Annotated in this window: 47 protein-coding genes and 1 pseudogene (1 of these 48 running past the window's edge); 22 read left to right on the forward strand and 26 right to left on the reverse strand. The window is 71.8% G+C overall.

Annotated features, from left to right (window positions below; genetic code table 11):
- Positions 1-86: 86 nt before the first annotated feature.
- The 7 genes and pseudogenes from Vse01_RS23620 to Vse01_RS23650 all read right to left on the reverse strand — a co-directional run.
- Positions 87-1,400, reverse strand: a complete 1,314-nt coding sequence (locus tag Vse01_RS23620) for a M16 family metallopeptidase (protein ID WP_093405128.1) — start codon at positions 1,398-1,400, stop codon at positions 87-89.
- Between the two features lie 102 nt (positions 1,401-1,502).
- Positions 1,503-1,685 carry a hypothetical protein gene (locus Vse01_RS23625; RefSeq protein ID WP_093405125.1) on the reverse strand — a complete coding sequence of 61 codons (183 nt, stop codon included), beginning with the start codon at positions 1,683-1,685 and terminating at the stop codon, positions 1,503-1,505.
- 276 nt (positions 1,686-1,961) lie between these two features.
- Positions 1,962-2,165 carry a cold-shock protein gene (locus Vse01_RS23630; protein ID WP_013735772.1) on the reverse strand — a complete coding sequence of 68 codons (204 nt, stop codon included), beginning with the start codon at positions 2,163-2,165 and terminating at the stop codon, positions 1,962-1,964.
- 231 nt (positions 2,166-2,396) lie between these two features.
- Positions 2,397-5,753, reverse strand: coding sequence for an ATP-dependent helicase (locus Vse01_RS23635; RefSeq protein ID WP_093405497.1), 3,357 nt, complete (start codon positions 5,751-5,753; stop codon positions 2,397-2,399).
- Positions 5,750-9,352, reverse strand: a complete 3,603-nt coding sequence (locus tag Vse01_RS23640) for an ATP-dependent helicase (protein ID WP_093405122.1) — start codon at positions 9,350-9,352, stop codon at positions 5,750-5,752. Before Vse01_RS23640 ends, Vse01_RS23635 begins: the two co-directional genes overlap by 4 nt.
- Before the next feature lie 244 nt (positions 9,353-9,596).
- Positions 9,597-10,142, reverse strand: coding sequence for an LOG family protein (locus Vse01_RS23645; RefSeq protein ID WP_093405120.1), 546 nt, complete (start codon positions 10,140-10,142; stop codon positions 9,597-9,599).
- 143 nt (positions 10,143-10,285) lie between these two features.
- Positions 10,286-11,110, reverse strand: a pseudogene (locus tag Vse01_RS23650) (LOG family protein); the annotation flags it as partial.
- A gap of 139 nt (positions 11,111-11,249) precedes the next feature.
- Between Vse01_RS23650 and Vse01_RS23655 the strand changes: the two are divergent.
- Positions 11,250-11,402: a hypothetical protein gene (locus Vse01_RS23655; RefSeq protein ID WP_170863441.1), complete on the forward strand. Its 153-nt coding sequence runs from the start codon at positions 11,250-11,252 to the stop codon at positions 11,400-11,402.
- Between the two features lie 37 nt (positions 11,403-11,439).
- Here Vse01_RS23655 and dapE read toward each other — a convergent pair whose 3' ends face one another.
- Positions 11,440-12,510: a succinyl-diaminopimelate desuccinylase gene (gene dapE / locus Vse01_RS23660; RefSeq protein WP_093405494.1), complete on the reverse strand. Its 1,071-nt coding sequence runs from the start codon at positions 12,508-12,510 to the stop codon at positions 11,440-11,442.
- A 131-nt stretch (positions 12,511-12,641) separates the two neighbouring features.
- Here dapE and dapD point away from each other — a divergent pair, with 131 nt between their 5' ends.
- Positions 12,642-13,601, forward strand: a complete 960-nt coding sequence (gene dapD / locus Vse01_RS23665; RefSeq protein ID WP_093405117.1) for a 2,3,4,5-tetrahydropyridine-2,6-dicarboxylate N-succinyltransferase — start codon at positions 12,642-12,644, stop codon at positions 13,599-13,601.
- A gap of 47 nt (positions 13,602-13,648) precedes the next feature.
- Here the strand turns inward: dapD and Vse01_RS23670 are convergent, their stop codons facing one another.
- Positions 13,649-16,978: a S8 family serine peptidase gene (locus Vse01_RS23670; RefSeq protein ID WP_093405114.1), complete on the reverse strand. Its 3,330-nt coding sequence runs from the start codon at positions 16,976-16,978 to the stop codon at positions 13,649-13,651.
- 140 nt (positions 16,979-17,118) lie between these two features.
- Between Vse01_RS23670 and Vse01_RS23675 the strand changes: the two genes are divergently transcribed.
- Together Vse01_RS23675 and Vse01_RS23680 are read left to right on the forward strand one after the other, a co-directional pair.
- Complete coding sequence (locus tag Vse01_RS23675) at positions 17,119-17,676, forward strand: sugar O-acetyltransferase (RefSeq protein WP_093405492.1); 558 nt, start codon at positions 17,119-17,121, stop codon at positions 17,674-17,676.
- Between the two features lie 103 nt (positions 17,677-17,779).
- A complete protein-coding gene (locus tag Vse01_RS23680; protein WP_093405111.1) occupies positions 17,780-20,410 on the forward strand; it encodes a hypothetical protein in 2,631 nt (876 codons plus the stop codon).
- Here Vse01_RS23680 and Vse01_RS23685 read toward each other — a convergent pair.
- Genes Vse01_RS23685 through Vse01_RS23695 form a run of 3 tightly spaced genes read right to left on the reverse strand, consistent with a single transcriptional unit; the run spans position 20,387 to position 22,740 of the window.
- Positions 20,387-21,034: a nucleoside/nucleotide kinase family protein gene (locus Vse01_RS23685; RefSeq protein ID WP_093405109.1), complete on the reverse strand. Its 648-nt coding sequence runs from the start codon at positions 21,032-21,034 to the stop codon at positions 20,387-20,389. The genes Vse01_RS23680 and Vse01_RS23685 overlap by 24 nt on opposite strands.
- Entirely contained in the window at positions 21,034-21,681 is a 648-nt protein-coding gene (locus Vse01_RS23690; RefSeq protein ID WP_093405106.1) for an SIMPL domain-containing protein, read from the reverse strand. Before Vse01_RS23690 ends, Vse01_RS23685 begins: the two co-directional genes overlap by 1 nt.
- A gap of 48 nt (positions 21,682-21,729) precedes the next feature.
- Positions 21,730-22,740, reverse strand: a complete 1,011-nt coding sequence (locus tag Vse01_RS23695; RefSeq protein ID WP_093405104.1) for a prephenate dehydrogenase — start codon at positions 22,738-22,740, stop codon at positions 21,730-21,732.
- 345 nt (positions 22,741-23,085) lie between these two features.
- Between Vse01_RS23695 and Vse01_RS23700 the strand changes: the two genes are divergently transcribed.
- A complete protein-coding gene (locus Vse01_RS23700) occupies positions 23,086-24,930 on the forward strand; it encodes a M48 family metallopeptidase (RefSeq protein WP_093405101.1) in 1,845 nt (614 codons plus the stop codon).
- A gap of 91 nt (positions 24,931-25,021) precedes the next feature.
- On the opposite strand, the gene dapC is transcribed toward Vse01_RS23700, so the two are convergent.
- Together dapC and fdxA are read right to left on the reverse strand one after the other, a co-directional pair.
- A complete protein-coding gene (gene dapC / locus Vse01_RS23705) occupies positions 25,022-26,125 on the reverse strand; it encodes a succinyldiaminopimelate transaminase (protein ID WP_275415530.1) in 1,104 nt (367 codons plus the stop codon).
- Positions 26,122-26,448: a ferredoxin gene (gene fdxA / locus Vse01_RS23710; RefSeq protein WP_091422126.1), complete on the reverse strand. Its 327-nt coding sequence runs from the start codon at positions 26,446-26,448 to the stop codon at positions 26,122-26,124. Before fdxA ends, dapC begins: the two co-directional genes overlap by 4 nt.
- A gap of 79 nt (positions 26,449-26,527) precedes the next feature.
- Between fdxA and Vse01_RS23715 the strand changes: the two genes are divergently transcribed.
- Positions 26,528-27,538 carry a GNAT family N-acetyltransferase gene (locus tag Vse01_RS23715; protein ID WP_093405096.1) on the forward strand — a complete coding sequence of 337 codons (1,011 nt, stop codon included), beginning with the start codon at positions 26,528-26,530 and terminating at the stop codon, positions 27,536-27,538.
- A gap of 9 nt (positions 27,539-27,547) precedes the next feature.
- On the opposite strand, the gene Vse01_RS23720 is transcribed toward Vse01_RS23715, so the two are convergent.
- The 3 genes from Vse01_RS23720 to mshB form a co-directional block, all read right to left on the reverse strand.
- Positions 27,548-28,012: a hypothetical protein gene (locus tag Vse01_RS23720; protein ID WP_093405093.1), complete on the reverse strand. Its 465-nt coding sequence runs from the start codon at positions 28,010-28,012 to the stop codon at positions 27,548-27,550.
- A gap of 112 nt (positions 28,013-28,124) precedes the next feature.
- Positions 28,125-28,559, reverse strand: a complete 435-nt coding sequence (locus tag Vse01_RS23725) for a hypothetical protein (protein WP_093405489.1) — start codon at positions 28,557-28,559, stop codon at positions 28,125-28,127.
- A 14-nt stretch (positions 28,560-28,573) separates the two neighbouring features.
- A complete protein-coding gene (gene mshB / locus Vse01_RS23730) occupies positions 28,574-29,533 on the reverse strand; it encodes an N-acetyl-1-D-myo-inositol-2-amino-2-deoxy-alpha-D-glucopyranoside deacetylase (protein WP_232511268.1) in 960 nt (319 codons plus the stop codon).
- Between the two features lie 86 nt (positions 29,534-29,619).
- On the opposite strand from mshB, the gene Vse01_RS23735 reads away from it, so the two are divergent.
- Positions 29,620-31,767, forward strand: a complete 2,148-nt coding sequence (locus Vse01_RS23735) for a S9 family peptidase (RefSeq protein WP_093405091.1) — start codon at positions 29,620-29,622, stop codon at positions 31,765-31,767.
- Positions 31,768-31,774: 7 nt separating this feature from the next.
- On the opposite strand, the gene Vse01_RS23740 is transcribed toward Vse01_RS23735, so the two are convergent.
- The 5 genes from Vse01_RS23740 to Vse01_RS23760 all read right to left on the reverse strand — a co-directional run bounded on the left by Vse01_RS23740 (position 31,775) and on the right by Vse01_RS23760 (position 37,623).
- A complete protein-coding gene (locus tag Vse01_RS23740; protein WP_093405089.1) occupies positions 31,775-33,517 on the reverse strand; it encodes an ABC transporter substrate-binding protein in 1,743 nt (580 codons plus the stop codon).
- A gap of 47 nt (positions 33,518-33,564) precedes the next feature.
- Entirely contained in the window at positions 33,565-34,551 is a 987-nt protein-coding gene (locus Vse01_RS23745) for an ABC transporter permease (protein ID WP_093405087.1), read from the reverse strand.
- A 68-nt stretch (positions 34,552-34,619) separates the two neighbouring features.
- Complete coding sequence (locus tag Vse01_RS23750) at positions 34,620-35,627, reverse strand: ABC transporter permease (RefSeq protein ID WP_093405085.1); 1,008 nt, start codon at positions 35,625-35,627, stop codon at positions 34,620-34,622.
- A complete protein-coding gene (locus Vse01_RS23755) occupies positions 35,624-36,637 on the reverse strand; it encodes an ABC transporter ATP-binding protein (RefSeq protein WP_093405083.1) in 1,014 nt (337 codons plus the stop codon). Before Vse01_RS23755 ends, Vse01_RS23750 begins: the two co-directional genes overlap by 4 nt.
- A gap of 8 nt (positions 36,638-36,645) precedes the next feature.
- Entirely contained in the window at positions 36,646-37,623 is a 978-nt protein-coding gene (locus Vse01_RS23760; protein WP_093405483.1) for an ABC transporter ATP-binding protein, read from the reverse strand.
- Positions 37,624-37,892: 269 nt separating this feature from the next.
- Here Vse01_RS23760 and Vse01_RS23765 point away from each other — a divergent pair, with 269 nt between their 5' ends.
- The 6 genes from Vse01_RS23765 to Vse01_RS23790 all read left to right on the forward strand — a co-directional run bounded on the left by Vse01_RS23765 (position 37,893) and on the right by Vse01_RS23790 (position 45,598).
- Positions 37,893-38,441: a Uma2 family endonuclease gene (locus Vse01_RS23765; protein ID WP_093405081.1), complete on the forward strand. Its 549-nt coding sequence runs from the start codon at positions 37,893-37,895 to the stop codon at positions 38,439-38,441.
- Between the two features lie 94 nt (positions 38,442-38,535).
- A complete protein-coding gene (locus Vse01_RS23770; protein WP_093405079.1) occupies positions 38,536-39,972 on the forward strand; it encodes a TldD/PmbA family protein in 1,437 nt (478 codons plus the stop codon).
- A 73-nt stretch (positions 39,973-40,045) separates the two neighbouring features.
- Positions 40,046-41,494 (forward strand): TldD/PmbA family protein, encoded by a 1,449-nt coding sequence (locus Vse01_RS23775; protein WP_093405077.1) that lies wholly within the window; start codon positions 40,046-40,048, stop codon positions 41,492-41,494.
- 257 nt (positions 41,495-41,751) lie between these two features.
- On the forward strand, positions 41,752-42,558 hold the full coding sequence (gene sdhC, locus Vse01_RS23780) for a succinate dehydrogenase subunit SdhC (RefSeq protein ID WP_093405074.1): 807 nt from the start codon (positions 41,752-41,754) through the stop codon (positions 42,556-42,558).
- Between the two features lie 11 nt (positions 42,559-42,569).
- Positions 42,570-44,528 carry a fumarate reductase/succinate dehydrogenase flavoprotein subunit gene (locus tag Vse01_RS23785; RefSeq protein ID WP_093405072.1) on the forward strand — a complete coding sequence of 653 codons (1,959 nt, stop codon included), beginning with the start codon at positions 42,570-42,572 and terminating at the stop codon, positions 44,526-44,528.
- On the forward strand, positions 44,528-45,598 hold the full coding sequence (locus Vse01_RS23790) for a succinate dehydrogenase/fumarate reductase iron-sulfur subunit (RefSeq protein ID WP_093405069.1): 1,071 nt from the start codon (positions 44,528-44,530) through the stop codon (positions 45,596-45,598). Before Vse01_RS23785 ends, Vse01_RS23790 begins: the two co-directional genes overlap by 1 nt.
- A 121-nt stretch (positions 45,599-45,719) precedes the next feature.
- On the opposite strand, the gene Vse01_RS23795 is transcribed toward Vse01_RS23790, so the two are convergent.
- The gene (locus tag Vse01_RS23795; RefSeq protein ID WP_093405068.1) at positions 45,720-46,163 is read right to left on the reverse strand and encodes a (deoxy)nucleoside triphosphate pyrophosphohydrolase; all 444 of its coding nucleotides are present in this window, start codon (positions 46,161-46,163) and stop codon (positions 45,720-45,722) included.
- Positions 46,164-46,346: 183 nt separating this feature from the next.
- On the opposite strand from Vse01_RS23795, the gene Vse01_RS23800 reads away from it, so the two are divergent.
- The 4 genes from Vse01_RS23800 (at position 46,347) to Vse01_RS23815 (ending at position 48,837) form a co-directional block, all read left to right on the forward strand.
- Entirely contained in the window at positions 46,347-46,652 is a 306-nt protein-coding gene (locus Vse01_RS23800) for a 4a-hydroxytetrahydrobiopterin dehydratase (protein ID WP_093405066.1), read from the forward strand.
- A 39-nt stretch (positions 46,653-46,691) separates the two neighbouring features.
- Positions 46,692-47,054: a PH domain-containing protein gene (locus Vse01_RS23805; RefSeq protein ID WP_093405480.1), complete on the forward strand. Its 363-nt coding sequence runs from the start codon at positions 46,692-46,694 to the stop codon at positions 47,052-47,054.
- Between the two features lie 237 nt (positions 47,055-47,291).
- A complete protein-coding gene (locus tag Vse01_RS23810; RefSeq protein ID WP_093405065.1) occupies positions 47,292-48,026 on the forward strand; it encodes a class I SAM-dependent methyltransferase in 735 nt (244 codons plus the stop codon).
- 88 nt (positions 48,027-48,114) lie between these two features.
- Positions 48,115-48,837 carry a SanA/YdcF family protein gene (locus tag Vse01_RS23815; protein WP_093405062.1) on the forward strand — a complete coding sequence of 241 codons (723 nt, stop codon included), beginning with the start codon at positions 48,115-48,117 and terminating at the stop codon, positions 48,835-48,837.
- 42 nt (positions 48,838-48,879) lie between these two features.
- On the opposite strand, the gene Vse01_RS29500 is transcribed toward Vse01_RS23815, so the two are convergent.
- The 3 genes from Vse01_RS29500 to Vse01_RS23830 all read right to left on the reverse strand — a co-directional run bounded on the left by Vse01_RS29500 (position 48,880) and on the right by Vse01_RS23830 (position 51,539).
- Positions 48,880-49,764: an LPXTG cell wall anchor domain-containing protein gene (locus Vse01_RS29500; protein WP_232511267.1), complete on the reverse strand. Its 885-nt coding sequence runs from the start codon at positions 49,762-49,764 to the stop codon at positions 48,880-48,882.
- Between the two features lie 122 nt (positions 49,765-49,886).
- The gene (ychF, locus tag Vse01_RS23825; RefSeq protein ID WP_093405060.1) at positions 49,887-50,972 is read right to left on the reverse strand and encodes a redox-regulated ATPase YchF; all 1,086 of its coding nucleotides are present in this window, start codon (positions 50,970-50,972) and stop codon (positions 49,887-49,889) included.
- Between the two features lie 84 nt (positions 50,973-51,056).
- A complete protein-coding gene (locus Vse01_RS23830) occupies positions 51,057-51,539 on the reverse strand; it encodes a hypothetical protein (RefSeq protein WP_093405057.1) in 483 nt (160 codons plus the stop codon).
- A 149-nt stretch (positions 51,540-51,688) separates the two neighbouring features.
- Here Vse01_RS23830 and Vse01_RS23835 point away from each other — a divergent pair, with 149 nt between their 5' ends.
- From Vse01_RS23835 to valS, 5 genes are all read left to right on the forward strand, one after another.
- Positions 51,689-53,182, forward strand: a complete 1,494-nt coding sequence (locus Vse01_RS23835) for a DNA-3-methyladenine glycosylase 2 family protein (protein WP_093405055.1) — start codon at positions 51,689-51,691, stop codon at positions 53,180-53,182.
- A 97-nt stretch (positions 53,183-53,279) separates the two neighbouring features.
- Positions 53,280-53,795: a methylated-DNA--[protein]-cysteine S-methyltransferase gene (locus tag Vse01_RS23840; RefSeq protein ID WP_093405052.1), complete on the forward strand. Its 516-nt coding sequence runs from the start codon at positions 53,280-53,282 to the stop codon at positions 53,793-53,795.
- A 67-nt stretch (positions 53,796-53,862) separates the two neighbouring features.
- The gene (locus tag Vse01_RS23845; RefSeq protein WP_093405050.1) at positions 53,863-55,713 is read left to right on the forward strand and encodes an ABC transporter ATP-binding protein; all 1,851 of its coding nucleotides are present in this window, start codon (positions 53,863-53,865) and stop codon (positions 55,711-55,713) included.
- A complete protein-coding gene (locus Vse01_RS23850) occupies positions 55,710-57,587 on the forward strand; it encodes an ABC transporter ATP-binding protein (RefSeq protein WP_093405048.1) in 1,878 nt (625 codons plus the stop codon). The genes Vse01_RS23845 and Vse01_RS23850 overlap by 4 nt, the downstream gene beginning before the upstream one ends.
- A gap of 57 nt (positions 57,588-57,644) precedes the next feature.
- Positions 57,645-57,671 carry the beginning of a valine--tRNA ligase gene (valS, locus tag Vse01_RS23855; RefSeq protein WP_093405046.1) on the forward strand. The gene runs 2,538 nt beyond the window's last position, so 27 of the gene's 2,565 nt are visible here — the first part of the coding sequence; it begins with the start codon at positions 57,645-57,647; the stop codon falls past the right edge of the window.

Raw genomic sequence — 57,671 nt, forward strand, 5'->3', positions numbered from 1 at the left:
GCAAACCCGGCTCACTCCTCGCATTCACCGGGACCCACCTTCCGTTCGTGACTGCGGGGCTCGCAAACCCGGCTCACTCCTCGCACTCACCGGGACCCACCTCCGGGGAGGACCTCGACGGAGGCGCGGCGCTCCGGGCGCAGGGTGGCCGCGGCAGCCCGGACCTGCTCGTCGGTGACCTCGCCGATCAGGCTGGGTAGCTCACCGAGCAACCCCGGCTCGCCGCGCTGCTGCTCCAGCACCGCCATTCCCAGCGCCCGGCCGAGCACCGCATCGGTCTCGCGCAGCAGGTGGGTGGCCATCCGGGCCTGGGTACGGGCGAGTTCGCCGTCGCCGAGCCCGTCGTGGGCGAGCCGGTCCAGTTCCTCGTCCAGGGTCCGCAGCACCTTGTCCACGTCGCCGCCGGGCGGCAGATGCGCCTGGAGCAGCAACGCGGTCGGATCCCGTACGTCGAACGGGTCACCCATGAAACCCAGGTAGCCACCGACGCTGGTCACCGCGCGGTCCCGGCGCACCAACCGCTCCACCAACCGCGACGCGTCCCCGTCGGTGAGCACCTCGGCCAGCACCACGTACGGCAGGTAGGCGGCGAAGTCGCCGATCGGGTCGGGCACCCGCCACGCCGACGCCACCGCCGGCAGCGGCGCCAACTTGTCGGTGTACGCGGTGCGCCGCTCGACGGTCAGGTCCGGCTCGGCGAAGTCCGGCCGGTCGGGTGCCGGACGGGCCGGTACGTCACCGAAGTGCCGCTCGATCAGCGTGACGGCCTCGGCGGTGTCGATGTCCCCGCTGACCGCGAGCACCGCATTGCCGCTGGCGTAGTAGTGCCGGAAGAAGTCCGCGGCGTCGGCGACGGTGGCCGACTCCAGATCATCGAAGGAGCCGTACCCGTCATGGGCGTTGGGGAAGGTGTCGAACAGCACCGGGGGCAGGGTCAACCAGGGAAACCCACCGTACGGCCGGTTGAGCACGTTGACCCGGATCTCCTCCTTGACCACGTCGACCTGGTTGCGCAGGTTCTCCTCGGTCAACCGAGGGCCGCGCATCCGGTCGGCCTCCAGGAACAGCGCCCGCTCCAGGGCGTTGCTCGGCAGGGTCTCGAAGTAGTCGGTGTAGTCCAGATGGGTGGAGCCGTTGAAGGTGCCGCCGGCCCCCTGCACATGTCGGAAGTGGGCCAGCTTCTCCAGGTTCTCCGAGCCCTGGAACATCAGGTGCTCGAAGAGGTGGGCGAAACCGGTGCGCCCCTCCGGCTCGGAGCGGATGCCGACGTCGTAGACGACCGCCACACCGATGACCGGGGCGCTGCGATCGGGGGTCAGGACGACCCGTAGGCCGTTGTCGAGGGTGAACCGTTCGACCGGATACCTCGTCGCTGGGATTCTCGCTCTGCGGGTCGGCACGGATCCGACCCTAACGTCTCGGCGCGCCCGCCGGTGCCGGCGTGCGAGGAAGCGCACCGCGGTCGGGTCTGCGCGAAGACCCGACCGGAGCACCGCGTCCCGTCAGCCGGACGCGGTGCCCGTACGGTCGGTCGATGCCGGTCGGTGCAGCTCCACCAGGCCGGACGGAGCGGACCCGCCCGGTGTGACCGGCCAGGGTGCGAACGTCACGGCCGTGGCCAGCAGCAGCCCGACTGCCGCCACCGCGATCACCAGGAGCAGCTCACGCGCTGCCGAGCCCACCATGGTCTTCCTCCCCCGTACCCGATCAGGAGCCCCCCCGGCCCCTCCCCCCGCAGCCAGGCTTCCCGAGCCGGTTCAGGAAGACAGTCGCCCACCCGACGGTCGGTACGCTGATTGCCGACTCAGGCTTTGCGGTGCCGCTCGGTGCCAGGCTGACGCGCCGACCAGGACCGGCCGGGGATGCCGGCCTCGCGCCCGCGCTGGAAAACAGGGACGGCCGGGCCACCACCGGTGCGCATTGCACGGTGGTGACCCGGCCGACGCCGGGTGACCGAGAGGTCAGAGCGGACGGATGTTCTCCGCCTGCGGGCCCTTCTGGCCCTGCACGACCTCGAACTCCACCCGCTGGTTCTCGTCGAGGCTGCGGTAGCCGGAGGACTGGATCGCCGAGAAGTGGGCGAAGACGTCCGCGCCGCCGCCGTCCGGGGTGATGAAGCCGAAGCCCTTGTCAGCGTTGAACCACTTGACGGTGCCAATAGCCATGCTTGTTTCGTCTCCTTGACGGAACGTCAACTCCGCACCTGTTGCGGAGTTGAAAGAGGAATGTCCCGAGCGAACCTGCTCGGAACGCCTGTCGCTGCTGGTCGCCCCGCCCGGAGAAGTCCGGACATAACAAAGAGCGCCTGGGGCCACATTCCGCCAGGCGCAAACAGAGCTGGTAACCGAAACTGCAACGAGAGAACCCTACCACGGATCCGGCACCACGCCAGTGCTTCATGTCGACTCGGGAACCGAGCTGATCAGCGCGGTCAGCCCGTCGACGTCGAGCAGGTCCATCGGACGGACCGTCTCCCCGTCACGCACGTAGTGGAACGCCGCACCGACCCGGTCGACCGGCACACCGGCCAGCTCCGCCCAGGCCAGCCGGTAGACCGCCAGCTGCACCGCCGCCACCTCGGCCGCGGTGCCCTCCGGCCGCGCGCCGGTCTTCCAGTCGACCACGTCGAAGCGGTCGCCCGGCCGGCGGAACACGGCGTCCATCCGGCCGCGTACCACCACACCGCCGATCACCGTGGCGAACGGCACCTCCACCTCGATCGGAGTGCGGTCGGCCCACTCGCTCGCCAGAAAGCGCCGCTGGAGCTCGGCCAACTCCTCGTCCGGCGCCGCGTCCGCGTCCGCCGCCCCCGGTAGCTCGTCGGTGTCGAGCAACCGGTCCGCGCCGAACCGCTGCTCCAGCCAAGCGTGGAACGCGGTGCCCCGGCGAGCGTACGGGTTGGGCTCGGTCGGCATCGGGCGGCGCAGTGCCCGGGCCAGCCCGGCCGGATCCCGGCGCAACGCGACAAGTTGCGTCACCGACAGCTGCTCGGGCAGCGACACCTCGATCGGGCCGGAGAGCCGGCTCACCTCCGCCCGCTCGGCCAGCAGCAGCTCAGCCTCCCGTCGCCACCGGGCCACGTCCGGATCCTCCCCGACCGCGTCGTCCGGCGGGTCCCCGGCGTCGCCGTCGGTCAGGAAACGGCGGACCAGCGCCGCCGCCTCGGCCAACACCGGACGGCGAGGGCCGAGTGGATCGGCGGGCCACTCGGCCCGCAGCACCACCTCGGTGGTCGGGTTCACCGCGTCCGGCGCGGGTTCCGGCGCCCACTCGTCGACCAGGTGGCCGGCACCGCCGTCCAGGCAGGCGTCGTGCACCTCGCGGAGCAGCGCCGACGGTCCGCGCGGCCGTTTGGTGCCCTCACCCCACCAGTGGCCGGAGCAGAGCAGCAGCCGCCGGGGCCGGGTCACCGCCACATACGCCAGCCGTCGTTCCTCCCGCTCGTCGTGGGCCCGCCAGGCATCGGTGAAGTCCTCCACCGCCCGGGCCACGCCACGCTGGTCGTCCGCCTCGGCCAGGGCCAACTCGGGCAGCCCGTCGGCGTCGCCGCGCAGCGGGAACGGCAGTACGCCCAGGCCGCCGAGCCAATGGTCAGAATTGCGGACCGGCCCCGGCCACACGCCACGACTCAGCCCGGCCACCGCCACCACGTCCCACTCCAGCCCCTTGGCGGCGTGTGCGGTGAGAATCTGCACCGCCCCCTCGACCACCTCGACCTCGCCCGGCGCGAGACCGCGCTCCTCATCCTCGGCGGCGGCGAGATAGGCCAGGAACCCGGCGAGCGTGGCGGCCGGCGACTCCCCGCTGAACCGGGCGGCCACGTCACCCAACGCGTCCAGGTGCCCCCGGGCCAGCCCGGCGTCACCGGCGCCGTCGCGGCCCGCCCGCACCGCCACCTCCACGTCGAGCCCGGTGGTCCGCTCCACGTCCGCGATCAGTTCCGGCAGGGTCTGGTCCAGCCGGTAGCGGAGCAGGCCCAGTTCCCGGGCGTACGCGCGCAGCCGCGCGTACCCCTCGGCCGAGTACGCCTGCGCCGGCCCCAGGTCGGCAAGCGCCTCCACGAGGGTGGCCTCATCGAGGCGGTCTGGGGTGATCTCCGGAGCGCCGTCGTCAGCCAGCCGGCGGCGGGCCGCCGCGATGGCCCTGGCCCGACGGTGCAACGCCACCAGATCCCGCGGCCCGATCCGCCACCGTGCTCCGGTCAGCAGACGCAGCAACGCCGCCCCGTCGGTCGGGTCGGCCAGCACCCGCAGCGTGCAGACCACGTCGCGTACCTCAGGAGTGTCCAGCAGACCGCCGAGCCCGACCACCTCGACCGGCAGGCCGCGCTCGCGCAGCGCGGCGGCGATCGCCGGGATCTGGCTGCGCAGCCGGACCAGCACCGCCGTGGTCGGGCGTCGCGTCACCGGGATGTGCTCGGGCGACACGCCCGATGTGCCGGCCGCCCCACGCCAGGCGGCCAGCAGGCTGTCGGCGATCCAGTCGGCCTCGTCGGCGTAGGTCGACAGCAGCGCGCAGTGCACCGTGCCGGCGGCGGCCCCGCGCGGGCTGCGATGCGGAATCGGCTCGTCGACAGCGAGCGCGGCGTGCAGCTCGGGCACCCGCGCCCCGGCCGCGCGTAGCGGCGTGGCCAGCGCGTTCGCCACCGCCAGGATCTCCGGTCGGTTGCGCCAGCTGGTGGTCAGCCCGAGCACCCGCGCCGCGCCGCCGTCGGTGCGGGCGAACTCGGTCGGGAAACGGTCGAGCGTGCCGGCGCTGGCTCCCCGCCAGCCGTAGATGGACTGGCAGGGATCACCCACCGCGGTCACCGGATGGCCGTCGCCGAACAGCGCTCTGAGCAGCACCACCTGGGCATGGCTGGTGTCCTGGTACTCGTCGAGCAGCACCACCCGGTAGCGACTACGCTCGATCTCACCGACGCCGGGATGGTCCCGGGCGACCCGAGCCGCCCGAGCGAGCTGGTCGGCGAAGTCCATCGCCTCGAAATCGTCCTTCCGGCGGGCGTACCCGCGCACCAGCGGCAGCAGCTTCAGCCGGGCCTGCTGGAGAGCGAGGGCCTTGCGTACCCCGGCGTAGATCCGCCCCGGACGTGACTGCACGTCGGCGAAGAACCGGCCGGTCCAGGCGGCCAGCTCGTCCGGCTCGACCAGGTGCTCGTCCAGCTCACCGGCGAGCGCGAGGACCGCGTCGGTGACGGTGCTCGGCATCCGGTCCACCTCGGACATGTCCCCGTCGTAGTTGCGCACGATCAGGTCGACCAGCTGCCAGCGGGACGCCTCGGTCAGCAGCCGGGTGGAGGGCTCGTAGCCGGCGCGCAGACCGTGCTCGGTGACGATCCGCCCGGCGTACGAGTGGTAGGTGGCCACGGTCGGCTCACCGGCGAGGGGGTCGTCGAGCGGGTTGCGCTCGCGGCGGCCCAACCGGCGGACCAGCTGGTCGAGCCGGACGCGTACCCGGTGCGCCAGCTCACCGGCGGCCTTGCGGGTGAAGGTGAGGCCGAGCACCTGCTCCGGCCGGACGTACGAATTGGCCACCAACCACACCACCCGGGCGGCCATCGTCTCGGTCTTGCCCGAGCCCGCACCGGCGACCACCAGCAGCGGCTCCACCGGCGCGGCGATGATCGCCGCCTGTTCCCGGGTGGGCGCCGGCAGGCGGAGCAGCTTCGCCAGTTCCACAGGCGTGTACCGGGGGCCGGCGTCCGCCGCGCGGGGTGCCGGTGGGACCGGCTCGAACAGGGTGGGCTGCGTCACGGCTCGACCACCTGCCGGCCCTGACCGGAGACCGGACAGCTGCTGCGCACCGGGCAGACCCGACACTTCGAGTTGGCGACCGCCGCGAAGGTCGAGGCGGCCATCGTGTCGGCGGTACGGCGCACCAGCGCGGTCGCCCAGCCGGCCTCCGGACCGTCGGTGGTCGGCGGCTGGGCCTGCTCGCGGGCATCCTTCGCGCCGGTGCCGAGCTGCACCAGTGCCGCGCCACCGGGCTCGTCGCCGAACTCGGCGAACGCGCCAGCCTCCACCGCCGCCTGGTACGCGCCCAGCTGGGGATGTTCGGCCACCTCGCGCTCGGTGACCGCGGTGGACTTGCCGGTCTTCAGGTCGACCACCACCAAGCGGCCGTCCGCGTCGATCTCCAATCGGTCGACCCGGCCGGTCAGCTCGACCGGCCGGCGCGGATCGTCGAGGCGTACCGCGAACTCCTGTTCGATGGCGAGCAGCCGGCGCGGGTTGGCGGCCAGCCAGCGCAGCAGCTTGTCGACCATCTCCTCGGCGCGGGTCTGCTCCGGACCGACCATCCACCGCGCGGCCAGCTCGATCGCGTCGAAGCGGGCGGCCACGTACTCCAGCAGCGTCTCGCGGTCGGCCCTGGCGTCCTCGGCGAGCATCGCCGCCGCGTGCACCAGGTTGCCGACGCCCTGCGCGGTGCTGGCCGGTGCGCTGCCGCCGTGCCGCTCCAACAGCCAGCGCAGGCTGCACCGCAGCGCGCTCTCCATCCCGGACGGGGTCACCCGGACCGGCTCACCGTCGTCGACCAGCGGCCGGTCGTCGGAGAGCGGGCGCAGCCCCCACCAGTCGTCGGGATGCGCGCCGGACACCCCGGCGGCGGCCAGCCGTGCCAGTTCGGCCGCTGCCGCGCGCCGCCGGGCGAGCGGCGCCGCCCGATCGGCGACCGCGGTACGCAGCTCCGCCACCAACGCGGGCAGTGTGAGCGCCCGGGGCGGCCGACTCAGCGGCAGCCGAGCCGGCGCGGAATGCCCGTCCCCGGTGGTACCCGCCGGGCCGTCATCGTCCGGGATGCCGTCCGCCGGGGTGCCGGCGGGGAGCGGCTCGTCCGGCGGCTGGGGCCGCGGCGGCGGACCGCCGGCACCACCCGGATCGTCGGTGGGGCCCAGCTCGTAGAGGAATCGGCTGGGTTGCTCCTCGTGGTCGTCGCCGCCCACCGACGCGGAGGCGACCGCGCTGACCAGCAGCCGCCGCCGAGCACGGCTCACCGCGACGTGGAACAGCCGCCGCTCCTCGTCGAGCAGCGCCGAGGTCTGCCCGACCACGGTGGCCAGCGCGGCCACGCCGTCGCCTCGGCCGGCAAGCACGTCGACCAGGCGCTCCGAGCCGAGCAGGCTGCCGCGCAGCCGCAGATCCGGCCAGACCCCCTCCTGCACGCCGGCCACCGCGACCAGGTCCCACTCAAGTCCCTTGGCCGCGTGCGCGGTGAGCAGCCGCACGGCGTCGCCCCGGTCGGCGGTCGGTGCGAGCGTGTCGGCCGGCAGCTCCTGACCGAGCACGTGGTCGAGGAAGACCTCGGTACGCGCGCCCGGCAGCCGATCGGTGAACCGGGCGGCGGCGTCGAAGAGGACAAGTACGGCGTCCAGGTCACGGTCGGCCGCCTCGGCCCGGCGACGCCGGGCGAGATCACCCTCGCCGGCCACTGTCGGGCCTCGGGTCAGCGCGGCCGACCACAACTCGGCCAGCCCACTGGCCCGCCATACGGCCCAGAGGACCTCCTCCGCGGTGGCGGCCGGCCGTTCGGCCGCCTCCCGGGCGACGGCCAGCAACCCGGCCACCGTCTGCGCCGGCTCGGCCCAACGCCGCTCGACTCCGACCAGCTCGGCCGGGTCACGGAGCGCCTCGATGATCAACTCTCCGGAGGGCCGCCGGTCGCCCCGGGCCAGGGCGAGGGCACGCAGGCCCTGCCGCAGGCGCCGCTCCGCCAGCGGGTCGGCACCACCGAGCGGCGAGTGCAGCAGCGCGACCGCGGCCTCCTCGTCGAGCCGCTCCGGCTCCAACGCGCAGCGCAGCAGGAGCAGCAGCGGCGCGACCGCCGGTTGCAGGTGCAGCGGAAGATCCTCACCGTGCACCACGGTCGGCACGCCGGCCGCGTGCAGCGCCCGACGCAGCCCGGGCAGCTGCCGGGCGGTGGAGCGGACCAGCACCGCCATCCGCGCCCACGGGACGCCGTCGAGCAGGTGTGCCTCCCGTAACGCGTGCGCCAACCACGCCGCCTCACTCGTGGTCGAGGAGAACGTGCGTACCTCCACCGTCCCCGGTGGGGTGTCCGGCAGCGGTCGTAGCTGCCGGTGTGCGGCCGGCCCGCGCAGCCGTCGGCCCAGCCGGGTGGTGGCGGCCAGCAGCCGCTCCCCCGCGCGGTAGCTGGTGGTCAGCAGCACCTGGGCGGCCGGTGCGCCGGAGGCGGTCCGGAACCGGTGGGGGAAGCTCGTCACTCCGCCCGGGTCGGCTCCCCGGAAGGCGTACGTGGAGGAGTCGGGATCGGCGAAGGCGACCAGGGAAAGGCCGCCGCCGGCCACCGTGTCCAGCAGCTCCAGCTGCGCGGGGTCGGTGTCGGCCAGCTCGTCGACGTAGACGTGCGCCAGCCGGCGCCGCTCGGCGGCGAGCAGCTCCGGATCGTCGCGCAGCATCCCGGTGGCGGCCCGGACCAGCTCCGCCGGGTCGTAGGCGACCGAGCCGCGGTTGGCCACGTCACGCAGGGCCAGCACGGCCACGTACTGCCGGAGGAACCGGGCGGCGGCCGGCCAGTCGGCGCGGCCGAGCCGCTCACCGAGCCGGGCCAGCTCGACCGGGCCCACCCCCCGCTCGGCGGCACGCATCAGCAGGTCGCGCAACTGGGCGGCGAATGCCCGGGTACGCAGCGCCGGCCGCAGATCCGCCGGCCAACCGACCTGGTCGTCGTCGGGCTCCGCGTCGGCCTCCGCGTCGGCCTCCGCACCGACGACGTCGAGCAGCTCGCGAATGATCAGATCCTGCTCCGGACCGGTGAGCAGCCGGGGTGACGGTTCGCCGCGTTCGGCAGCGGCCCGTCGCAGCAGACCGAAGGCGTACGCGGGGAAGGTGCGCACCAGCGGCTCACGCAGCACCCGCTGACCGGTCGCGGCGATCCGCGCCTCGATCCGGTGCCGCAGATCGGCGGCACCGCGTCGGCTGAAGGTGAGCACCAGAATCCGCTCCGGGTCGACACCCTCGGTCACCCGGGCGGTGACCGCCTCGATGAGGGTCCGGGTCTTACCCGTGCCCGGCCCGCCCACCACGAGCATCGGACCGGCAGTGTGCGCGACGACCTCCGCCTGCCGCGGATCGATCTGCCCCGGCGCGGCCTGACCCTGTTCGGCCTGACCGGACGCGGCGTGACCCGGCGCGGCCTGACCTGACCTGATCTGACCCGGCGCGGCCTGACCTGACCTGACCTGATCCGGCGCGGCCTGACCTGACCTGACCTGATCCGGCGCGCCCTGCCCCTGCCCGGCCTGCGGGTGAGCGGCATCCGAGGGGGGCTCGACGGACGGGCCGCTCCCCTCGGTCGGCCCGGCGGGCCGACGCACCAACCGGTACGCCTGCATCCCGCCATCCCATCACGGCCCTGCGACACCGCCCGACCCGCCACACCCGCCCGGTCGGTGTCCGGCGCTCGGCTTGCGGCAAGTCGGGGCTTCCGCTCGACGGGAAGGCCCGGTTCGCCGCATCCCAAGCCGATCACAAGCCGAGCCGACCGCATCCCGAACCGACCGCATCCCGAGCCGACCACGTCCCGAGCCGGGCGGCCGGGGCGACGGGCGGCCGGGCCGCGTCACGGCCAGGCGGCGGTCAGGTGAGGTGGGATTCGATCAGATCGAGCGCACTCGGGACGGTGTCGACCGACCGCAGCAGGTCGAAGCCGGCGGGCTTGAGGAAGGTCTGATCGGTCAGCTTGCGCAACCACTCCAGCAGCGGGTCGTAGAAACCGTCGGTGTCGACCAACACCATCGGCTTGTGGTGTAGGGCGAGCGTCGCGGTGGTCCAGACCTCGAAGAGTTCGTCGAGCGTGCCGAGCCCGCCGGGCAGGGTGAGGAAGGCGTCCGACTTCTCGATCATCAGGATCTTCCGACTGGCCATCGACTCGGTGACCAGCAGTTCGTCGGAGGCGAGGTCGGCGACCTCCAGGTCGACAAGTGCCTGCGGGATCACGCCCACCGTGCGACCTCCCGCCGCGCGTGCGCCGTTGACCAGCGCACCCATCATCCCGACGCAGCCCCCGCCGCTTACCAGCGTGTGCCCACGCCGAGCAATCTCCGCACCGGTGTCGGCAGCCAGGTCCAGCCAACGCTTGTCGAGCGTGCGGGAGGATGCGCAGAACACGCAGATCGCGGCCATCGTCAGCGCCCCGCCGGGTCGTCGGTCGCGGCGGATTCGTCCGCGGCGACCGACGACCCGTCAGCAGCAGCCGACCTCTCCGCCGCCTGCCGGTTGAGGCCAGCCGAACCCTGCGCAGCCGCCTGCCCGTTGGCGGCGGCCGACTCGGTGGCGGCGGCCTGCTGGTCGGCGGCGACCCGGGCGACGGCTTCCTCGCGGACGGTCTCCTGCTCGACGCTGAGGGCGGCCTCGGCCTCCACGATGTGCCGCACCGCCGCCGCGACATCGTCGGTGACGCAGATCAGCTCCAGATCGACCGGGCCGATCTTGCCTTCGGCGGCCATCGTGTCACGCAGCCAGTCGAGCAGCCCTTGCCAGTAGTCCGCGCCCATCAGCACCACCGGGAACCGGGTGACCTTCCCGGTCTGCACCAGGGTGAGCGCCTCGAAGAGTTCGTCCATGGTGCCGAACCCGCCGGGCAGCACCACGAACGCCTGGGCGTACTTGACGAACATGGTCTTGCGGGCGAAGAAGTAGCGGAAGTCGATGGCCAGGTCGACCCACTCGTTGATGCCCTGCTCGAAGGGGAGTTCGATGCCGAGGCCGACGGAGTGGCCGCCGGCCTCGCTGGCCCCCCGGTTGACCGCCTCCATCACGCCCGGACCGCCGCCGGTGATCACCGCGTAGCCGGCCCGGGCCAGCGCCGCCCCCAGCGCCTCGGCGAGCTGACACTCGGGGCTGTCCGGCTTGCTGCGCGCCGACCCGAAGACGCTGACCGCCGGCGGCAAATCGGCGAGGGTGTCGAAGCCCTCCACGAACTCGGAGAGGATCCGCAACGCCCGCCAGGCGTCCTTCGTCTTCCAGTCGGCCCGCGCCCGGGAGTCCAGCAGGCGTTGATCCGCAGTGCTATTGGTGATCGACTGGCGACGTAGTGTGACGGCGCCGCGATGCCGCTCCTGTTCTCGTTCGCGCCGGTTGCTCTGGGTCATGGAAGCAACCGTAGTGGAGTCCGGCCGGAGAACCCGGCAAACACTTTGTGATCTTGTGCAACCAAATCGCTTTCCCGTACGTCTTACTATTCACATACCGGGTATGCCCCGGCGCGCAGGCTTCGGGGGAGGAGACAGCGTGATCAGCAACAACGAACGGATCCGGATTCGCCGCCAGATGCAGCGACGCATCCGCGACGTGGTGGCCGAGCGCCGCCGCACCCGCCTGCTCGACAAGCCACCCGAACCGCCGACCGATCCGGGCGCCGAGTCCCACCTGAGCGCCGTCTGACCGTCGACGCGCTCACCCGCTGACGGGGCCGGGACGATCAGGCGGCAAGCCAGCGATGCAGCGTCGCCGCACCGTCGCGGATCTTGCTGATCTCGACGTGCTCGTCCGGGTGGTGGGCCAGGTTCGGATCACCCGGGCCGAAGTTGAGCGCCGGAATCCCCATCGCGGCGAACCGGGCCACGTCGGTCCAACCCAGCTTGCCGATGGGCGCGGCGCCCACCGCCGCCAGGAACTCGCGGGCGGGAGCCGCCTCCAGCCCGGGCAGGGCACCGGCCGCGCAGTCGGTCACGGTCAGTTCGTAGTCCGCGAAGACCTCACGCAGGTGCGCCTCGGCCTCGGCCGGCGTACGGTCCGGCGCGAAGCGGTAGTTCACCTCGATCTCGCACCGGTCCGGCACCACGTTGCCGGCGACCCCGCCGTGGATGCGGGTCGCGTTCATCCCTTCCCGGTAATCGCAGCCGTCGATGGTTACCCGCCGGGCCTGGTACGTCGACAGGCGGCGGAGCACCTCACCGGCACCATGGACCGCGTTGACCCCGTGCCAGGAACGGGCCGAGTGGGCCCGTACCCCGGTGGTCACCACCACGGCTCGCATGGTGCCCTGGCAGCCGGCCTCGACGATGCCGTACGTCGGCTCCAACAGCAGCGCGAAGTCGGCCTCCAGCCAGTCCGGGTGCGCCTGCGCGACCAGGTGCAGGCCGTTGTACCTCGACTCGATCTCCTCGGCCTCGTAGAAGAAGTACGTCACGTCGTAGCGTGGCGCGGGCAGGCTCGTCGCGAGATGCAGTGCATAGGCGACCCCGGACTTCATGTCCGAGGTGCCGCAGCCGTACATCAGGTCGCCGCGCAGGGTCGACGGGAAGTTGTTGTTCAGCGGCACCGTGTCCAGGTGGCCGGCGAGCACCACCCGGGAAGCCCGCCCCAGGTCGGTACGGGCCATCACGGTGTTGCCGTACCGGTAGGTGGTCAGGTGCGGGACCACCCGCAGAACCTCCTCCACGCAGTCGGCGATGGCCTTCTCGTTGAGGGACACGGACTCGATGTCGACCAGCGCGCGGGTCAACGCCACCGGATCGGCGAGGACCTCGGGGGTAAGCGGGTTCTCCATGGTCCGCACGGTACCGTCACAACCGGCGACCGTGAGACGCGAGCCCTTCGACGCAGCACGAGGCGTGGGCCGGAGAGCCGCAGTCGCGAGCAGCAGCAGCAGCAGCCCGCAGGGGAACGAGAGGTGAGTAAGTGACGTCCACACAATCCGCGTGGGGCATCGGCCTGGCCACCGTCACCGCCGAGGACCAGGTGCTCGACGCCTGGTACCCGACCGGCAAGCTGGGCCTCGGCGAGCTGCCACTGGTCGCCGGTGAGGACGAGGCCGACGTGCTGGACCTGCCGCCCGGCGCGATCGGCGACCGAGCCCTGCCGGGTCTGCGTACCGTCCAGGTGGTCACCGTCATCGGCTCGCTCGACGATCCGATCAAGGACGCGGCGGACGCGTACCTGCGGCTGCACCTGCTCTCCCACCGCCTGGTGCGGCCCAACGAGATCAACCTCGACGGCATCTTCGGCAAGCTGGCCAACGTGGCCTGGACCTCCGCCGGGCCGTGCCCGCCGGAGCGGGTGGACGAGTTGCGCGTCATCGAGCGGGCCGCCGGCCGCCACCTCGGGGTGTACGGGGTGGACAAGTTCCCGCGGATGACCGACTACGTGGTGCCCTCCGGGGTGCGGATCGCCGACGCCGACCGGGTCCGGCTCGGCGCGCACCTCGCCGCCGGTACCACAGTCATGCACGAGGGCTTCGTCAACTTCAACGCCGGCACGCTCGGCACCTCGATGGTCGAGGGGCGCATCGTGCAGGGCGTGGTGGTGGGTGACGGTTCGGACATCGGCGGCGGCGCCTCCATCATGGGCACCCTCTCCGGCGGCGGCACCGACAAGGTACGCATCGGCGAGCGGAGCCTGGTCGGTGCCAACGCCGGCGTCGGCATCTCGCTCGGCGACGACTGCGTCGTCGAGGCGGGTTGCTACATCACCGCCGCCTCGAAGATCAGTCTCCCGGACGGCCGGGTCGTCAAGGCCCGCGAGCTGTCCGGCGTCGACGGGTTGCTGTTCTGGCGCAACTCGGTCTCCGGCGCGCTGGAGGCCCGTCCCCGCGCCGGCCGGGGCATCGAGCTGAACGCCGCCCTGCACGCCAACGACTGAAGCCCCGGCGGGGCGAGCCCTGATCGGGCCCGCCCCGCCGGTGCGGCTCACCGCAGGCGGTACGCCTGAATGATCCGCTGGGTGACGGTGTTGCCGTCGGTGTCGCGGGCGGTGGCCCGCAACGACACGTGGCCGGTGCCGCGTGGGTGCTGCACGGTGGCCTGCCAGCCGCTACCGACCTTGCGTAGCTTGGCGCGCTGCCAGCGCTTGCCGCCGTCGTAGGAGACCTCGACGGTCAACGACGCCGTCTTCGCCACCGGTGCGCCGGGTTGGCGCTGCACCGCGACCGGAATCACGAAGGACCGGCCCGCCGGAGCCGCGTTCCGCTCGTCCAGCCGCGGCGCGAACCGGATCGCGGAGGCGGGCAGCCGCACCGGGTCGTCGCCGCGTACGTGCCGGGACCGGAAGGTCCAGGTGGTGGCAACCTCCGTGCTCAGGTCGCTTACCGTACGTTTCGCCGACGTCTCCAGCCGGTATCTGGCGGGACCGGCGGGCACCTCGAACTGGCCCCAGCCGGGATCCTCGGACTCATTCACCAGTTTGCCGTTGCGGTACAGGGCGGTACGTCCGGCGTCCGTAAGCGAACTGCCCAGGTGTCCGGCCGCGTCGCTGTACAGCGGCACGGACAGCGTGATCAGGTCACCCTGCCGGGTCAGGCCGTCGTCCGGCCAGCGCGGCACCGGGAACGACTGTCCGTGGGGCGCACCGTTCCAGACCTCCCGGTAGGTCCGCCCGGCCCGGTACGTCGTCGGTTCCGAGAAGAGCACGGCCACCGGTTCGAGCCAGGGCACGTCGTCGCTGCGCGTGCCGAACCACAGCTCGGTACTCCAACGCACCGCCCCGGTGTTGTAGTACTCGACCCGCTGACCCGGTACCGCGGAAGGCAGCCCGACCGCCCAGCCGCCCAGGTCGGGCTCGAACAGGGCGAAGGACATCCGCTCGGCGAGCGTGCCGGGGTAGCCGTCCCGGAACGTCTGCTTGACGGTGGCCAGGTCACTGCTGCGGTAGTGCCGGGTCAACCCGGCAGGCATCCGGCCCGGCACCATCTCGGCGAGGGCGTAGAGATACGGGCTGCTGGCCGCCTCCAGGTCGGCGAACTGGCTGCTGAACACGGCGAAGAAGTGGTCTGCCGCAGTCCGGCCGCCGAGCTGCCCGGTGAACAGCCCACCGAAGTCGTCGGCGACCGCACCGAACCCGGCTATCCCTTCGTCGAACAGGAAGTACGCGTCGACAGCGACGAGCGCCGGCGTCGCCGACCGGTCCGGCACCGTCATCCGCACCGGCTTCGCCGTACGCGCGTCCACCACGGTCTCGGCGTCCGACTCCACCACCAGTTCCGGCTGGGTCATCAGCACCAGTTCCTCGCTGGCCTCGTCGAACAGGAAACTGGCCAGCCCGTACCGCCCCTTGGGCACCCGCACCTCGGCGGTGCCGTCCAGGTCGGACACGAAGATGTCGGTGAAGTCGTCCAGCCCGAGCAGGAAGGTCGCGTACTCGTCCGGCACGGCACCCTCACGGCTCAGGTGGCGCAGGGTCAGCGTGTAGCTCTCCACCTCCTTGTGCACGGCCACCGGCGTGATCGCCACCAGGTCACCGGCACGGGCGACCACCCGACCGGTGTAGTGGCCGTCCGGGCTGTCGACGCTGGTGTCGACGGTGACCGTGGCCGACGCGGTCCCGCCCGCCGGCACCTGGACCTGCTGCGTACCGAGCGTGAACACGCCGGCCGGCGCGGGTTCGCCGTCCGGGCCGGTGGCCTCGATGCTGAGGTCCAGGGTGAGCGGCGCGGTGCCGGTGTTGCGCCAGGTCACCTCGCGCTGGATCGGTTCGTCGTCGGCGTGCGGCCAGAGCGTCCGGCCGAACGAGACGCTCGCCGGCTCGCTGACCACCGACTGGTTGATGGCACGCGCCACGTCGACCCGGCCGGCACCCTGCTGGTACGCGGTCAGGTCCGGATGCGGCAGGGCCGAGGCCATCAGGGTGGCCTTCAGCCGCTCCGCCGTCGCGTCGGTGTGCTGCTGGGCGAGCAGCGCCGCCGCACCGGCCACGTGTGGTGCGGACATCGAGGTGCCGGAGAGCGAGACGTACTGCTCGCCGACCGGTTCACCGAGTTGCGTGCCCTCCCCCCGGGCGGCCACGATGTCCACTCCCGGGGCGGTGATCTCCGGCTTGAGGGCGTCGTCACCGACCCGCGGGCCCTGGCTGGAGAAGTCGGCGAGTTGGTCGTCCCGGTCGACCGCGCCGACGGCGAGCGCGGCGTCGGCGCTGGCCGGCGAGCCGACCGTGCCGGTCCGTCCGGCGTTGCCGGCGGAGATCACGAAGAGGGCACCGGTCTGCTCGGTGAGCGTGTTCACCGCCTCCTCAAGCGGATCGACCTCCGGAGTGTCCGCCCCGCCCAGGCTGAGGTTCACCACGTCGGCCTCGACCTCGGTGGCGGCCCACTGCATGCCGGCCAGGATGGCCGACTCGGTGCACCCGTACTCCTCGCAGACCTTGCCGGAGAGCACTGTCGCGTCGGGTGCCACACCCCGGTTGCGGCCGTCCGAGGCGGCGCCGCTGCCCGCGATGATCGAGGCGACGTGGGTGCCGTGCCCCACGATGTCGCCCGGGTTCGTCTCCTCGGTGAAGTTCCTCGACTCGGCGACCCGGCCGGTGAGGTCGGGATGCGCGGCATCGACGCCGGTGTCAAGCACCGCCACGCGTACCCCCTGACCGGTGAAGCCGGCCTGGTGGGCGGCGGGCGCCCCGATCTGCGGCACGCTGTGTTCCAGCGTCAGCTGCCGCCGGCCGTCGAGCCAGATCCGCTCGACACCCCCCGCCGCGTCGAACCGGGCGCCGCTGGCACCGGCGACCGTGGCCCAGACCTGGCCCACGCTTTGCTTGTCCGCGGTGGCCGCGACACCACTGATGGCGGTCAGGTCACGGGTGACGGTCACCCCGTCGGGTGTGCCGGCCCGCCGAGCGTTCGACCCGTAGGTCATGAGCAGCGGCAGGTCGTCGCGGTGCGCGTCGTCGTAGCCGGCGGCGATCAGCCCGGCCACGTCGAAGAGCCGGCGGTCGACCCGCCCGTCGCGGATCAACGGCAGGGCGTCCTGCGGCACCACCCAGAGGTGATCCCGCTGCCGCTGGGTGAGAAAGCGGATGCCGTCGCGGCCCTCGGCCGGACGTACGCTCGCCCCGCGCGCAGTGACCGTGACCTGGTCACCGGTGACCAGGGTGACGGTGGTGGCACCGCGGCCGGCGTCCGGCCTGTCGGTCAGGGACTGGGTCGGTAGGGCCGCTGTCGGCGCAGCCGGTGCGGCCGTGGCCGCCGCCGGTACGCCGAGCACCAGACCCAGCACGAGTCCGGTGGCGGTCAGTTTGCTCCTTCGTCGCAACTGAATCCTCCTCTGGAGCGTCTACATCGATGTAGGACACATCGACTCTCATCACACTTGCATACTGAGTATGCAAATGGGAGTCAAGAATTCGACGAAGTTGAGTCCTTGCCGCGACGGCGCCGGGCATGATCGGACGGATGACGTCCATGAAGGAACGCATGCTCGCCGGTGAGCCCTACCTGGCCGACGATCCGGAACTGATCGCCGACCACCTCCGTGCCCTGCGCCTGATGGAACGGATCAACAACAGTGGCGTCGACGATCAGGAGGCACGTCAGGCGGCGCTGCACGAGCTGCTCGGCGAGCTCGGCGAGGAGACCGGCATCCGGCCACCCTTCTACTGCGACTACGGCTACCACATCCGGATCGGGCCCCGCAGCTTCGTCAACTACCACGCGGTCTTCCTCGACGTCGCACCGATCACCATCGGCGCCGACGTCCAGATCGGCCCGAACGTGCAACTGCTCACCCCCACCCACCCGGTGGATCCGGAACCACGTCGGGCGAAGTGGGAGGCGGCCCGGCCTATCACCATCGGTGACAACGCCTGGCTCGGCGGCGGAGCGATAGTCCTCGCCGGAGTCACCGTCGGTGACAACACAGTGGTCGGGGCGGGTGCCGTGGTGACCCGTGATCTTCCCGCCAAAGTCGTCGCGGTCGGTAACCCGGCCCGCCCGGTACGCCAACTCAATTGACCCTCGATTAACCTTCTACCTGCGCAAACATCTCCCTGGCGAGTGGCGACCAGTGCACCGCATCGGGCACTGTAGGTGACAGATGCGTCACCGGGAGGCTCGCATGGGAGGCCGGATCCTCGAACTACGCGTACACGGAGTGTCCAACACACCGCCTGCCGAGACCCTGGGGCTGACAGCTGAACCCGGGGGTGAGTCACCTCAGCCACGGCTCGTCGCGGGCGGCCCGGTCACCGGTTTCTACCGCTCTGCGGCAGCCGCGCCGCTCGACCCGATCGTCGTCGAGGCGTACAGCTGGGGGCAGTTGACCTCCGGCGCGCGAACCGCCCGCGACGTGGAGCGGGCCCTGTGGACGCTGCTGCTGCCCTTCACCCTGGCCAACGTGGCGCTGCACGCCCGTCCGGGCATACCGGCGGACCCCACCACCGAACGGCTGGCCAGCCGCTCCGGAATGACAGCCTGGCTGATCAGGCTGTTCTGCCTGAGCCTGACCGGCACCCCCGTGCTGGCGATGACCGGCGTAGGAGTCGATCTCATCGGCTGGCAGTGCGTGGACGAGGGCTGCCTGAGCCGGATTCCGGGCCCGTGGGAGTTCCTCGCCGGTTCCTGGTGGCAGCAGGGCGGGCGGGCCCTGGCCGTCGGCCTGACCGTGCCACTCGCCATGATCGGAGTGCTCGGCCTGGTCACCTGGCGGACCTACCAGTACGAGGCGGTGATGCCCGCCGACCCCACCACGAACCCTGCGGGACGCCGTACCCCGCCGCCGGCAGACGTCGACGTGGCGGTCGGCCAGCCGGCGCAGGAGCCGCCGCCCGTGCCCGAGCCACCACCCGGCCCCCCGACCAATCCCCTCCAGGACCCCACGTTCTGGTGGGGGGAGGGACAGCTACGTCGGGCGGCTGTCCTGCACCTGTGCACCGGCACGGTGGTGGCGGCAGCGGTCCCGCTCGGCACGGTCACCGTGCTCGACCCGCCACACGGCGCACGGGCGGTGCTCACCTGGACGGCCGTGGCCGCCTTCATCGCCGTCCTGACGGTCACGCTGGTGGCCATCGGCCGACCCTTCCTGACCCGACGCGACGGTGCCACCCCGCTCGGCCGATGGAGCATCGCGGTCATCCTCCTCACCGGACTCGGCCTGGCCGGCACCTTCGCGGTGCTGCTGCTGCCCGACGGCACCGCAGGCAGCGCGCTTGCGGAACTGCGTCCGACCGCCGGCTGCGACCTTGATCCCACCCAGCCCGGATGCCGGACTGACCGGTCGCTGCCGGGCTTCGACCGGGTCATCGCGTGGCTGGGCACCGGCCAACTGCTACTGCTCATCGCGATCGGCGCGACCGCCCGCTCCGGACGGCGCGGCGGCGCCACAACGGCCGCCATCGCGCTGCTGATCGCCCTCGGCGCCGCCTGGTGCCACGGTTGGCTGCCTGCCGCACCACCGGCCCCAGTGAAGCTGTGGCAGTTCGCCCTGCCGTTGCTCACCCTCGCCACGGTCGGCCTGCTGCTGCCCCGGATCCGCCCCACCACGGTCAAACAACCCCTCGAACCGCACACCGACCTGGCCTGGCGCGGCCGGGCGCCTGCCGTCATCGCCGGCTTCGGCTGGCTGCTCAGCCTCGCGTACAGCGCCGGCGTGCTCTACTGGGTCGCCAACCGGCTCAACGGCGGGGACACCTCCGCCGGCCGGTCCGTGGTGGTCACGCCAGCACCTGTGGCCTGGGCCGGCCTGACCTTCGCCGCCGCACTGCTGATCCTCGCTCTGGTCGCCGTCCGCGCCGTGGTGCTGTTCCGCCGACTGCGCCGCCGGGAGTACGCCCGGCTGAGTGCCCGGGGCGGCCGACTGTCCGCACACGACCTGCGTCGCGCCCGGGACGTCAGCACCCACCAGGCGCTGCACCGACTGGTCGGCGAACACGCGCTGCGACTGATCGGCTGGTACGCCGGCGCGATGGCCGTCGTCGCCGTGCTGAGTTGCGTGGCCGTCCTCTCCGCGGCCCGGCCGCAGAACGTGACGACAGGCGGAACAACCGTGGTGATCAAGGCGGTGGGTGACGTCGGCGACGCGCTGCTCGGGTTGCTTCCGGTGGCGGTGGCCGCCGTCGGCCTGCTCGTCTACCGCAAGAACGCCATCCGCCGCTCCGTCGGCGTGGTCTGGGACGTGGGCACCTTCTGGCCGCGCGCCGCCCACCCACTCGCGCCACCGAGCTACGCCGAGCGGGCGGTGCCCGAACTGCTCACCCGCACGGCCGGGCTTATCGCACTGGCCGAGCACGACCCGCGCCGGGTGGACGGCATCATCCTGTCCGGGCACAGCCAGGGCACGGTGATCTGCACCGCGGTCATCCTGCAGATGCCGAACCGGTGGCGGCGCCGGATCTGGTTCTTCTCCTACGGCTGCCAGCTGACCCGCCTCTACGGCCGGATCTTTCCCGCCTACTTCGGCTCCGACCGGCTACCGGTGCTGGCCGAGGCGCTGACCCGCCCGGGTGGCGGCACCCGATGGACGAACTTCTGGCGGGACACCGACCCGCTCGGTTGGCCGGTCACCGCCGGGGAACGGGACATCGCGGTGACCGACCCGGAGGCACTGCATCCGAGCGACGGCGAAGTCGCCGACCCACCGATCCGCAGCCACAGCGGTTACCCGGAGGCCGCCGAGTTCCAACGGGAGAGATCCCGGGTGGCGTGGCTGCTGCGGCGGGCGGTCCCGTCACCCCGTCGGGGGCTCGGCTAGGCGTACCACCAGGTCGGCCCGGTCGGCGGTGTCGGCCACCAGCGCCGCGTTGACCTCGTCGCTGCCCAGCGCCCAGGCTCGGGCGTCCTGCTCCGACCGGCCGTAGGCCATGTGTCGGGCGACCAGCCGCTGCCGCCGCAGGTCGGCGTCGAGGTCCAGGAACCACGCCTCGTGCAGCAGGGCGCGTATCTCGTCCCAGGGCCAGTTCGGAATCAACAGGTAGTTGCCCTCGGTGACCACCAACCGGACCTCCGGTGGCACCTCGATCGCACCGGCGATCGGCTCCTCCAGATCCCGACGGAACTGCGGCGCCCAGACCGACGTCGGTTCCTTGCGCCGCAGCCGACGCAGCAGCGAGACGTAGCCGTTGGCGTCGAAGGTGTCGACCGAGCCCTTCCGCAACTCCCGGCCGAGCCGACGCAACTCGTCCTGTGCGAGGTGGAAGCCGTCCATCGGCACCAGCCGGGCCGCCGGGCCGACCGCCTCGACCACCTGTGCGGCCAGCGTGGACTTGCCGGCGCCAGGTGCCCCGGTGATGCCGAGCAGCTGTCTCGGGCCGGCATCGGCCAGCCCCCGGGCCCGCTCCAGCAGCGCCTCGACCGACAGCACCTGCGCGACGGTCATCAGGACAGGACCGGCCGGCTGATCGTGAACCGGGCCCGCACGGCCGCGTGCACGCCCTGCGGCTGCGGGTCGAGTTCCAGCTCCGGGGTGCCACCGGCCTCGACGCCACCGGCGTCGAACGCCATCCGAGCCATCATCGGTTGGGCGGTGCCGCCCTCGTCGGACAACTCGACCAGGTCGGTGACCTGGGCGCCGAGCGCCTCGGCGTACTCGCGGGCCCGCTGCAACGCGTCACTGATCGCGGTGTGCCGGGCCTGCCGGTAGGCCGGGCTGTCGGGACGCAACGCCCACCACGGGCCCGCCACCTCGACCTGATCCTGGTCGGCCAAGCGCAACATCAACTCGCCGAGGGCGGTGAAGTCGCTGACCGTCACCGTGGTGACCACCGAACCGTGCCAGGCCACGACCCGTTCCCCGGAGCGGCGGGTCTCGGGGCGCACCCGCAGCTCGCCGGTCTCGCGCCGGTCGATCGTCGGGCCGTACGAGTCGAGCAGGACCCGGATCGCCGCGGCCCGCTCGGCCAGCCGGGTCAACGTCGGCTCCCGCTCCCGGTCCCGGGCCAGCGCGGTCACCGTGAACCGGGCGAGTTCCGGCGTGACCTCGCGGTACGCCTCGCCGCGTACGGTCACGACTGGTCCGTCCACCATGCCCTCACCCTACTGGCGGGCCCGTCGCCGCGCCCACCGATGAGCCGCTCAGGTCTGCGGGAGGTGGGCGACATAGGAGACGGTGCCGGCCACGTCCCGACACCCGCTCAGGTGGCCACCGGCCGCTCCGATGCCGTGCAGCCAGGCCACCTCGGCCGGTTCCGCACCCGGCGGAAACGACCTGACCTGCTCGTCGTACGGGCGGCCGGCCAGCTCGGCGCGGGCGGCACCGGCCTCGGCGTAGCGGGCGGTGAGGGCGTCGGCGTCGTCGGAACGCAACGCGCCGGCCAGTTCGTCGAGGAAGGCGGTGACCTGGTCCAGCGCGGCCAGCACCTGGTCGCGGTTGCCGCGCAGCATGTTCCCGGTACGTTGCGCCGGGGTGCCGGCGACCCGGGTGCCGTCCCGAAAGCTTCCGGCCGCCAGCGCCAGGACCGCCTCGCGCAACGGCGATCGGTGCGCCGCACCGGCAAGCGCCCCGGCGAGCAGGTGCGGCACGTGCGAGGCGAGCGCCACCACGGCGTCGTGCCGGTCCGCCGCCATCGGCACCACCCGGGCGGCGAAGACGTCGGTGACCAGGGTGGCGAGGCGGCGGAACGCGGCCAGCCCGTCGGGTGCGGGGCAGAGCACCCACGCAGCGCCGGTGAACAACTCCGGCAGCGCCGCCGCGAGCCCCGCCCGGTCGGTACCCGCCATCGGGTGTCCCGGCACGAACCGGCTGGTCAGTCCCTGTTCCGCGGCGAACCCCGCCAGCTCGGCCTTGGTGCTGCCCACGTCGGTGAGCAGGCAGTGCTCGGCGGTGGCGGCGGCCACCTCGACCAGGGTCGCGGGCAGCGTAGGCAGCGGCCCGCCGAGGAACACCACGTCCCGGTCGGCCACCGCGTCGGCCAGCCGGTCCGCCGTCGGTACGCCGGCCAGTCGGGCCTGCCGGCGGGTCCGCTCGTCCGGATCCCAGCCGGTCACGTCCACTCCGGCGGCGTGCAGCCGGAGCAGCACCGAACCACCGATCAGGCCGGTGCCGACCACCGCTGCCCGCAGCCGTGCGTCAGCCCTGAGCACCATCCGCGTACCTCGGCGTTCCCGTTGCGTCACGGAGCCGGCCGGCCCCGCGGCGGCGTGCCTGCCGGATCCCGCCGCACTGCCCCGAAGGGCCGGCGGCACGCCCTGCGTCCGCGCCCGAGGATATCGCCGGCCGGCACGACGCCCGGCAGCCGGCTGCACCGTCCAACCGGTACGCGTCGCCCGGCGCTCCGACTCCCCGTGCGCGCCCTTCCTCCTGGGATGCGGCCGGCAAGATCGAAGAGCCGGCCGAACCGGACCGGATGGGGGTTGTCCGACAAACCTCCACGTCGTACGGTCCGCTCCGCCGCCCGCAGCCGCGCGGGCACGGAACGGGGAGGAACGGCCATGGCCGCGACGTACCGGGCACTCGCCTCGGTGGTCATGTTGATCGGGTTCTACGTTGTCGCGCTGCTCCAGCTGGCGGCCGTCGCCGCCCTCGGCGTCTGGTTGTACGGCCACACGAACGGACTGGTCACCGGAAAGCTGCTGCTGCCGCTGATCGTCGCGCTGGGTGCGGTGGCGGTCGGGCTCTGGCGGGCGATCCGGACGAAGAACGAGCCGGCGCCGGGCCTGGTGCTCGACGAGCGGGAGGCACCCCAGCTGTGGGCCACCGTCCGGGAACTGGCCGACGCGGTTGGCACCCGGGCGCCGGACGAGATCCGGCTGGTGCCGGAGGTGAACGCGGCGGTCGGCGAGCAGAGCCGGCTGCTCGGGCTGATCGGCGGGCGGCGCACCCTCTACGTGGGTCTGCCGCTGCTTCAGGCGATGCGGGTCGACCAGCTCCGCTCGGTGCTGGCCCACGAGTTGGGTCACTACTCCGGCAAGCACACCCGACTCGGTGGCGTCGCCTACCGGGGACGGCTGGCGATCGAGGGCACCATCGAGCGGATCAAACCGCGCAACCCCATCGGCCTGGTCTTCAAGGGGTACGCGAAGCTGTACCTGATGGTCGACAACGCCGCGTCACGGCGGCAGGAGCTGGAGGCCGACCGGGCCTCCGTCCAACTCGCCGGCCACGAGGCGGCCACGTCCGCGCTCCGCAGCCTGCCGGCGCTCGACGCGGCCTGGAACTTCTTCACCGGCCGGTACGTGGAGTCGGGCTGGCAGGCCGGCCTCGCTCCGGACGATCTGTTCGGCGGCTTCGGACAACTGCTCCAGGCCCGCCGGGACGAGATCGCCAAGCTCCAGCAGGACGTGCCGGACCGCGAGCCGTCCCGGTGGGACACCCACCCCCCGATCGGTGTCCGGATCGAGGCGATGGCACAACTGCCGGCCGGAACGGCAGGCACCGACGACCGTCCCGCACACGTGCTGCTCGCCGACGTCCTGGACGCCGGCCGCCGGTTGCAGAGCCTCGTCATCGACATCGGCAACCGTCAGGTGCTGCCCTGGCCGGAATTCACCCACGCGGCGATCGCCGCCGGTGGGCAGCGCCAGGCGGACGGCATCTACCGGGCGGCCGGCCGATTCACCGGCGACCCCGAACCGGGTCTGGCAACCGTCCTCGACCTGGTCCGGACGGGTCGCCTGGGCGAGTTCGCCGAGCAGTTCTTCAGCGATGCCGACCGCCAGGAGGCGGCGGCCCGGTTCGCCGGGCCGATGGAGATGTTGCTGGTCAACGCCGCTATCCGCGCCCAGCGGGCCCGCTGGCAGCTGTCCTGGAGCGGTCCGGCCCAGTTCGTCGGCGTCGGCGGTGAGCCGTTGGACCTCGCCGAGATCGCCAAGCTGGCGGTCTCGGCGGAGACCCTCGATGAGGCCCTGGCCCGGCTCGCCGAGCTTGGCGTCGACCCCTCCACCGCGACCGTGGTGCAGAGCCGGGCCACCGCCGACAACGCCGGCGTCATCGGCGCCATCGGCAACGTGAAGGTCGACGGCGTGCAGCACGACCTGCTGATCCTCGACCGCGGTCTGATCCTGGTCGGCGGCCCGGGCAAGGCCGGCGACGGCGAGAAGCGGCTCAAGAACCTGCTCGAATCGACGCCGGTGGCGACGTTGGCCGCCCGACACCAGTTCCTCCCGTACGAGGAGATGGTGTCGGTGCAGGTGACCAGGCAGATCCCGCTGAAGGCCGAGGTGAGGCTGCACGGCGGCCGGACGGTGGCGCTACAGGAGTTGTACGGCAGCGTGCTGCTGGAGCGGCACAGCCGGGACAACCTGCTCCGGGTGTTCGAGCGGATCAACGAGGACTGAGCCGCCGTGGAGGCCGCTCCCCGGGCGAATCGGGAGCGGCCTCCACGGCGGTCGGAATCCCGGGCCGGGACGCCACCGCCTTCGGACGTGGTCAGGCCAGGCGGGCGGCGACCGCCGCGATCCGCTCGTCGGACTCGGTAAGCGCCGCCCGGACGTACTGCCGCCCGCCGGGACCGTAGAAGACACCGGCGGCGACCAGGATGCCCCGCCGGGCCAGCCAGTCGACGGTGGCCCAGCAGTCCTCGCCGCGGGTCAGCCACAGGTAGAGCCCCGCCTCGGAGTGCTCCACGGTGAAACCGGCGTCCATGAACGCCGCCCGCAGCGTCTCGCGCCGCGCACCGTACCGCTCCCGCTGCTCGTCGGCGTGCCGCTCGTCGCGCAGGGCCGCCACCATGGCCGCCTGCACCGGCGCCGGCACGATCATGCCCGCGTGCTTGCGGATCTTGAGCAGCTCGGCCACCAGGGCCGGATCGCCGGCCACGAAACCGGCCCGGTAGCCGGCCAGGTTGGAACGCTTGGACAGCGAGTGAACCGCCAGCACGGAGTCGTACGAGCCGCCACACACCTCGGGCGACAGCACCGACACCGGCTCGGCGTCCCAGCCCAACGGCAGGTAGCACTCGTCGCTGGCCACCACCGCACCGCGCTCACGGGCCCAGTCCACCACCTTGCGCAGGTGCGCGGCCGGCAGCACCCGGCCCGTCGGGTTGCCCGGCGAGTTCACCCAGACCAGGCGTACCCGGGACGTCGGACCGACGGCGGTCAGCGAGTCGGCGCGCACCGTGGTGGCGCCGGCCAGCCGTGCGCCGTCCTCGTAGGTCGGGTAGGCGATCGACGGGACCACCACGACGTCGCCGGGCCCCACCCCGAGCAGGGTGGGCAGCCAGGCCACCAGTTCCTTCGAGCCGATCGTCGGCAGCACCCCGAACCCGTCCGGGCCGGCGCCACATTCCCGCGACACCCAGCCCGTGATCGCGTCCCGCAGCGCCGGGGCACCGGCGGTCAGCGGGTAGCCGGGCGCGTCCGCGGCGTCCGCCAGGGCCTGCCGGATCACCTGGGGCACCGGATCGACCGGCGTACCCATGGAGAGGTTGATCAGGCCGTCCGGATGCGCCGCGGCCAGCGTGGCCGCGGCGTCCAGGGTGTCCCAGGTGAACTCGGGCAGTCGCGACGAGACCGGGGCGGGCCGGTTCAGTGGCCCTCGCCGCGGGGCGGCTGAGCGGCGACGAAGGTGGCGTCCTTCTCCACCTTGCCGATCTTCGAGGCCCCGCCGGGCGAGCCGAGCTCCTCGAAGAACTCGTAGTTGGCGCCGGTGTAGTCCTTCCACTGCTCCGGGACGTCGTCCTCGTAGAAGATCGCCTCCACCGGGCAGACAGGCTCACAGGCACCACAGTCGACGCACTCGTCGGGGTGGATGTAGAGCATCCGATTGCCCTCGTAAATGCAGTCGACCGGGCACTCCTCGATGCACGCCTTGTCGAGCACATCCACGCACGGCTCGGCGATGATGTAGGTCACCGGTCTTCTCCTCCGCAAGACATGCCGCGATCACCCGCGACGGTAAGAGCCTAGTATCTCGCCGGGGAGGAGGTCGATCGTGCTCCGAGAGCAAGACTTGGGACACCGAATCGTGGTGCGGCGTCGCGTCGGCGTACGCGGTGGTCGGCCGGTCTACTCCGATGCCCTCGGTGAGCTGGTCGAGCTGACCGAGACGCATCTCACGCTCACCACCCGACAGGGGCGGCTGCGCGTGCCGATCGCCGAGGTGCACCGGGCCAAGCGGGTCCCGGCGGCCCGGCGGCCGACCGCCGCCGCCATGGTCGAGCTGGAACTCGCCGCCGACGAGGCGTGGCCGGCCCCCGTGCGGGCCCGGCTCGGTGAGTGGCTGCTGCGGGACGCCGACGGCTGGACCGGCCGGGCCAACTCGGCGCTTCCGGTGGGTGATCCGGACCGTCCGCTGCCGGCCGCTGTCGACGCGGTCGAACGCTGGTACGCCGGCCACGGACGGCCGGCCATGGTCAACACGCCGCTGCCGCTGGCCGCGCCGGTCGGCAGCGAACTCGACCGGAGAGGCTGGGGTAGTCGCCCACCGGTGCTGGTGCAGACTGTCCCGCTCGCCACCCTCAGCGCGTCGGCACCGCCCGACGCGGTCGCGAGCGCCGCCGGCATCCCCGGCGACCCGACCGGCAGGGATGGCTCGGCCGGCCCGGTGGTCGAGCTGGCCGCAGCACCGTCAGCGGACTGGCTGGCCGTGGCCGCCGGTCGCAAGGGCGGGCTGCCGGACGCCGCGCGACACGTCCTCACCGCCGTGGACCAGATCCGCTTCGCCCACGCGTACGTCGACGGCGCACTCGTCGGGATCGGCCGGGGCACGGTGACCGGCCAGGGGCGCTGGCTCGGGTTGTGCCTGATCGAGGTGCTGCCCGCCGCACGCCGGCAGGGACTGGCCGTCCGGCTGATCCGGGCACTCGCCGACTGGGCCGCCGACGCCGGTGCGACCGACGCGTTCCTCCAGGTCGAGCAGAGCAACACCGGTGCCGTCGCGCTCTACCGCAAGCTGGGCTTCACCACCCACCACACCTATCTGACCCGCGTCGCGCCGCACTGACCCCGTCGGTCAGCGGCGGACCACGCGGCGGGGCTTGGCCGCGGTGGTCTCGGCGTACCGTTGCAGGCTGCGCGAACGGTAGTCGCGACCGAGCGTGACCAGCAGCAGGTAGCCCAGCATCGTCCCGACGGTGGTCGCCACCAGGTAGAGGCCGATCTGCGCGAAGAACGTCCCGCCGCCACCGGCGAACGGGTTGTCACCGACCAGCAGCGGCCCGATCAGCACGGTCAACCCGACCGCGATTCCGATCGCGGCGGCCACCTCGCCGGCCCAGCGGGCCAACGGACGCCGCTCACCCCAGACGAAGGCGACACCGGCCAGCATCAGGCCGATCACCACGAACATCCCGAGCGACACCCGGTCGGCGACACTGTCGTTGCCGTCGAAGCCGAACCGGATGACCAGCCGGGCGACCACGTTGACCGCGAACAGTGCGATCGCGAGCACACCGACCGCACGCCACCGCTGTCCCATCACATGCCTCCCGCCGTACGGCCCGCCCGGATGGCGGGTCTCCTGGCAGGAATATCTACCACCCGGCGCTGAGCGACGTCAGTACCGTCCGGAGGCCGGCGCCGGTGCGAGATTACCGACCGGAGGCCGGGGCCGGCGCGAGGATCGACCGGAACGCCATCACCGTGAAGGTCATCGCACCGCCCACCACCAGGGTGAGGCCGACCCAGTTGCCGACGAGCAGTACATCGCCCTCGCTGGTCCGGTCGGCGGCGATCACCATGATGGCCACCCAGGGCAGCGCCGGCAGCGCCACCGCCCAGCGGCGGCCGACGGACTCGACGGCCAACCAGCTCAACGCGATGTTCGCCGCCACGGCCACGAGCACCGTGACGCCGATCAGGTATCCGCCGATCCGCAGCGGGGCGAGCAGCAGTTCCAGCACCGCGCTCAGCATCGCCGCCAGGACGGCGAACATGCCGCCGGCCACCCGCAGGCCGAGGTCCATCGGACGGCGCCACCTCCGGCTCGGCCGGGGCGGCTGCTGCTCCTGCGGGGCGACCGACATCGCGGCGGGCAGGGTCACCGGTGACCGGCCGGGGTGACCGGTCTACTGCCGGAGGCGCCGACGACGTCCGGGCCGCCGGCCGCGTCCGACGCTGCGGCGGCCACCCCGGCGAACAGGTCCGACTCCCAGCCGTACGGGCCGCTGCCCGGCCCCTTCTCCCCCAGCGCCAGGGTGAAGTACTCCACCCCCATGAACTCGGCACCGAAATTGCCGGCGATCGAGTACAGCCAGGAGGTGGCCGGGATCTGGGTGGCATGAGCGCGCATCGCCGCCTCCTTCGCGGCATGCTGCTCGGTGGCGTCGATGCGGGCCGCGATCTCCTCGTCGGGCGTGCAGAACGGCAGCTCGGTGGCGTCGGCGATGCCGGCGAAGGGGTTGTCCGACGCCTCCGCGAAGTGCGTCAGGCCGGCCTCCAGCACGCTTTGCGGCATCGCCGTCCAGTAGACCTTCGCCGGTGCGAGCCCTTCGGCGGCGGCCAGCTCGACGGCCCGCATCGTCACCCGGTGTGCCTGGATGTGGTCGGGGTGGCCGTAGAAGCCGTTGTCGTCGTACGTGATGACCACCTGCGGGCGTACCTCCCGGATGATCTCCAGCAGATACCCTGCGGCCTCGTCGAGGTCGGCGCCCCAGAAGGCCCGGGGATGCTCGTTGGTCGACAGGCCCATCATCCCGGAGTCCCGGTAGCGGCCGGCCCCGCCGAGGAACCGGTGGTCGGTGACGCCCAGTTCGGCGCAGGCGGTGGCCAGCTCGGCGATCCGGTACCCGCCGAGCTGATCGGCCTCGGCTGCGGCGAGCCCGGCCAGCTCCGGTACGTGGATCTCACCCTCCTCGCCCAGGGTGCAGGTCACCAGGGTGACGTGGGCACCCGTGGCCGCGTAGTGGGCCATCGTCGAGCCGGTGCCGATGGACTCGTCGTCGGGATGCGCGTGGACCAGCAGCAGGCGGCGGTCAGTCAGCGTCGTCACGACGGTCACTCTAACCGGCGGTTCTCGCCTGCCGGCCCAGACGCGTCCGCGCAGGTCGCTCACATCGGGCCCGGTACCGGCCTACGATCTGGCCTGTGGACTTTCCCGAGCTGGCCGCCCGCACCCGCAGGTTCAGCCACGGGGCGCCGCGTGCCGTCTCCGTGGCCGACGACGGTGCCCGGGTGGTCTTCCTACGCTCGGCCGGACCGGAGGACCCGGCCGACGCGCTCTGGCTGCTGGACGTGGCGACCGGCACGGAACGCCTGATCGCCGATCCGGGCACCCTGCTCGGCACCGACGCCGACCCCGACAGGCTGAGCCCGGGGGAACGCGCCCGGCGGGAGCGCCTGCGGTTGACCGCCTCCGGCATCGGCTCGTACGCCCTCGACGCCGCCGGACGGGTCGCGGTGTTCGCGCTGGCCGGGCGGCTGTTCCGGGCAGACCTGGTGCATGGCGACGTGATCGAGGTGCCCGCCGTCGGGCCGGTGCTCGACCCACGGCCGGACCCGAGCGGGCAGCGGCTGGCCTACGTGACCGACGCCGCCGAAGGGGTACGTCGGGGCGAGCTACGGGTGATCGACACCGACGGCGCCGACACCATGCTGGCCGGCGAGGACTCCGGCGTGCTCTGGGGACTGGCCGAGCACATCGCGGCGGAGGAGTTCGACAGGCACCGCGGCTACTGGTGGGCACCCGACGGCCGGTCGGTGCTCGCGGCCCGGGTCGACGAGTCCCGGCTGCCCCGCTGGCACCTGCACGATCCGGCACAGCCGGCCAGCCCGCCGACCAGCGTCGCGTACCCGGTGGCGGGTGGTTCCAACGCCGAGGTCAGCCTGCACCTGCTCGACCTCGACGGCGGCTGGGTCGACGTGCACTGGGACCGGGAGACGTACCCGTACCTGACCGCGGTGCACTGGGGTGAGGGCGCCCCGCTGATCACCGTGCTGCGTCGCGCCCAGCAGCACGGGCTGGTGCTCGCGGTCGATCCACGTACCGGGGAGACCCAGGTGCACGCCGAACTGGCCGACCCCCGCTGGGTCGAGCCGATCCCGGGCACCCCCGTGCACCTGCCCGACGGGCGGGTGCTGGTCGGCGGCGAGCTGGCCCACGACGGGTACGACGCACGCTGCCTGTTCGCCGACGGCACGTTGCTCACTCCACCCTCGCTGTACGTGCGCCGGGTGGTCGGCCGGCTCGCCGCCAGCAGTGGTCCGGCGGACCTGCTGGTCGAGGCGAGCGACGGCGAGCCGAGCGAACAGCACCTGTTCCGGGTCCGGACCAGCATCGGCGGCGGCGTGGACGCCCGCCGGCTGACCAGCGACGCCGGCTGGCACGTCGGCGCGGTCGGTGGCGGTGTGCTGGTCATCGGCAGCGCCTCGCTGGATCACCCGGGCGTCCGGTGGACGGTGCACCAGGGCGATCGCGAGGTGGGCACGCTGCGGTCGCTGGCCGCCACGCCCAGCTACTCCCCGCTGCCGCTGCTGGAACGGGTGACCGACCGTCGGCTTCCCTCGGCGGTGCTCTACCCGGACAACCACGTCACCGGCCGTCGGCTGCCGGTACTGCTGGACGTCTACGGCGGCCCGGGTCACCAGGAGGTGGTGGCCGCGCGCTCGGCCTGGCTGGAGCGGCAGTGGTGGGCCGACGCCGGCTTCGCGGTGGTGGTCACCGACAACCGGGGTACGCCGGGCATCGCCCCGTCCTACGAGAAGGCCATCCACCGCCGGGTGGCCGACGTGATCCTGCTCGACCAGGTGGAGGCGCTCACCGCGCTCGCCGACAAGCATCCCGACCTGGACCTGGACCGGGTCGCGGTGCGCGGCTGGTCGTTCGGTGGCTGGCTGGCCGGCCTGGCGGTGCTGCGGCATCCGGAGCTGTTCCGGTGCGGCATCGCCGGTGCGCCGGTCACCGACTGGGCCCTGTACGACACCGCGTACACCGAGCGGTACCTGGGTCTGCCCGCCGACGGCGAGGACGTCTACGCGCACCACTCGCTCGTGGAACTGGCCGCCGAGCCGGTCACCGACCCGGCGCACGCCCGACCGCTGCTGCTGGTGCACGGCATGGTCGACGACAACGTGGTGGCGGCGCACACGCTGCGGTTGTCGGCGGCGTTGCTGGCCACCGGCCGGCCGCACTCGGTGCTGCCGTTGACCAGCGGCACCCACATGGCCGCCGGTGGCCTCGCCGAACGCCTCCTCCGCCTGGAACTCGACTTCCTCCGCACCAACCTCGGGATGTGAGTCGGGGCTACGGTTCGACGTGGGCGTCGACAAGCGACGGGTAGCCGAAGACGCTGGAGACGAAGGCCCCGCCGGCCTTGGAGCCGTGTACCAGGTAGGCCACGTCGACGTAGAGCGGGACCACCGGGGCGTGCTCCCTCATGATCCGCTCATCGAGTCGCGCCCAGTGTGGGCCCTGTTCGCTCGGTGGCAGCGCGAGGATCCGGTCGAACTCGGCGTTGATCGTGGCATCGTTGAAGTACGACTCGTTGCTGTTGCCGGTGGCTCGGATGGCGCGACCGTCATAGAGGACCGGCAGGATCGACGCGCCGCTGGGCCAGTCGCCGGCCCACGAGCTGAGATAGAGATCCCACGGGTTGCCTCTCTTCTTGATCTCGTCGAACTTCGCGTCGTCCGGGATGTTCCGGATCGTGATGACGAATCCGGCGCGCTCCAGGTTGCCCTTGAGCTGCGTCGCCACCTGCTGCTCGACGGAACTGTCGGCGGCGCCGAGGACCAGTTCGGGACGCTGCCCGCCGAGCAGTTCCCGGGCCCTGTCCGGGTCGCCGTTCGGCCCTGCCGGATACGCGTCGTACGCCCGGTGCCCGATGGTGGCCGGTGGCATCAGGGTGGTCATCGGCACCGCGACGTGCGGCCCGCCGAGCACCTTCACCAGACCCTCCCGGTCGATGGCGTGGTTCAGCGCCTGGCGCACCCGCAGATCGGTGACCCGCTCGTTGTTGATGACCAGGTGGTTGGCGCTCGGCGTCGGCGACAGCAGCGTCCGGGACCGCAGCGCCGCGTCACCCGCGACCCGGGCGACCAGCGAGGCGGGCACGTAGTCCCAGGACAGGGCGCTCCGGTCGGTGCCGTTGTCGGCGATGATCCGGTTGGCAGCGGCGTCCGGGGTCGCGCCGAAACTCCACACGAAGCGGTCCGGGTACTGGTGGCGTACCGGATCCGTGCCGGCGTCCCAGTGTTCGTTGCGCTCCATCACGATCTCGATGCCCGGCCGGTAGCGGGTGACCTTGTACGGCCCCGACGAGAAGGGCGCATTGCCGAGGTTGACCCCGGTGTCCCGGTCGGGTGGCAGGGGCGCGGTCGACGGCAGTGACGCCGCGAACGGCAGGTCGCAGCGGGGCCTGGCGAACTCGAAGCGCAACGTCCGGGCGTCCGGCGTGGTCAGGCCCGGCGGCAGCGAGCCGCGGTTGGCGGTGAAGTCCCAGGCGGTGTCGTACTGCGGCGTGTCGGCCAGCCACTCCTGCAGGTAGGTGGGGCCGCCGGTCAGGTCCGGGTCGAAGGACCGGGCGATCCCGTACGCGATCTCCCTGGCCGTGACCGGTCGGCCGTCCTCGAAGCGCACCCCGTCCTTGACGGTGAACTCCCAGATCCGGCAGTCGTCGTTGACGTCGCGGCCGGGTGTCTCGGCGAGATCACCGACCAGCGTCAGGTTGCCCGCACCGTCGTCCTTCCAGGTGGTGAGGCTGCGCGCGACCAGCGGTACGGCCATCAGGCCGGCGAACGAGTACGTCCGTTGCGGATCCAGGTGGGAGATCGGCGTTTCGCGGAGGACGGTGAAGGTGCCACCACGCCGCGCGCCCGCCAACTCCGGCGCCGGGCCGGTCGAGTCCTTCGGGTCGGTGGCGATGACCCCGGTGGGTTGCCGGCCGGAGTCCACCGACGGGCTCCCGCCGGTGTTCGCCGGGCAGGCGCTCAAGGCCGCCACCAGCGCAAACGCGCCACTCACCGCAACCGCCACCCGTGGTCGCATCTGTTGCCTCCTCAGTCGTCGATGAGTCCGTGCCGTCCCGACCCGGCTCAGCTCAACCGGACCCGTGGGTCGATGACCGCGTAGAGCAGGTCCACCAGCAGGTTCGCCAGCACCACGAAGACCGCCGCGACCAGCACGGTGGCCATGATGGTCGGCAGGTCGCCGGCGCGTACGGCATCGACGGCGGTACGGCCGAGTCCCTGGATACCGAAGGTCGTCTCGGTGATCACCGTGCCGCCGAGCGCCGCGCCGACGTCGAGACCGGCGACGGTCACCACCGGAGCGATCGCTGCGCGCAGCGCGTGCCGGCCGTACACCGCCGGGCCGGACAGACCCTTCGCCCGGGCGGTACGCACGAAGTCCTCGTTCAACGTCTCCAGCAGTTGGGCCCGGAACAGTCGGGCGTAACCGGCGGAGAAGAGCAGCGCCAACGACAGCCAGGCGAGTACCAGGCCCCCGGCCCAGCGAACCGGGTCGTCGAAGATCGACGTGTAGCTCGGCACCGGCAGCCAACCCAGCGTGTACACGAAGACCAGCAGCAGCACCGCGCCGACGAAGTAGATCTGTAGGGAGGCACCGGCGAGCGTGAAGCCGATCGCGGCCCGGTCGATCCAGGTGCCACGGCGCAACGCCGACACCAGGCCCAGGCCCACCCCGAGCAGCAGCCACAGGACGGCCGCCGGGACGACGATGCTCAGCGTCACCGGCACCACCCGGACGAGGGTGTCGGTGACCGCCTCGTTGTTCACGTATGACCAGCCCAGGCAGGGCGCGTCACAGCGTCCGCCCTGGGCGCCGCCCAGATCCCGACCGGTGACGATGCCCAACATGTAGCCCGCGTACTGGTCGACGAGCGGATCGCTCAGCCCCAACTCCTGGCGTACCCGTTCCTGCCGCTCGGGGTTGCAGTTCTTCGGGCACATGCCGCTGACCGGGTCGCGGGGCAGGGCGAAGAACATCAGGAAGGTCAGTACGCTCACCGCGAAGAGGGTGAGCACGGCCGACAGGATCCGCTTGACCAGGAAGCGCGCCATCAGGGACGGCCCCGATCCGAGTCCGCAGGGCTCCGCCACGCTGTGCTTCTCGCGTTCATCCGGTCACCTCATCGGGGCGACTTCGGGTCCAGCGCGTCGCGCAGCGCGTCCCCGACCAGGTTGACGGCGAACACCAGCGCGAAGACCAGGACGCCGGGGAAGAAGACGAACGCCGGGTCGGTCTGAAGGTAGCCCAGGCTCTGGTAGATCATCCGGCCGAAGCTCGGTGTCTCCTCGGTCAGCCCGACACCGATGAACGACAGCGCCGCCTCACCGGTGATGAACTGCGGCACGGCGAGCGAGAACGACACCAGAATCGGCGCCCAGAGGTTCGGCAGCAACTGCCGGAACAGCATGTGCCCCGGACCTGCCCCGCTGGCCCGGGCCGCCGCCACGAACTCCCGCTCCCGCAGCGCGACCACCTGGCCCCGGACCAACCGGGCGGTGCCGGTCCACCCGAACACCGCGAAGATCACGATGAGTACGCCGACCCCGAAGGCCGGTGGCACCGCGTCCCGCTGTCCGTGCAGGCGCAGCGTCAGCGTGGGCGTCAACGCCAGGGCGACAATCAGGAACGGCAGCGCCAGGGTCAGATCCGTGATCCAGGTGACCACCGCGTCGAGCCAGCCGCCGAAATAGCCGGCCAGCGTGCCGAGCACGACACCGATCACCGCGGTGAGCACCGCCGCCGTGACCGCGACCAGAAGTGACGTCCGCAGGCCGTACACCAGCCGGATGAACACGTCCCGGCCCAGCCCCGGCTCCAGCCCGAAGAAGTGCTCCCCGGAGACACCACCGGCGTGGCCCAGTGGCAGGCCGAATCCGTCCAGCTTGCCCTGGAACTGGTCCTGCGGACCGATCCCGTACGCCAGCTCGATCAGCGGCGCGGCCAGCGCCACCAGCACGAACAGCATCAGCGTCGCCCCGCTGACCAACGCGGTACGGTCACCACGCAGCCGCAGCCAGACCAGTTGCCCGGGCGACGCCCCGACGGCCCGGCGGCCACGGGACCCGCCGGCCGCGCCGCCCGGCCCGATCGGGACCCGCACCGCGCCGTCCCCAGGTGAAAGGCTCATGCCGAGGCTCGCACCCGCTCCGGACGCAGCGGACCCGAGTCGGGGAAGTGGCAGGCGGTGGCCTGTCCGCCGCCGTCGCGCCGGGTCAGGGCCGGCTCCTCGACGGCGCACCGGTCGCGCGCCTTCGGGCAGCGGGTACGGAACCGGCAGCCCGAGGGCGGGTCGATCGGGCTGGCCGCGTCCGCGGCGAGCCGGAGCCAGCCGGCCGGGTCGAGCCGGCCGACCTGCGGCACCGCCGACAGCAGCGCCCGGGTGTACGGATGCTGCGGCCGCTCGTAGATGTCGTCCCGGTCCCCGATCTCGACGATCCGACCGAGGTACATGACCGCGACCTGCTGGCAGAGGTGCCGTACCACGGCAAGGTCGTGGGAGATCAGGACGAGGGCCAGCCCCAGGTCGCGGTGCAGTCGTCGGAGCAGGTTGACCACCTGGGCCTGGACCGAGACGTCCAGCGCCGAGACCGGTTCGTCGGCCACCACCAGCCGAGGTCCGGTCGCCAACGCCCTGGCGATGCCGACCCGCTGGCACTGGCCGCCGGAGAACTCGTGCGGATAGCGGTTGGCGTCCTCGGGATTCAGGCCGACCAGCTCCATCAGCTCCCGGACGCGCGCCTTGGTTCCGCCCGGCGGACTGATCCGGTTGACCCGCAACGGCATGGCGATGATCTGGCCGACCGGGTGCCGGGGGTTCAGCGAGGCGTACGGGTCCTGGAAGATGATCTGGAGTTGGGCGCGGAGCGGGCGCAGCTGCCGCCGCCCGGCCCGGGTGAGGTCGCGGCCGGCGAACTCGATGCTGCCGCCGGTCGGCTCCAGCAGCCGCACCAGCAACCGGGCCGTGGTGCTCTTGCCGCAGCCGGACTCGCCCACCAGAGCGAGCGTTCCGCCCGCCTGCACCTCGAAGTCCAGCCCGTCCACGGCCCGTACCGGGCCGCACCGACCACTGCCGCTCCGCACCGGAAAGTGCTTGGTCAGGCCACGGACGCGCAGCAGCGGACCGGATTGGTCGACCATCCCGACGGTCACCGCGCCACCCCCACCCGGGTGGTCTCCTCGGCCTGGCGTCGGATGCGTTCCCGAGTCGGGAGATGGCACGCCAGCCGGTGCCCGCCCGTCCCGACGGCACGCAGCTGGGGTGGCTCGGTGCGGCACCGGTGACCGACGGGTTCGGTGTGCCGGCAACGCGGGTGGAAAACGCAACCGTCCGGCAGGTCGAGCAGGTTCGGCGGCAGCCCCGGTATCGGCCTGAGGTCGGCCTCGGGGTCACCCCGCAACGACGGCACGCTGGCGAGCAGACCCCAGGTGTACGGATGCTGTGGCGTCCGCAGCACCTGCCCGGCGTGGCCCCGCTCCATCACCCGGCCGGCGTACATCACCAGCACGTCGTCGGCGACCTGACCGACCACGCCGAGGTCGTGCGTGATCAGGACGATCGCGGTGCCGTACTCGGCCTGCACGTCGGTAAGCAGCTCCAGGATCTGCGCCTGCACGGTGACGTCCAGCGCGGCCGTCGGCTCGTCGGCGATCAGTAGGGCGGGATCGTTCACCAGCGCCATGGCGATCATCGCCCGCTGGCGCAGACCGCCGGAGAGCTCGTGCGGGTACTGGTCGTACCGCCGGTCCGGCTGCGAGATGCCGACCCGGTCCAGCATCTCGACCACCCGCCGACGCGTCTCGGCGCGCCCGGCCCGCCGGTGGTGCACCCGGTACGCCTCGGCGATCTGCCGGCCGACCGGATGGTACGGGTGCAGCGCCGAGAGCGGATCCTGGAAGATCATCGCCACGTCCCGGCCACGCAGCCGGCGAAGCGCGGCCTCCGGTCGACCGACCAGCCCGTGCCCAGCGACGGTGATCTCACCGGCCACGGTGGCCCGACGCGGGTCGTGCAGGCCGAGAAGGGCCAGCGCGAGGGAACTCTTGCCCGCCCCGGACTCGCCGACCACGCAAAGGGTGCGGCCGCGCTCGACGGTGAACGAGACCCCGTCGACCGCGCGCACCATGCCGTCGGTGCTGGTGAAGTCCACCCGCAGGTCGGTCACTCGCAGGTAGGGGTCCACGATCGCCTCCCTCCGCCCACGACGAAGGGAACTACCACCGCTTCATGCAGCCGAAATTAGCTACCACCCCCGTCGTCCCGAAAGGATCCCACGAACCGTCCCCCACCGCACCACTGCCGGTCACCACCGACTGCCGCGCTGGTCGCACGGAAGGTGCGACCATGGGGGGCAGCCCGGCAGGCAGGATCCCGGCGAGACGAGCGGAGGTGACCATGACCGTGGCGGTGTTCGACCACGAGGGCCCGTGGACCGAGGAGGAGTACCTCGCCCTCGGCGAGACCTCCCAGCGCGTCGAACTCTTCGACGGGAGCCTGCACGTGACCCCAGCCCCCACCCCACGCCACCAGAACATTTCCGGTGAGCTGCACGCGACACTGCGCGGCCCGGCCAGGGAGGCCGGACTGCACGTTCTGGAGGGGGTGAACGTCCGGCTCCGACCCGGCCGCATCCCCATTCCCGACCTGGTCATCACCGGCCCGATCGACTTCGACGCGCCAAACGTGGAGGCCGTCGACGTCCATCTCGTCTGCGAGATCATCTCGCCGAGCAACGCGGCCACCGACAAGGTGCTCAAGATGCACTACTACGCCGCCGCGGGCATCGAGTGGTACCTGCTCATCGAGCAGGCGAGCGGCGCTCTCCACCTTTACCGCAAACGCGGTCGGCACTACGTGGTGGAGAGTGCGACCGAGCCGGGCCAGGTTCTGGTGCTCACCGAACCAGTCAAAGCGACCATCCGGCCTGAGGACCTGCTTCCCTGACGGTTGTCGGTCGGGTCGCCTAGGGTCGGGCCATGAGCGACCGCATGGACACCGGGGCAACGCGTCTCGTGAACGCGCACGATGAGGCGTCGCCGTGAGCGAATTCGAGGTGGCCGAGGCGGCGGTGCAGGCGGCGCTGGACGCTGGTGCCCGGTACGCCGACGTTCGGGTGATGCACCGGCGCTACGAGTCGATGACCGCCCGCAACGGCGACATCGAGTCGCTCGACCAGGACGAGAGCGTCGGTCTGGGCGTACGCGCGTTGGTGGGTTCGAGTTGGGGCTTCCACGCCGTGCCGGAGCTGTCCGACCTGGCCGCCCGCGACGCCGGCCACCGGGCCGCGCGGACCGCGGCGGTCAGTGCGCTGGTCTCCGGCCCACCCGTCGACCTGGTCGCGTCCACCCCGGTCACGGCGAGCTGGTCCTCGCCCTGCGAGGTCGACCCGCTCGGCGTCTCCCTCGCCGTCAAGGGCGACCTGCTGGTGGCCGCCACCCGCACCATGACCGAGCACGGTGCCGACCTCGCCGAGGGGCTCTACCAGATCTGGGACACCGCCAAGTGGTTCGTCTCCAGCGAGGGGCACCGCATCGACCAGCGCATCCGCGAGTGCGGCGGTGGCATCTCGGCCACTTCCGTCGGCGCCGGTGAGACCCAACGCCGGTCCTGGCCGAGCTACCGCGGCCAGTACGGCACCACCGGCTGGGAGCTCGTCGACTCGCTGGAGCTGACCGCACACGCGGCACGGATCGCCGAGGAGTCGCGGGCACTGCTGACCGCACCGCTCTGCCCCAGCGGCGAGACCGACCTGATCCTCGGCGGCGAGCAGTTGGCCCTGCAGATCCACGAGTCGGTCGGGCACGCCATCGAGTTGGACCGGATCCTCGGCTGGGAGGCGGCCTTCGCCGGCACCTCATGGCTGGATCTCGCGCAGCTCGGTTCGCTGCGGTACGGCTCCGAGCTGATGAGCATCACCATCGACCCGACCATCCCCGGCGCCCTGGGCAGTTTCGGCTACGACGACGAGGGCTCACCGGCGGTCAAGCGCGACGCGGTGCGGGACGGCCGCTGGGTGGGCGTGCTGGCGGGCCGGGACTCGGCCGCCGTCGCGGGCCTCGATCACGGCGGCAGCGTACGCGCCGACGGGTGGGCGCGACTGCCGATGGTACGGATGACAAACGTGGGCCTGGAACCGGGCCCGCACACCCTGGAGGAGATCGTCGCCGCCACCGACGAGGGGGTGCTGATGGACGTCAACCGTTCCTGGTCCATCGACGACAAGCGGCTGAACTTCCAGTTCGGCTGCGAGATCGGCTGGGAGATCCGCAACGGCCGGCGCGGACGGATGCTGCGCAACCCGACGTACACCGGTATCGGTCCGCTGTTCTGGCGTTCGATGGACATGCTCTCCTCGGAGACGGTGCCGTGGGGCACCCCGAACTGCGGCAAGGGCCAGCCCGGCCAGATCGGGCACACCGGGCACCCGTCGGCACCGGCCCGCTTCCGCAACGTCCGGGTGGGGGTACGCGCGTGACCGAACATGAGCGGGCCACCCGTCGACACGCCGTGGTGACGCCGTACGTCGTCGCCGACCACCGGGAGGCGGCGTGAGTGGCACCCCCGTGCCGGCCGGCGACACCGAGTTGGACGTCGCCGGCCGCGTGGTGGACCTGGTCGCCCGACTGGCCGGGCCGGCCGCGCAGGCGGAGGTGACGGTGACCCGGGCCGAGTCGGCGTTGACCAGATTCGCCAACTCGGCGATCCACCAGAACGTGGCCGCGTCCTCCGTGGACGTCCGCCTGCGGGTCCACCTGGCCGGGCGTACCGCCGCCGGCAGCGGAAACGCGGTCACCACCGACGGGTTACGCACGCTGGTGGAGCGGGTGCTGGCGGCGGCCCGGTTCACTCCACCGGATCCGGCCTGGCCGGGGCTCGCGCCCGCGGCACCGGTGGCGCCCTCGCCGGGGTGGGATCCGGCCACGGCACACGCCGGCCCGGACCAACGGGCCGCCCTGGTCCGGGCGTTCGTCGACGCGGCCGGCGGGTTGGTGACCGCGGGCTACTGCCGCACCGGTTACCGCGTGGCGGCGTTCGCGAACTCGGCCGGCCACTTCGCACAGGGGCAGGCGGCAGATGCGGCGATGGACGGCATCGCCCGGGCCGACGGCGCGGACGGCACGGCCCGACAGCACGTCGACCGGGTCGCCGACCTCGACGGCACCGACCTGGGGCGGCGGGCCGCCGCGAAGGCGCGAGCAGCGGCCCAACCGGTCGAGCTGTCGCCCGGGCGCTATCCGGTGGTGTTGGAGCCGCCAGCCGTCGCGGACCTGCTTTCGAACCTGGCCTGGTACGGCTTCAACGGCCGGCGGTACGCCGAACGTCAGTCGTTCGCCGTACCCGGCACGGCTCAGTTCGATCGGGCGGTGACCCTGGTCGACGATCCACTCGCGGCCTCGGGGCTCCCGTTCGACCTGGAAGGTACGCCGAGCCGGGCACTGACCCTGGTGGACGCCGGCACCACGAGCGCCGTGGTCCACGATCGGCGCAGCGCCGCAGAGCTGGGTGTCGCCTCGACCGGGCACGCCTGGGCCGGCAGCGCCACCTTCGGCCCGATCCCCCGCAACCTACGCCTGGCCCCTGCCGGCACGGCGGGCGCAGCCGACCCGACGGGCGTTTTCGTGGCTGGCGGTCACGGGGTCGGCGGCCCGGCAGTGGACGGCGCGATCGGGGATCCGGACACCGCCGCCCTGGTCTCCCGGATGGAGCGCGGCCTGCTGGTCAGCGACCTCTGGTACACCCGGGTCCTGGATCCGCTGAGTCTGGTCGTCACCGGCCTGACCCGCAACGGGTTGTGGCTGGTCGAGGACGGTCGGGTCACCCGAGCGGTCCGCGACCTGCGCTTCACCGAGTCGTACCCGCGGGCGCTCGCGCCCGGTGCGGTACTGGAGCTGGGTCGGCGCGCGGTACGCCTGCCGGACCGCGCGGACGGTGCCTGGTGGGCGGCGCCGTCGCTGCGGCTGGCCTCGTGGAACTTCACCGGCGGCGCCTCCGGTTGACCGTTTGTCGATCTTTTCCGGGCACCCGAATATTGATCATGGAGAGAGGCTTTCCAAAGAGCGGGACACACGGGACACTGCCTTGCGCGGACGGCCCGCCTAGATCGGCGTAACGTGTGTCACTTAGCTGCTCCGGTACGCCGGTGCGGTCGTTGGTGTGCGCATGACGCGGCAGGCGGGTGCGGGTTCGCCCGTCCGCGTGCCGCCCGGAAGTGTTCCGCCGCCCGTGACAGGGCCCCGTCAGGGAGACGACGCGAATGACATCATCGGCAACGAAACCGCGAGGCGTGCGCGCACGCGCCGCCATCGCGGCGAAGACGTTGCGGACGGACCGTTGGTGGTTTGCCCCGCTGATCACGGTAATCGGGCTCAGTGCGTGGGTAGCGTACGCGACGGTCCGGGTCTTCATGCACGACTTCTACTGGGTCGAGGACTACCACTACCTGACCCCGTTTTACTCTCCGTGCGTGACCGACCGGTGCCTACCGGAGGCCTCCCACTTCGGGCAGTACCTGCCCGGTTGGTGGATCATTCCGGACGCCGCGTTCACCCTGCCGTTCCTGCTGCTGTTCCGGCTCACCTGCTACTACTACCGCAAGGCGTACTACCGGTCGTTCTGGCTGTCGCCGCCGGCCTGCGCGGTGCCTGACGGTCACGCCTCCTACGGCGGTGAGACCCGGTTCCCGCTGATCGTGCAGAACTCGCACCGGTACTTCTTCTACTTCGCCGCGATCATCTCGTTGATCAACACCTGGGACGCGATCCTGGCCTTCCACAGCCCCGAGGGCTTCGGCTTCGGGCTGGGCAACCTGATCCTGCTCGGCAACGTGGTCATGCTCTGGGCGTACACGATCTCCTGCCACTCCTGCCGGCACATCATCGGCGGGCGACTGAAGAACTTCTCCAAGCATCCCGTCCGCTACCGGGCCTGGGGTTACGTCTCCTGGCTCAACGTCCGGCACATGCAGCTCGCCTGGATCACGCTCGGCACACTGGCCCTGACCGACTTCTACGTCATGGCCGTCTCCGCTGAGTGGATCTCCGATCTGCGGTTCATCAACTGAGGGCCCCTGACATGACGACCACTACCACTCGCATCGAACGACACCACTACGACGTCGTCGTGATCGGGGCCGGCGGCGCCGGCCTGCGCGCGGCGATCGAGGCGCGGCTGGCCGGCAAGAAGACCGCCATCATCTCCAAGTCGCTGTTCGGCAAGGCGCACACGGTGATGGCCGAGGGCGGCGCCGCCGCGGCCATGGGGAACGTGAACAGCCGGGACAGCTGGCAGGTGCACTTCCGGGACACCATGCGCGGCGGCAAGTTCCTCAACAACTTCCGGATGGCGGAGCTGCACGCCAAGGAGTCGCCGCAGCGGATCTGGGAGCTGGAGACGTACGGCGCGCTGTTCGACCGCACCAAGGACGGCAAGATCTCGCAGCGCAACTTCGGCGGCCACGAGTACCCCCGACTGGCCCACGTCGGCGACCGGACGGGCCTGGAGCTGATCCGCACCCTCCAGCAGAAGATCGTCTCGTTGCAGCAGGAGGACAAGCGCGAGCACGGCTCGTACGACGCCCGGATCAAGGTCTTCTCCGAGACCACCATCACCGAGCTGCTGCTGGACGGGGACCGGATCGCCGGCGCCTTCGGCTACTACCGGGAGTCCGGCGAGTTCGTCCTCTTCGAGGCACCCGCCGTGGTGCTCGCCACCGGTGGCGTCGGCCGGTCCTACAAGGTCACCTCGAACTCCTGGGAGTACACCGGAGACGGTCACGCGCTGGCGCTGCGCGCCGGAGCCACTCTGATCAACATGGAGTTCCTCCAGTTCCACCCGACCGGCATGGTCTGGCCGCCGTCGGTCAAGGGCATCCTGGTCACCGAGTCGGTCCGCGGCGACGGTGGCATCCTGAAGAACTCCGAGGGCAAGCGGTTCATGTTCGACTACGTCCCGGACGTCTTCCGCAAGCAGTACGCGGAGACGCCCGAGGAGGCGGACCGCTGGTACGACGACCCGGACAACAACCGGCGTCCGCCGGAGCTGCTGCCCCGCGACGAGGTCGCCCGGGCGATCAACAGCGAGGTCAAGGCCGGTCGGGGTACGCCGGCCGGCGGCGTCTACCTGGACATCGCCTCCCGGCTGCCGGCCGACGAGATCCGTCGTCGCCTGCCGTCGATGCATCACCAGTTCAAGGGGCTGGCCGACGTCGACATCACCAAGGAGCCGATGGAGGTCGGCCCGACGTGTCACTACGTGATGGGTGGCGTGGAGGTCGACCCGGACAGCGGCGCCGCGTACGGCTCGGTGCGTGGGCTGTTCGCCGCCGGTGAGGTCTCCGGCGGCATGCACGGCTCCAACCGACTGGGCGGCAACTCCCTGTCCGACCTGCTGGTCTTCGGCAAGCGGGCGGGCGGGCACGCGGCCACCTACGTCGACCAGCTGACCGGCCGACCCCGGGTGGCGGTGACGGCTGTGGAGACGGCTGTGGAGACCGCCCTGGCGCCGTTGCAGCGGGACACCGGCGAGAACCCGTACACCCTCCAGCAGGACCTCCAGGCGGTGATGGGGGATCTCGTAGGCATCATCCGGCGGGAGGCCGAACTGGAGGATGCGCTGGCCCGACTGGCGGAGTTGCGCGAACGGGTGGCGAAGGTCAGCGCCGCGGGCGGCCGGCGGTACAACCCGGGCTGGCATCTCGCGCTCGACCTGCGCAACATGCTTGTCGTCTCCGAGTGCACCGCGAAGGCGGCGCTGGAGCGTCGCGAGTCGCGCGGCGGCCACACCCGCGAGGACTTCCCCACCATGGATCCGCAGTGGCGACGGGTCAACCTGGTCTGCTCGCTGGTGGGCGACGCCGTCCGACTGGAGCGCAAGCCGCTGCCGAAGATGCGCTCCGAGTTGATCGGCCTGTTCGACCGCGCCGAGTTGGCCAAGTACCTCACCGACGAGGAACTCACCGAGTTCGACGCCCTCGTCGCCGCCGATGCCGCTGCTGCGGCCACCGACGCTGACGCCGAGAAGGAGAACCGCTGATGGGAACGAAGCGCCAGTTCCGGATCTGGCGGGGTGACGCCGACGGCGGCGACCTGCAGGACTACACGGTCGAGGTCAACGAGGGCGAGGTGGTCCTCGACGTGATCCACCGGTTGCAGGCCACCGACGCGCCCGACCTGGCCTGCCGGTGGAACTGCAAGGCCGGCAAGTGCGGCTCCTGCTCGATGGAGATCAACGGGATGCCCAAGCTCGGCTGCATGACCCGGATGTCGACGTTCGAGGAGAACGAGACGATCACGGTGACCCCGTTGCGGACGTTCCCGATCATCCGGGACCTGGTCACCGACGTGTCCTTCAACTACGAGAAGGCGCGGGAGACGCCCGCCTTCGCTCCACCGCCCGATCTGGCCCCCGGCGACTACCGGATGCAGCAGGTCGACGTGGAGCGCTCGCAGGAGTTCCGTAAGTGCATCGAGTGCTTCCTGTGCCAGAACGTCTGCCACGTGATCCGGGACCACGACGAGAACAAGCAGGCGTTCTCCGGTCCCCGGTACTTCATCCGGGCCGCGGAGCTGGACATGCATCCGCTGGACACCAGGACCGACCGTAAGGACTACGCGCAGACCGAGCAGGGCCTGGGCTTCTGCAACATCACCAAGTGCTGCACCGAGGTCTGCCCCGAGCACATCAAGATCACCGACAACGGGATCATCCCCATGAAGGAACGGGTCGTCGACCGCAGGTACGATCCACTTGTGTGGCTCGGTAGCAAGATCTTCCGGAGGGGTCAGGTGCCTCAGACCAGCGTGACCAGCGGACACTCCCCGGGCGCGGTGCGCTCCAGCGCCGCGGGCGGCGGTGTGCACTCACACGCCGGCGGCTCCCATGACGCCCAGGCCGAGGTGCAGGCTCAGCAGGGCGTCAACTGGCACCGCGAGGTGCCCCACCCGACCGCCCCGGCGGTCGACGCCAGCGGCAAGCTCCCCCTGACGGAGCTCACCTTCGACCGCGCCGCCGCCCCCAGCCCGTTCGGCGACGACGTCACCTTCCCGCTCCCCCCCGAGCACCTGAACTTCGCCCACCCCGACCAGGACAAGCCCAACCACTAACCACCCGAGCGACACCGGGGGCCGCGGCATCCGCCGCGGCCCCCGCCCCATTCCCGCCCCAACCTGTTGACCAAGAGGTTCTGGTCCCCGGAGAGCGTTCTCCGAGACCAGAACCTCTTGATCATCGCGAGGGTAGGAGGAGGGGGCGGAGGGCGGCGACTATGGGGGCGTCGGCGGGGAGCCAGGTGACGGTGTCCAGGTCGGTGGCGGAGAGCCAGCGTAGGGCGGAGTGTTCGAGGGCCTGGGGTTCGTCGTCGTACAGGAGGCGCGCGGCGTACACCTTGAGGACGGAACGACCGTGTGCCATCCGGACGTCACGGCCGACCCGCGCACCGATCTCCACGCGTACGGCCAGTTCCTCGACGCACTCGCGGGCCAGCGCCGCCGTCTCACTCTCCCCCGGCTCCACCTTGCCCCCGGGGAACTCCCACATGCCCGCCACCTCGGGCGGGGCGGATCTGGCGCAGGCGAGCACCCGCCCGTCCCTGATGATGGCCGCGCCGACGATCACCTTCGGATCGCGCCGTACGGCTTGTCCGCCGCCGTTCGCCCGTTCGGTCCGCACGGGCGTCCAGAGTGCCAGATCAATCGGCGGTTTGGGTAGCTTGGTCGTCCGTCAGGCCAGGAATCCCCAGAAGTGTGGGCGTGGACACACCCTCCGTGCGACGTAAGACTAGAGGCACCGACAAAGACACGGGGCGGCGACGATTTGGCCACAAGCCGGCAACGAAGCCTGGGAGGAGCGGTGATGCGGGCGCTGTTTGGCGGTCGGACGAAACACGACTACCTCAGCGACGCCCTCACCCTACTGTCCGGTTGGACGCGTGAGGGTGAGCAGATCCGGCGCACTCTCGTCATCGACGACACGCAGCACGCGGCGCTCACCGAGCGGGTGAAGGTGGTCGCCGACGCGCTGCATCTGCGCCCCGAGATCCGCCGGCGCGCCGATCACACCCAGATCCGGGTCGGGCACGGCAGCGAGCCCCTCTCCGAGGGCGAGGTCCTGCTGGCCGCCCGCATCGAGGACGCCTACCGCGCGGTCACCGAGGGCTGACGGTGCGTCCGCTGGCGGACGCTGCCTACCGTGGGCACCATGGCCAACGCGACCTATGACCGCAAGGAACAGTTCCAGCAGATCCAGAGCGGGCTGCTCGACGGTGAACAGATCATCGCCGTCTACGACGCCGTCGGCACCGGCACCGGCTTCATCGGGCTGACCGACCGGCGCGTCATCATCCAGGACCGCTCGTTCGTCGGCAAGAAGTACGCGATCACCAGCATCCCGTACTCGAAGATCACCAGCGTGAGCGTGGTCAGCAACAAGTCGTGGGGCGGTTCGTTCTTCTCCACCGGCGCGATCGCCATCCACGTCGGTACGCACACCTACGAGGTGGAGTTCCGGGGCGACCAGAAGAGCCACCACGTGCACAACGTGATCCTGCACTACATCAGCTGACCAACTTCCCGGGTCGCGCAGCGGATCAGCGCGCCCGGTGAATTCCAGTTGCCGCCGGCCACCAATGCCGATTGGCTCACGAGCCAGCCGAACGAAGGGAGCGACGACATGAGGCACACCGCGACGCCCAGGCAGCGAGTAGGCACCGTCAACCCCATCGAATCGAGGCTTCGTGCGTACGTGGAAATCAACGGACAAGGCGCCGTGCGGCACCGGTAGCAACCACGGAGGCCGCTGATGTCGGTCTTCGACGACCCGGGACACTTCGGTCGGCTCTGGGCCGACACCTATGACCTGCCGGGCGGCCTACCCGACCCGGCACCGGCGGTGGAGTTCCTCGCCGAGCTGGCTGGCAGCGGCCCGGCGCTGGAACTGGCCATCGGCACCGGTCGGGTCGCCCTTCCCCTGGCCGAACGCGGGATCGCGGTGGAGGGGGTAGAGGCGTCGCCGGAAATGGTCGCGAAGATGCGCGCCAAGCCTGGTGGCGGCACCATCCCCGTGGCCATCGGCGACATGGCGGACGTGCCGGTGACCGGCCCGTACACCGTGGCGTACCTGGTCTTCAACACCCTGTTCAACCTGGTACGCGCGCAGCGGCAGGCGGACTGCTTCCGAAACGTGGCGCGGGTGCTGGCCCCCGGCGGCGCGTTCGTCATCGAGACGTTCGTGCCCGACCCGGCGGACTTCGACCGGGACGAACAGGTCCAGATGCGGGAGGTGACCGAGGAGTCGGCCACCATCCGTCTGCACAAGTACGACCGGGCGGCGCAGACGTTCCTCCGGCAGACCATCACGTTCCACTCCGCCGGGGTGCACCTGCACCCGTTCGCGATGCGTTACCTGTGGCCGGAGCAGATCGACGAGCTGGCGGAACAGGCCGGTCTCCGGCTCACCGAGCGGTACGCCGACTGGGACCGGTCGCCCTTCGGCCCGGACAGCACCTCGCACATCTCCGTGTACCGGCTCAGGTAATTGACGGCGCGGGTACGACGGTCCGGCCGTCGTACCCGCGCCACAGCGCTCGCTGATCGGCTCGCACCGGGCTGAAATACTGGCCCACATGCCGATCCGTGCTTCGCTGCCGGCCAGACTTCGTCAGATCCGGGACCGGCACCGCGGGCGTTGGCTGCGCCGGGCGGTACTGGCCGGCGTGTCCGGTGTCGTGCTGTTGACGGCCGGCGTGTGGGCGAGCGCGAGTTGGATCCGCTCCGGGGCCGAGGGGCGCACCTACCCGATCGCGACGGTGCCCGAGGCACCGGTCGCCCTGGTGCTGGGCACCCGGGTCCAGCCCGACGGCACACCGGCGCCGTTCCTCGCCGCCCGGCTGGAGATCGCCCGCGAGCTGTACGCCACCGGCAAGGTGCAGGCGATCCTGGTCTCCGGCGACAACATGCGTCACGAGTACAACGAGCCCGAGGCGATGCAGCGCTGGCTGGTCGAGCAGGGGGTGCCGGCCGACAAGGTGGTTCTCGACCACGCCGGCTTCGACACGTACGACTCGTGCGCCCGGGCGAAGCGGATCTTCGGGGTGGAGCGGGCGACGGTGGTGACGCAGCAGTTCCACCTGGCCCGTGCCGTCACGGTCTGCCGTCATCTCGGCATCGACGCCAACGGCGTCGGCGACGAGACCGCGCGGGAGCTGAGCCACCGCACCTGGCGGATCAGCTCGGCCCGCGAGTACGGTGCCGGCCTCAAGGCCGCGCTGGACGTGCTCTCCCGCCGCGACCCGGTGCATCTCGGCGACCGGGAGACCGGTATCGACGACGCCCTGCGGGCCGGCTGACACCGGCACCGGCAGGGCATCACATCGCGGACAGCGCCGGGCCTACGCCACGAAGCGGGTACGGCGGCGACGGGCGATCAGGTAGGCGGCACCCCCGAGGAGCAGCAGCAGGGCCCCCACGGCGGCCACCGTCGCGGTCCGGGCACCGGTCACCGGCAGGCCGCCGCCCTGCCCGTCATCGTCGCCGGGCGCACCCGGGCTGGCCGGAGGGACGTCCGTCGGCGTGCCGGTCGGAGTCGCGGTGGGCGTGGCCGTCGGGGTCGCGGTGGGCGTGGCGGTCGGGGTCGGCGTCGGGGCGGTCTTGAGTACGACGCCAACGAAGCCGAGCGGGTTCGGCGGCTCCAGACCCACCAGTGGCGCCGACGGGGCGGCCAGGGTCAAGGGGCCACCGGTGCCCCGGACGGCACTGGTGCCCTGCCCGGCCCAGTCGTCGGCCAGCTTCTGGATGCCGCCGAGCCGGTCGACGTACTCCTTGCTGCGCCAGAAGTGGATGATCGACGAGATGTTCTCCGGGCGGGCGTCCGGCTTGGTGGAGATGCCGGCGCCCAGCGCCGCCAGGCTCGCGCCCGGGGCAAGCTCGACATCGAACTCACACCAGGCCGACTCCTGGTTGCTGTCGACGCCGTACCAGCAGTTCTCGTACGTCTTGGTGAAGTCCAGGTCGTTGAGGATCCGGATGTGCACGACCACGCCGTCGACAGGTGCGTCCCCCTTGTTTGTGACGCCGATCAGGGCGGGCACATCCTCGCCCTGACCAACCAGGTAGCCGCGCCGACCGTCGGTGGGCGGAAGCTGCTCGGTGCCGGCCGCGAGCTTCGCCGAGTCGGGTGCCGGCTGGGCCGGAGCAGCAGCGGCGGGTGCGGCGGCGAGACCGGCCGCGAGGAGTGCGGCGCTGACAGCGCACAGGGCAGAACGAGGCGTGGTCAAGGAAACCCCCGTGGATATCCGTCGATGACCGCGTCACGTTACCCGATCCGGGTTACGCCGCGCAGGACGCCTCCGGTCCGCTTCGGAGGTACCCCGCGACGGGCAACTCCGTCAGCCACCGCCTACACGTTGAAGCGGAACTCGACGACGTCGCCGTCCTGCATGACGTACTCCTTGCCCTCGATGCGGACCTTGCCCGCCGCCTTCGCCGCAGCCATCGAACCGGCCCCGACCAGGTCGGCGTAGGAGACCACCTCGGCCTTGATGAAGCCGCGCTGGAAGTCGGAGTGGATCACCCCGGCGGCCTCCGGAGCGGTCGCGCCGATCGGCACGGTCCAGGCCCGCGCCTCCTTGGGGCCGGCGGTGAGGTACGTCTGGAGGCCGAGCGTGCGGAACCCCACCCGGACGAGTTGGTCCAGCCCCGGCTCGGCCTGCCCGATCGACTCCAGCAGTTCCCGTGCCTCCTCCTCGGGCAGGTCCACCAGCTCGGATTCGATCTTGGCGTCCATGAAGACGGCCTCGGCGGGTGCCACCAGCGCCCGAAGTTCGTCGAGGAACTCGGCATTGTTCAGCTCGGCCTCATCGACGTTGAAGACGTAGAGGAACGGCTTGGTGGTGAGCAGGTGCAGCTCACGCAGGTGCTCCAGCTCGATGTTGGCTGCCGCCGCACCCGCGTAGAGGGTGGTGCCACCGTCCAGGACGTCGACGGCCCGGCGGGCGGCCTCCACCGCGGCGGCCCGATCCTTGCGGAGCTTGGCCTCCTTCTCCAGCCGGGGCAGCGCCTTCTCCAGCGTCTGGAGGTCGGCCAGGATCAGCTCGGTGTTGATCGTCTCGATGTCGTCGGCCGGTGAGACCTTGCCGTCGACGTGCACCACGTTCGGGTCGGAGAAGGCCCGCACCACCTGACAGATCGCCGAGGCGTCCCGGATGTTGGCCAGGAAGGCGTTGCCCCGCCCCTGGCCCTTCGAGGCGCCGCGCACCAGGCCGGCGATGTCGACGAACGACACCGGCGCAGGGATCACCTTCTGCGAGCTGAAGATCTCGGCGAGCTTGTGCAGCCGCTCGTCCGGCAGCCCGACCACACCGACGTTGGGCTCGATGGTCGCGAACGGGTAGTTCGCGGCGAGCACGTCGTTCTTGGTCAACGCGTTGAACAGGGTGCTCTTGCCGACGTTGGGCAGGCCGACGATGCCGATGGTGAGACTCACGACGAGCCAGCTTACGCCGGTACCGCTCGGCCGCCGGCAGGTAGGCCCGACCCGCCGTCAGGGTGTGGCAGGGCGCCGCTGGTGTCACCGGTCGTGCCGGGGTGTCGCCTGGCGCGGCACCAGCAGGTCGATCCGGAGGGCGCCGGGGGCGAGTTCGGCGGCGGCGGCCAGCGGCAGCGTGAAACGGGCGTCGGCGGCGGGCGCGGCGTGCCGTGACTCACCGAGCATCCAGTGGACCTCGTCGGCCGTCCAGCCCAGGGCCGGTCGAGCTGCGATCTCCCGGAGCAGCCGCAGTGCGGCGCGGGTGTCGTCGTCATAGAAGCGCATGCACCAGTGATGCACCCACATCCCGAGCGCGCGCACCCCGTCCCGGTCGAGCGAACCGACCAGCCGACCGCAGGCGGTGTCGCCGAAGGCACGACCCGGATCATCGGCGCGGTCCCGCTCGATGGCACCGACCGCGGCCGGCGCCACGGCGCGCATCCGGCGGTAGAAGCGCTGGACCGCTGTCGGGTCGAGTGGTGGGTGCTCGTGTCCCGACGCCGCCCGACCCGCCACGCTAACCATTGCCACACCCTTCTGGAGTTGGTGGCCGCACGCTACCCACCACAACCGACACTTCCCCTCCCCTGCCCTGCCCGCCCTTGCCGCGAGACGGAGGGTGTGGTCCGAATTCCGCGAGCCGGGTGGGCGGGAGCAGGCGCATCATCGGTTACGTGGAACTGGACTTCGAACGGTGTTACCGGGCCGTCGACAGCCGTGACCAGCGGTTCGACGGCTGGTTCTACACCGGCGTGACCTCGACTGGGATCTACTGCCGGCCGTCCTGTCCGGCGATGACCCCGAAGCGGCGTAATGTGCGTTTCTTCCCGTCGTCGGCGGCGGCCCAACGGGCCGGGCTGCGCGCCTGCCGTCGCTGCCGCCCGGACGCCTCCCCCGGTTCACCCCAGTGGGACGTACGGGCCGACGTGGTGGGCCGGGCGATGCGACTGATCGCCGACGGTGTGGTCGACCGTGACGGGGTGCCGGGGCTGGCCGCCCGGCTCGGCTACACCGAGCGACACCTGCACCGGATGCTGCGGGCGGAACTCGGCGCGGGGCCGCTGGCGCTGGCCAGGGCTCAGCGCGCGCAGACCGCCCGAACCCTGATCGAGACGACCGGGCTGGGCCTGGCCGAGATCGCGTTCGCCGCCGGGTTCGGCAGCGTCCGGCAGTTCAACGACACGGTGCGCGCGGTCTACGGCGCACCACCGTCGCAGCTGCGTAGCGGACACGACACGGTCGTCGGTGGTGCGGGCACCGTCACCCTGCGGTTGGCGTACCGGCCGCCGCTGCACGCCGCCGCGCTGCTCGACTTCCTCGCCCGTCGCACGCTGCCCGGGGTCGACGAGGTGGTCGACGGTACGTACCGGCGGGGGTTGCGGTTGCCGCACGGCCCCGGAGAGGCCACGCTGAGCCCGGCGGTCGGTCATGTGGCGGCGACGCTGCGCCTGACCGACCTGCGCGATCTGGCTCCCGCCGTGGCCCGCTGCCGGCGCCTGTTCGACCTGGACTCGGATCCGCTCGCCGTCGACCAGACACTCGCCGCCGATCCCGCGCTGGCCGCGACGGTGGCGGCCGAGCCTGGGGTACGCGTCCCCCGTGCGGTGGACGGCTTCGAGATCGCCGTCCGCGCCATCGCCACCCAACAGGTCTCCCTGGCCTCCGCCCGCACCACCCTCACTCGCCTCCTCGCCCACACCGGCACCGTTGATCAAGAAGTTGTGGACTCCGAGAGCGTTCCCGGTCGACGCAAACTTCTTGATCAGCAGGAGGGGTCTCGGGGCGGGGCGCTGCACGGGTTCGCCACGGCGGAGGAGGTGCTGCGGGTGGCCGATTCGGGGTTTCGGATGCCGGTGGGGCGGCGCGAGACGATCCGGGCGGTGGCACGGGCGGTCGCGGCCGGCGAGCTTGACCTGGAGCCCGGTGGTGACCGGGAGGAGACGGTGCGGCGGCTGACCGAAATCCCTGGCATCGGCGGCTGGACGGCCGGCTACCTGGCCATGCGCGCGCTCGGCGACCCCGACACGTTCCTCCCCACCGACCTCGCGCTACGTCGGGGCGCCGCCACCCTCGGCCTCACCGACAACCCCAAGACCCTCGACGAGTACGCCGTCCGCTGGCGCCCCTGGCGGTCGTACGCCGTGATCCGTCTCTGGCGATCGGCGTGAGCCCCGACGGCTCCACCCGAATCCAACCACCCGACCCAGCCTGGGTGCCTCTGGGCAGGCCAGCATCGATCCGACCCTGGAGAGCCGCATGAGCAGTATGAACACCACGATCAGCATGATCGACAGCGGAGTCATCGACACCCCCGCCGGGCCGTTCACCGTTCTCGTCGGTCCGGACGGCGCGGTACGGGCGTCCGGTTTCACCCCGGACCCGGCGAACCTGCTGCCGCTCGTACACCCGAGCCTGCGCGGTGAGCCTCGACACCGGCCGGATCTCGGCCCGGTCACCGCAGCCGTCAGCGATTACCTCGACGGCGACCTGACCGCGATCGACGACGTCCCGGTCGAACAGCACACCGGCGGGGCGTTCATGTCCCATGCCTGGCGGGTGTTACGCGAGGTCAAACCGGGCGCACCCGTCACCTACACCGGGTACGCCGCCCTGGCCGGCCGTCCCTCCGCGGTGCGCGCCGCCGCGGCGGCCTGCGCCCGCAACGCCGCCGCGCTGTTCGTCCCCTGCCACCGGGTGCTGCGCACCGATGGCACACTCGGCGGCTACCGCTGGGGGCTGCCGGTGAAACGCTGGCTCCTCGACCACGAGCGACTCGGCTAGCCCCGTACCGCGCTGCTGACAGCAAGCCGACACCGGCGTTGCTGCCAGATGCGGCTACCGTCGGGTAGTGGCTGCGGGGAGCGGCGGCGGCCCGGCCGACCGGGGCGAGATTCGTCGACATCCCCTGCGCAACCTCTGGCGACTGCGCCGCTATCTGCGTCCACACGCCGTCGAGTTCGGGTGGCTGATGCTGGCCGGGCTCGCCGCCACGGGCGCCGGCATCGCCGTACCTCTGGTGGCGCAACGGGTGGTCGACGGGCCGGTGGCCCGGCGCGACCTGACCGGCCTGTTCCTGCTGGCCGGGCTGGCACTGCTGCTCGGCCTGGCCGAAGCCCTGCTGATCTTCATCCGTCGATGGGTGCAGTCGTCGTCCTCGGTGGCGATGGAGGCGGCCATCCGCACCGATGTCTACGCCCACCTGCAAGGACTTTCGGCCAGTTTCCACGACCGGTGGCCGTCCGGCCAGTTGCTCTCCCGGATCACAAGCGACCTGTCGGTGCTGCGCCGCTTTCTCTCCTTCGGCCTGTTCTTCCTCGTACTCAATCTGGTCACCTACCTGGTCGTGGTGGTGCTGCTGATCCGGTTGCACCCCGCACTGGGGATGCTGGTGGCCGCCAGCGCGGTCCCGCTGTTCCTGATCGCCCGCCGCTTCGGTCGGCACTACCACGTCGCGTCCCGCCGCATGCAGGACCAGCAGGGCGACGTGGCCACGCTGGTCGAGGAGACCGCGCAGGGCCTACGCACGATGAAGGCGTACGGGCGGGGACCACAACTGGCCGCCCGGTTCGCCGCCAGCACCGAGGCGCTGCACGACACCGGGATCGGCAAGGGCAGGCTGCTCGCCCGCACCTCGGCGCTGCTGGACCTGGTGCCGAACCTGACCCTGGGCACGGTCCTGGTGGCCGGAGCAGCCGCGGTCGCCGGCGGACGGCTCACCATCGGTCAGCTCGTCGCCTTCGTCAGCCTTCAGCTGATGCTGATCTGGCCGGTGCAGTCGCTGGGCTGGATCATCGCCAACGGGCAGGAGGCGGCCACCGCCGCGGACCGGATCCAGGAGGTGCTGGACACCCGGCCAGCCATCGCGGATCGTCCGGTCGCCATCGCCCTGGTGCGCTCGACGGTGCGCGGTCGGCTCCGCTTCGAGGGGGTGGGCTTCCGCTATCCGGGAAGCGCGGTTCCGGTGTTGCGGGGCCTCGATCTCACCGTCGAGCCCGGCGAGACCGTGGCCGTGGTCGGCGCCACCGGCAGCGGCAAGAGCACCTTGTTGTCCCTGGTACCTCGACTGCACGACGTCAGCGCCGGCCGCATCACCCTCGACGGGCACGACCTGCGCGCCCTGCGGCTGGCGTCGCTGCGCGGCCTGGTCGGGGTCGCCTTCGAGGAGCCGACGCTGTTCTCCATGTCGGTGTGGGAGAACCTCACCCTGGGCCGGCCCGACGCCGGCGAGGACGAGGTCCGGGCCGCGCTGGCACTGGCCCAGGCCGAGTTCGCGTACGACCTGCCGTGGGGGTTGCGTACCCGGCTCGGGGAGCAGGGCCTGTCGCTCTCCGGCGGCCAGCGGCAACGACTCGCCCTGGCCCGGGCGGTGCTGATCCGACCGGCGGTGCTCGTGCTCGACGACCCGCTTTCCGCGCTCGACGTGCACACCGAGGCGTTGGTGGAGTCGGCGCTCAAGCGGGTGCTGCGCAACACCACCGCGCTGCTGGTGGTGCACCGTCCGTCCACGATCGCCCTGGCCGACCGGGTGGCGTTGCTGGAGCACGGCCGGATCACCGCCGTCGGCACCCACACCGAGCTGCTCGCCGGCGTTCCCACCTATCGTGGGCTGCTCTCCGCCGAGCCGGCCGCGGCGTCGATCGCCGGCACACCGACATCGACCGATCCGACGCCCGGCGGCTCTCCCCTGGTGCTCTCGTGACCGCCGCGTCGGCCGTGCCGGAGCCACCGCCCGAGGCGGACCCGGCGCACTGGCGGGGGGTGGCACCGGACCCGAACGCCGACCGCAGCCTCGCCGAGGACAGCGATCCGGCGGCGGTGGCCCGGCTCCGGGCCCGCAGCCGGGCGCTGCTGGCGGACGTGCTGCGCCCGCACCGGGCCCGGCTGGGCACGGCGGTCGCGCTGCTGTTGACCCAGAACGCCGCGGCCATGTCCGGGCCGTACCTGGTCATGCTCGGCATCGACCGGGCGATCGAGCCGCTCCGGGCCGGCGAGCCCGGCCCGTTGATCGCCGTGGCCGTGTCGTTCGCCGCCGCGGCCGGCATCGAGTACGCGGCCCGGCGTGGCTTCCTCACCATCTCCGCCCGCATCGGCCAGGCCGTCCTGCTCGACCTGCGCCGCCGGGTGTACGCACACTTCCTGCACCTGCCGGTGGCTTTCCACGAGCGATACACGTCAGGGCGGATGATCTCGCGCCTGACCAGTGACATCGACTCGATCGCCGAGCTGGTCGACGGGGGTGTCGAGAGCCTGGTGATGGCCGCCCTGACGATCGTCTCGGTGGCCGGCATCCTGCTCTGGCTGGACCTGCCGCTGGCCTCGGTGACTTTGCTCGCCTTCCCGCTGCTGTTCTGGCTGTCCCGCTGGTTCGCCCGCGCCTCGGCCTCCGCCTATCGCCGTACCCGGGAGGCGATGGCACTGGTCATCGTCCATTTCGTCGAGTCGATGCGGGGCATCCGGGCGGTTCAGGCGTACCGCCGGCAGGCGCGCAACCAACACATCTTCGACTCGGTCAACGACGACTACCGTCGGTCCAGTCGGCACGCCTTCCACCTGATCGCGACGTACTCACCGGGCATCAAGCTGATCGGCAACGTCACGGTCGCGGTGGTGCTCTGCTACGGCGGCGCCCGGGTGCTGGGCGGCGACACCGGGGTCGGTGTGCTCGCGGCCTTCCTGCTCTACCTGCGCCGGTTCTTCGAACCGATGCAGGAGCTGAGCCAGTTCTACAACTCGCTCCAGTCGGCGACGGCAGGGCTGGAGAAGCTCGCCGGGGTGCTCGACGAGCGGCCCTCGGTCGCCGAACCGACCCGGCCCGTGCCACTGCCCGACGGCCCGGCCCGCGGCGCGGTCCGCTTCCACGGGGTGTCGTTCGGGTACCGCCCGGACTCACCGATCCTCACCGAGCTGGACCTCGCCATCCCGGCCGGGCAGACCGTGGCCCTGATCGGGCCGACCGGCGCCGGCAAGTCCACCGTCGCCAAGCTGCTCGCCCGGTTCCACGACCCGGACAGCGGCACGGTCACTCTCGGCGGCGTGGACCTGCGCGAGGTGGCCGACGCGGAGCTGCGTCGGGCGATGGTGCTGGTCACCCAGGAGACGCACCTGTACGGCGGCACCGTCGCGGACAACATCCGGTTCGGTCGCCCGGACGCCGACGACGCCGCCGTCGAGGCCGCTGCCCGGGCGATCGGCGCGCACGACTTCATCTCGGCGCTGCCTGACGGGTACGCGACCGAGGTCCACCGGCGCGGTGGTCGGCTCTCCGCCGGGCAGCGGCAGTTGGTCGCCTTCGCCCGGGCGTTCCTGGCCGACCCGGCGGTGCTGATCCTCGACGAGGCCACCTCGTCGCTGGACGTGCCGACCGAACGTCTGGTGCAGCAGGCGCTCGGCAGCATCCTGCGGGACCGGACCGCGCTGGTGATCGCGCACCGGCTCTCGACGGTGGAGACCGCCGACCGGGTCCTGGTCCTCGACCGGGGCCGGATCGTCGAGGACGGGCCGCCGGCCGAACTGATCGTCGGCGGGGGCCGGTACGCCGACCTGCACCGCCAGTGGCGCGACTCGCTGCTCTGACCGTTGGTGATCAGGTAATGGCGTGCCCGTCACGGTCCCGGTGCCTACGATCTACGGATGACTGATACGGCGAGGACGGCCCGC

The sequence above is a fragment of the Micromonospora sediminimaris genome (assembly GCF_016863575.1).
GTDB lineage: Bacteria > Actinomycetota > Actinomycetes > Mycobacteriales > Micromonosporaceae > Micromonospora > Micromonospora sediminimaris.

Bases quoted from the DNA above. Each gene is read 5' to 3' on its own strand.
- Vse01_RS23625 (WP_093405125.1), bottom strand. From the start codon at position 1,685: ATGGTGGGCTCGGCAGCGCGTGAGCTGCTCCTGGTGATCGCGGTGGCG.
- Vse01_RS23630 (WP_013735772.1), bottom strand. From the start codon at position 2,165: ATGGCTATTGGCACCGTCAAGTGGTTCAACGCTGACAAGGGCTTCGGC.
- Vse01_RS23640 (WP_093405122.1), bottom strand. From the start codon at position 9,352: ATGCAGGCGTACCGGTTGGTGCGTCGGCCCGCCGGGCCGACCGAGGGG.
- Vse01_RS23645 (WP_093405120.1), bottom strand. From the start codon at position 10,142: ATGGCCGCGATCTGCGTGTTCTGCGCATCCTCCCGCACGCTCGACAAG.
- dapE (WP_093405494.1), bottom strand. From the start codon at position 12,510: ATGGAGAACCCGCTTACCCCCGAGGTCCTCGCCGATCCGGTGGCGTTG.
- Vse01_RS23675 (WP_093405492.1), top strand. From the start codon at position 17,119: ATGACGTCCATGAAGGAACGCATGCTCGCCGGTGAGCCCTACCTGGCC.
- Vse01_RS23680 (WP_093405111.1), top strand. From the start codon at position 17,780: ATGGGAGGCCGGATCCTCGAACTACGCGTACACGGAGTGTCCAACACA.
- Vse01_RS23685 (WP_093405109.1), bottom strand. From the start codon at position 21,034: ATGACCGTCGCGCAGGTGCTGTCGGTCGAGGCGCTGCTGGAGCGGGCC.
- Vse01_RS23690 (WP_093405106.1), bottom strand. From the start codon at position 21,681: ATGGTGGACGGACCAGTCGTGACCGTACGCGGCGAGGCGTACCGCGAG.
- Vse01_RS23695 (WP_093405104.1), bottom strand. From the start codon at position 22,740: ATGGTGCTCAGGGCTGACGCACGGCTGCGGGCAGCGGTGGTCGGCACC.
- Vse01_RS23700 (WP_093405101.1), top strand. From the start codon at position 23,086: ATGGCCGCGACGTACCGGGCACTCGCCTCGGTGGTCATGTTGATCGGG.
- Vse01_RS23720 (WP_093405093.1), bottom strand. From the start codon at position 28,012: ATGGGACAGCGGTGGCGTGCGGTCGGTGTGCTCGCGATCGCACTGTTC.
- Vse01_RS23725 (WP_093405489.1), bottom strand. From the start codon at position 28,559: ATGTCGGTCGCCCCGCAGGAGCAGCAGCCGCCCCGGCCGAGCCGGAGG.
- Vse01_RS23740 (WP_093405089.1), bottom strand. From the start codon at position 33,517: ATGCGACCACGGGTGGCGGTTGCGGTGAGTGGCGCGTTTGCGCTGGTG.
- Vse01_RS23745 (WP_093405087.1), bottom strand. From the start codon at position 34,551: ATGGCGCGCTTCCTGGTCAAGCGGATCCTGTCGGCCGTGCTCACCCTC.
- Vse01_RS23750 (WP_093405085.1), bottom strand. From the start codon at position 35,627: ATGAGCCTTTCACCTGGGGACGGCGCGGTGCGGGTCCCGATCGGGCCG.
- Vse01_RS23755 (WP_093405083.1), bottom strand. From the start codon at position 36,637: ATGGTCGACCAATCCGGTCCGCTGCTGCGCGTCCGTGGCCTGACCAAG.
- Vse01_RS23760 (WP_093405483.1), bottom strand. From the start codon at position 37,623: ATGGTGCGCGCGGTCGACGGGGTCTCGTTCACCGTCGAGCGCGGCCGC.
- Vse01_RS23765 (WP_093405081.1), top strand. From the start codon at position 37,893: ATGACCGTGGCGGTGTTCGACCACGAGGGCCCGTGGACCGAGGAGGAG.
- sdhC (WP_093405074.1), top strand. From the start codon at position 41,752: ATGACATCATCGGCAACGAAACCGCGAGGCGTGCGCGCACGCGCCGCC.
- Vse01_RS23785 (WP_093405072.1), top strand. From the start codon at position 42,570: ATGACGACCACTACCACTCGCATCGAACGACACCACTACGACGTCGTC.
- Vse01_RS23790 (WP_093405069.1), top strand. From the start codon at position 44,528: ATGGGAACGAAGCGCCAGTTCCGGATCTGGCGGGGTGACGCCGACGGC.
- Vse01_RS23800 (WP_093405066.1), top strand. From the start codon at position 46,347: ATGCGGGCGCTGTTTGGCGGTCGGACGAAACACGACTACCTCAGCGAC.
- Vse01_RS23805 (WP_093405480.1), top strand. From the start codon at position 46,692: ATGGCCAACGCGACCTATGACCGCAAGGAACAGTTCCAGCAGATCCAG.
- Vse01_RS23810 (WP_093405065.1), top strand. From the start codon at position 47,292: ATGTCGGTCTTCGACGACCCGGGACACTTCGGTCGGCTCTGGGCCGAC.
- Vse01_RS23815 (WP_093405062.1), top strand. From the start codon at position 48,115: ATGCCGATCCGTGCTTCGCTGCCGGCCAGACTTCGTCAGATCCGGGAC.
- Vse01_RS23830 (WP_093405057.1), bottom strand. From the start codon at position 51,539: ATGGTTAGCGTGGCGGGTCGGGCGGCGTCGGGACACGAGCACCCACCA.
- Vse01_RS23840 (WP_093405052.1), top strand. From the start codon at position 53,280: ATGAACACCACGATCAGCATGATCGACAGCGGAGTCATCGACACCCCC.